Source organism: Thermodesulfobacteriota bacterium, assembly GCA_026415035.1.
Classification (GTDB): Bacteria; Desulfobacterota; BSN033; order BSN033; family UBA1163; genus RBG-16-49-23.
In genome coordinates, this window is the sequence record JAOAHX010000002.1 from 164,850 (window position 1) to 220,876 (window position 56,027).

General features: G+C 57.4%; 54 protein-coding genes, 1 tRNA gene and 1 pseudogene (1 of these 56 only partly in view). 18 read left to right on the top strand and 38 right to left on the bottom strand.

All coding sequences use genetic code 11. The features are described from left to right. Positions 1 to 153: 153 nt before the first annotated feature. Positions 154 to 993 carry a nitroreductase family protein gene (locus N3G78_02285; GenBank protein MCX8116746.1) on the bottom strand — a complete coding sequence of 280 codons (840 nt, stop codon included), beginning with the start codon at positions 991 to 993 and terminating at the stop codon, positions 154 to 156. A 342-nt stretch (positions 994 to 1,335) separates the two neighbouring features. On the opposite strand from N3G78_02285, the gene trpD reads away from it, so the two are divergent. Together trpD and N3G78_02295 are read left to right on the top strand one after the other, a co-directional pair. Continuing rightward, positions 1,336 to 2,448: an anthranilate phosphoribosyltransferase gene (gene trpD / locus N3G78_02290; protein MCX8116747.1), complete on the top strand. Its 1,113-nt coding sequence runs from the start codon at positions 1,336 to 1,338 to the stop codon at positions 2,446 to 2,448. A gap of 58 nt (positions 2,449 to 2,506) precedes the next feature. Next, complete coding sequence (locus N3G78_02295; GenBank protein ID MCX8116748.1) at positions 2,507 to 3,730, top strand: thiolase family protein; 1,224 nt, start codon at positions 2,507 to 2,509, stop codon at positions 3,728 to 3,730. A 24-nt stretch (positions 3,731 to 3,754) separates the two neighbouring features. On the opposite strand, the gene N3G78_02300 is transcribed toward N3G78_02295, so the two are convergent. Next, the gene (locus tag N3G78_02300; GenBank protein ID MCX8116749.1) at positions 3,755 to 4,729 is read right to left on the bottom strand and encodes a rhomboid family intramembrane serine protease; all 975 of its coding nucleotides are present in this window, start codon (positions 4,727 to 4,729) and stop codon (positions 3,755 to 3,757) included. Between the two features lie 124 nt (positions 4,730 to 4,853). Here N3G78_02300 and N3G78_02305 point away from each other — a divergent pair. Next, positions 4,854 to 4,929 (top strand) — tRNA-Glu (locus N3G78_02305). A 194-nt stretch (positions 4,930 to 5,123) separates the two neighbouring features. Here the strand turns inward: N3G78_02305 and N3G78_02310 are convergent. From N3G78_02310 to N3G78_02395, 18 genes and pseudogenes are all read right to left on the bottom strand, one after another. Beyond that, positions 5,124 to 6,794: an FAD-binding protein gene (locus N3G78_02310; protein ID MCX8116750.1), complete on the bottom strand. Its 1,671-nt coding sequence runs from the start codon at positions 6,792 to 6,794 to the stop codon at positions 5,124 to 5,126. Between the two features lie 66 nt (positions 6,795 to 6,860). Then, a complete protein-coding gene (locus tag N3G78_02315) occupies positions 6,861 to 7,598 on the bottom strand; it encodes a 4Fe-4S dicluster domain-containing protein (protein ID MCX8116751.1) in 738 nt (245 codons plus the stop codon). A gap of 59 nt (positions 7,599 to 7,657) precedes the next feature. Then, on the bottom strand, positions 7,658 to 8,806 hold the full coding sequence (locus N3G78_02320; protein MCX8116752.1) for a formate dehydrogenase: 1,149 nt from the start codon (positions 8,804 to 8,806) through the stop codon (positions 7,658 to 7,660). Between the two features lie 91 nt (positions 8,807 to 8,897). After that, entirely contained in the window at positions 8,898 to 9,320 is a 423-nt protein-coding gene (locus N3G78_02325; protein MCX8116753.1) for a hydrogenase iron-sulfur subunit, read from the bottom strand. 48 nt (positions 9,321 to 9,368) lie between these two features. After that, the gene (locus N3G78_02330) at positions 9,369 to 12,386 is read right to left on the bottom strand and encodes an FAD-dependent oxidoreductase (protein MCX8116754.1); all 3,018 of its coding nucleotides are present in this window, start codon (positions 12,384 to 12,386) and stop codon (positions 9,369 to 9,371) included. Positions 12,387 to 12,455: 69 nt separating this feature from the next. Further along, on the bottom strand, positions 12,456 to 13,301 hold the full coding sequence (locus N3G78_02335; GenBank protein MCX8116755.1) for a CoB--CoM heterodisulfide reductase iron-sulfur subunit B family protein: 846 nt from the start codon (positions 13,299 to 13,301) through the stop codon (positions 12,456 to 12,458). A 34-nt stretch (positions 13,302 to 13,335) separates the two neighbouring features. Then, the gene (locus N3G78_02340; protein ID MCX8116756.1) at positions 13,336 to 13,896 is read right to left on the bottom strand and encodes a 4Fe-4S dicluster domain-containing protein; all 561 of its coding nucleotides are present in this window, start codon (positions 13,894 to 13,896) and stop codon (positions 13,336 to 13,338) included. A 96-nt stretch (positions 13,897 to 13,992) separates the two neighbouring features. Next, positions 13,993 to 15,960, bottom strand: coding sequence for a CoB--CoM heterodisulfide reductase iron-sulfur subunit A family protein (locus N3G78_02345; protein ID MCX8116757.1), 1,968 nt, complete (start codon positions 15,958 to 15,960; stop codon positions 13,993 to 13,995). Position 15,961: 1 nt separating this feature from the next. Beyond that, positions 15,962 to 17,293 carry a CoB--CoM heterodisulfide reductase iron-sulfur subunit A family protein gene (locus tag N3G78_02350; protein MCX8116758.1) on the bottom strand — a complete coding sequence of 444 codons (1,332 nt, stop codon included), beginning with the start codon at positions 17,291 to 17,293 and terminating at the stop codon, positions 15,962 to 15,964. Between the two features lie 75 nt (positions 17,294 to 17,368). Next, positions 17,369 to 18,262, bottom strand: a complete 894-nt coding sequence (locus N3G78_02355) for a CoB--CoM heterodisulfide reductase iron-sulfur subunit B family protein (protein MCX8116759.1) — start codon at positions 18,260 to 18,262, stop codon at positions 17,369 to 17,371. A 45-nt stretch (positions 18,263 to 18,307) separates the two neighbouring features. Continuing rightward, positions 18,308 to 18,721: a 4Fe-4S dicluster domain-containing protein gene (locus N3G78_02360; protein MCX8116760.1), complete on the bottom strand. Its 414-nt coding sequence runs from the start codon at positions 18,719 to 18,721 to the stop codon at positions 18,308 to 18,310. Positions 18,722 to 18,807: 86 nt separating this feature from the next. After that, positions 18,808 to 19,365, bottom strand: a complete 558-nt coding sequence (locus N3G78_02365) for a Fe-S-containing hydro-lyase (GenBank protein ID MCX8116761.1) — start codon at positions 19,363 to 19,365, stop codon at positions 18,808 to 18,810. An 8-nt stretch (positions 19,366 to 19,373) separates the two neighbouring features. Then, positions 19,374 to 20,213, bottom strand: a complete 840-nt coding sequence (locus N3G78_02370) for a fumarate hydratase (protein MCX8116762.1) — start codon at positions 20,211 to 20,213, stop codon at positions 19,374 to 19,376. Between the two features lie 111 nt (positions 20,214 to 20,324). Next, positions 20,325 to 21,254, bottom strand: a complete 930-nt coding sequence (gene mdh, locus N3G78_02375) for a malate dehydrogenase (GenBank protein ID MCX8116763.1) — start codon at positions 21,252 to 21,254, stop codon at positions 20,325 to 20,327. A gap of 85 nt (positions 21,255 to 21,339) precedes the next feature. Beyond that, a complete protein-coding gene (locus N3G78_02380) occupies positions 21,340 to 22,449 on the bottom strand; it encodes a LacI family transcriptional regulator (protein MCX8116764.1) in 1,110 nt (369 codons plus the stop codon). Between the two features lie 67 nt (positions 22,450 to 22,516). Continuing rightward, positions 22,517 to 23,986: pseudogene (locus N3G78_02385) on the bottom strand (pyruvate carboxylase subunit B). Positions 23,987 to 24,146: 160 nt separating this feature from the next. Next, positions 24,147 to 24,875, bottom strand: coding sequence for a DUF1847 domain-containing protein (locus N3G78_02390; protein MCX8116765.1), 729 nt, complete (start codon positions 24,873 to 24,875; stop codon positions 24,147 to 24,149). 162 nt (positions 24,876 to 25,037) lie between these two features. Further along, positions 25,038 to 26,102 (bottom strand): radical SAM protein, encoded by a 1,065-nt coding sequence (locus N3G78_02395; protein ID MCX8116766.1) that lies wholly within the window; start codon positions 26,100 to 26,102, stop codon positions 25,038 to 25,040. An 84-nt stretch (positions 26,103 to 26,186) separates the two neighbouring features. Here N3G78_02395 and amrS point away from each other — a divergent pair, with 84 nt between their 5' ends. Beyond that, positions 26,187 to 27,338: an AmmeMemoRadiSam system radical SAM enzyme gene (amrS, locus tag N3G78_02400; protein ID MCX8116767.1), complete on the top strand. Its 1,152-nt coding sequence runs from the start codon at positions 26,187 to 26,189 to the stop codon at positions 27,336 to 27,338. Then, positions 27,335 to 27,520: a hypothetical protein gene (locus N3G78_02405; protein MCX8116768.1), complete on the top strand. Its 186-nt coding sequence runs from the start codon at positions 27,335 to 27,337 to the stop codon at positions 27,518 to 27,520. The genes amrS and N3G78_02405 overlap by 4 nt, the downstream gene beginning before the upstream one ends. On the opposite strand, the gene N3G78_02410 is transcribed toward N3G78_02405, so the two are convergent. The 3 genes from N3G78_02410 to N3G78_02420 form a co-directional block, all read right to left on the bottom strand. Continuing rightward, positions 27,499 to 28,311 (bottom strand): PAC2 family protein, encoded by an 813-nt coding sequence (locus N3G78_02410; protein ID MCX8116769.1) that lies wholly within the window; start codon positions 28,309 to 28,311, stop codon positions 27,499 to 27,501. The genes N3G78_02405 and N3G78_02410 overlap by 22 nt on opposite strands. Continuing rightward, on the bottom strand, positions 28,292 to 29,200 hold the full coding sequence (locus N3G78_02415; GenBank protein MCX8116770.1) for a PAC2 family protein: 909 nt from the start codon (positions 29,198 to 29,200) through the stop codon (positions 28,292 to 28,294). The genes N3G78_02410 and N3G78_02415 overlap by 20 nt, the downstream gene beginning before the upstream one ends. Before the next feature lie 77 nt (positions 29,201 to 29,277). Beyond that, complete coding sequence (locus N3G78_02420) at positions 29,278 to 31,281, bottom strand: sulfatase-like hydrolase/transferase (GenBank protein ID MCX8116771.1); 2,004 nt, start codon at positions 31,279 to 31,281, stop codon at positions 29,278 to 29,280. A 134-nt stretch (positions 31,282 to 31,415) separates the two neighbouring features. Here N3G78_02420 and N3G78_02425 point away from each other — a divergent pair, with 134 nt between their 5' ends. The 6 genes from N3G78_02425 to N3G78_02450 all read left to right on the top strand — a co-directional run bounded on the left by N3G78_02425 (position 31,416) and on the right by N3G78_02450 (position 36,257). Continuing rightward, positions 31,416 to 32,360 (top strand): lysophospholipid acyltransferase family protein, encoded by a 945-nt coding sequence (locus N3G78_02425; GenBank protein MCX8116772.1) that lies wholly within the window; start codon positions 31,416 to 31,418, stop codon positions 32,358 to 32,360. 14 nt (positions 32,361 to 32,374) lie between these two features. Further along, positions 32,375 to 32,977, top strand: a complete 603-nt coding sequence (gmhA, locus tag N3G78_02430) for a D-sedoheptulose 7-phosphate isomerase (protein MCX8116773.1) — start codon at positions 32,375 to 32,377, stop codon at positions 32,975 to 32,977. A gap of 23 nt (positions 32,978 to 33,000) precedes the next feature. Further along, entirely contained in the window at positions 33,001 to 33,948 is a 948-nt protein-coding gene (locus tag N3G78_02435; GenBank protein MCX8116774.1) for a hypothetical protein, read from the top strand. A gap of 59 nt (positions 33,949 to 34,007) precedes the next feature. Further along, positions 34,008 to 34,202, top strand: coding sequence for a DUF6485 family protein (locus N3G78_02440; protein ID MCX8116775.1), 195 nt, complete (start codon positions 34,008 to 34,010; stop codon positions 34,200 to 34,202). 74 nt (positions 34,203 to 34,276) lie between these two features. Next, complete coding sequence (locus tag N3G78_02445) at positions 34,277 to 35,305, top strand: hypothetical protein (protein MCX8116776.1); 1,029 nt, start codon at positions 34,277 to 34,279, stop codon at positions 35,303 to 35,305. After that, positions 35,280 to 36,257 (top strand): Ppx/GppA family phosphatase, encoded by a 978-nt coding sequence (locus tag N3G78_02450; GenBank protein ID MCX8116777.1) that lies wholly within the window; start codon positions 35,280 to 35,282, stop codon positions 36,255 to 36,257. The genes N3G78_02445 and N3G78_02450 overlap by 26 nt, the downstream gene beginning before the upstream one ends. Here N3G78_02450 and N3G78_02455 read toward each other — a convergent pair. The 4 genes from N3G78_02455 to N3G78_02470 form a co-directional block, all read right to left on the bottom strand. Next, positions 36,217 to 36,555 (bottom strand): cupin domain-containing protein, encoded by a 339-nt coding sequence (locus N3G78_02455; protein ID MCX8116778.1) that lies wholly within the window; start codon positions 36,553 to 36,555, stop codon positions 36,217 to 36,219. The two genes, N3G78_02450 and N3G78_02455, sit on opposite strands and share 41 nt — an antisense overlap. A 43-nt stretch (positions 36,556 to 36,598) precedes the next feature. Then, positions 36,599 to 36,802 carry a DUF1858 domain-containing protein gene (locus N3G78_02460; GenBank protein MCX8116779.1) on the bottom strand — a complete coding sequence of 68 codons (204 nt, stop codon included), beginning with the start codon at positions 36,800 to 36,802 and terminating at the stop codon, positions 36,599 to 36,601. A gap of 68 nt (positions 36,803 to 36,870) precedes the next feature. Beyond that, positions 36,871 to 37,275, bottom strand: a complete 405-nt coding sequence (locus N3G78_02465; GenBank protein MCX8116780.1) for a hypothetical protein — start codon at positions 37,273 to 37,275, stop codon at positions 36,871 to 36,873. 196 nt (positions 37,276 to 37,471) lie between these two features. Next, entirely contained in the window at positions 37,472 to 37,837 is a 366-nt protein-coding gene (locus tag N3G78_02470) for a nitrous oxide-stimulated promoter family protein (GenBank protein MCX8116781.1), read from the bottom strand. A 93-nt stretch (positions 37,838 to 37,930) separates the two neighbouring features. Between N3G78_02470 and N3G78_02475 the strand changes: the two genes are divergently transcribed. Then, entirely contained in the window at positions 37,931 to 39,307 is a 1,377-nt protein-coding gene (locus N3G78_02475; protein MCX8116782.1) for a CoA-binding protein, read from the top strand. On the opposite strand, the gene N3G78_02480 is transcribed toward N3G78_02475, so the two are convergent. The 11 genes from N3G78_02480 to N3G78_02530 form a co-directional block, all read right to left on the bottom strand. Beyond that, on the bottom strand, positions 39,253 to 40,131 hold the full coding sequence (locus tag N3G78_02480; GenBank protein MCX8116783.1) for a DUF86 domain-containing protein: 879 nt from the start codon (positions 40,129 to 40,131) through the stop codon (positions 39,253 to 39,255). The two genes, N3G78_02475 and N3G78_02480, sit on opposite strands and share 55 nt — an antisense overlap. A gap of 189 nt (positions 40,132 to 40,320) precedes the next feature. Beyond that, entirely contained in the window at positions 40,321 to 41,148 is an 828-nt protein-coding gene (locus tag N3G78_02485; GenBank protein ID MCX8116784.1) for a 3-keto-5-aminohexanoate cleavage protein, read from the bottom strand. A gap of 10 nt (positions 41,149 to 41,158) precedes the next feature. Further along, on the bottom strand, positions 41,159 to 41,863 hold the full coding sequence (locus tag N3G78_02490) for an ABC transporter ATP-binding protein (protein MCX8116785.1): 705 nt from the start codon (positions 41,861 to 41,863) through the stop codon (positions 41,159 to 41,161). Next, entirely contained in the window at positions 41,856 to 42,590 is a 735-nt protein-coding gene (locus tag N3G78_02495; GenBank protein MCX8116786.1) for an ABC transporter ATP-binding protein, read from the bottom strand. Before N3G78_02495 ends, N3G78_02490 begins: the two co-directional genes overlap by 8 nt. Further along, positions 42,587 to 43,504 carry a branched-chain amino acid ABC transporter permease gene (locus N3G78_02500; protein MCX8116787.1) on the bottom strand — a complete coding sequence of 306 codons (918 nt, stop codon included), beginning with the start codon at positions 43,502 to 43,504 and terminating at the stop codon, positions 42,587 to 42,589. The genes N3G78_02495 and N3G78_02500 overlap by 4 nt, the downstream gene beginning before the upstream one ends. 25 nt (positions 43,505 to 43,529) lie before the next feature. After that, positions 43,530 to 44,390 (bottom strand): branched-chain amino acid ABC transporter permease, encoded by an 861-nt coding sequence (locus tag N3G78_02505; protein ID MCX8116788.1) that lies wholly within the window; start codon positions 44,388 to 44,390, stop codon positions 43,530 to 43,532. A gap of 66 nt (positions 44,391 to 44,456) precedes the next feature. Continuing rightward, on the bottom strand, positions 44,457 to 45,635 hold the full coding sequence (locus tag N3G78_02510; protein MCX8116789.1) for an ABC transporter substrate-binding protein: 1,179 nt from the start codon (positions 45,633 to 45,635) through the stop codon (positions 44,457 to 44,459). Between the two features lie 125 nt (positions 45,636 to 45,760). Continuing rightward, positions 45,761 to 47,611, bottom strand: a complete 1,851-nt coding sequence (locus N3G78_02515; protein ID MCX8116790.1) for an aldehyde ferredoxin oxidoreductase family protein — start codon at positions 47,609 to 47,611, stop codon at positions 45,761 to 45,763. Continuing rightward, on the bottom strand, positions 47,608 to 47,997 hold the full coding sequence (locus N3G78_02520; protein MCX8116791.1) for a 4Fe-4S dicluster domain-containing protein: 390 nt from the start codon (positions 47,995 to 47,997) through the stop codon (positions 47,608 to 47,610). Before N3G78_02520 ends, N3G78_02515 begins: the two co-directional genes overlap by 4 nt. Continuing rightward, positions 47,994 to 49,337, bottom strand: coding sequence for an aminotransferase class III-fold pyridoxal phosphate-dependent enzyme (locus N3G78_02525; protein ID MCX8116792.1), 1,344 nt, complete (start codon positions 49,335 to 49,337; stop codon positions 47,994 to 47,996). The genes N3G78_02520 and N3G78_02525 overlap by 4 nt, the downstream gene beginning before the upstream one ends. Continuing rightward, positions 49,334 to 50,116: an IclR family transcriptional regulator gene (locus N3G78_02530; protein ID MCX8116793.1), complete on the bottom strand. Its 783-nt coding sequence runs from the start codon at positions 50,114 to 50,116 to the stop codon at positions 49,334 to 49,336. The genes N3G78_02525 and N3G78_02530 overlap by 4 nt, the downstream gene beginning before the upstream one ends. Before the next feature lie 353 nt (positions 50,117 to 50,469). On the opposite strand from N3G78_02530, the gene N3G78_02535 reads away from it, so the two are divergent. The 6 genes from N3G78_02535 to N3G78_02560 all read left to right on the top strand — a co-directional run. Continuing rightward, positions 50,470 to 50,970, top strand: a complete 501-nt coding sequence (locus N3G78_02535) for a Spy/CpxP family protein refolding chaperone (GenBank protein ID MCX8116794.1) — start codon at positions 50,470 to 50,472, stop codon at positions 50,968 to 50,970. 180 nt (positions 50,971 to 51,150) lie between these two features. Beyond that, complete coding sequence (locus N3G78_02540) at positions 51,151 to 51,555, top strand: periplasmic heavy metal sensor (protein ID MCX8116795.1); 405 nt, start codon at positions 51,151 to 51,153, stop codon at positions 51,553 to 51,555. 11 nt (positions 51,556 to 51,566) lie between these two features. Beyond that, a complete protein-coding gene (locus tag N3G78_02545; protein MCX8116796.1) occupies positions 51,567 to 53,291 on the top strand; it encodes an ATP-binding protein in 1,725 nt (574 codons plus the stop codon). Between the two features lie 3 nt (positions 53,292 to 53,294). Continuing rightward, positions 53,295 to 54,665 carry a sigma-54 dependent transcriptional regulator gene (locus N3G78_02550; GenBank protein ID MCX8116797.1) on the top strand — a complete coding sequence of 457 codons (1,371 nt, stop codon included), beginning with the start codon at positions 53,295 to 53,297 and terminating at the stop codon, positions 54,663 to 54,665. Positions 54,666 to 54,703: 38 nt separating this feature from the next. Next, the gene (locus tag N3G78_02555) at positions 54,704 to 55,369 is read left to right on the top strand and encodes a rhomboid family intramembrane serine protease (protein ID MCX8116798.1); all 666 of its coding nucleotides are present in this window, start codon (positions 54,704 to 54,706) and stop codon (positions 55,367 to 55,369) included. Between the two features lie 44 nt (positions 55,370 to 55,413). Beyond that, positions 55,414 to 56,027, top strand: partial view of a DUF72 domain-containing protein gene (locus N3G78_02560; protein ID MCX8116799.1) — the 5' portion only. The gene runs 139 nt beyond the window's last position; 614 of the gene's 753 nt are visible here — the first part of the coding sequence; the start codon lies at positions 55,414 to 55,416; the stop codon falls past the right edge of the window.

The window sequence follows — 56,027 nt, forward strand, 5'->3', positions numbered from 1 at the left end:
CCAAGTCGGAGCCTGTTTCTTCGGGCAGGTCCCCTGTCTCCTATGGGTGAAGACGTGGGAGGAAGTTTTGGGGCTTCTCCAAGAAGAGTGGACCGAAGGAACAAGGGTAGCCGTCTATCCGGACGGAACGGTTCAGTATTTCCCCAATCCCCATTAAAAAATTTCGAAACCGGCGTTCTTGATCGATTGTTTTATCCGTTGGTTCATCCGGACCATCACCTTGGACGGATATCTCACCTTGAAGAGAAACTGGGCGTTGTTCTGGATGTCGAGCCGTTTCATCTCCTTTTTGACCCTTTCGAGAAACTTCTCCTCCTCCTGCTTTTCTGCCTCGAGGGCCTCGATAAAGGCCCTCTCGAGATATTTCTCCACATCCTCGTCGATCCTCCCGTATTTCTCATCGAAGGCCCTCTGGATCTCCTCGTCCTCCAACAGGCGATACCTCTCCTGATGGACGATCACTTTCTTGTTTAACTTGGGGATGGTCCGGGGAATCGATTTCGGATACCCAATGCAGAGGACCATCATCGGGAGGACATATTGGGGGAGGTCAAAATATCTTCTCGTCTCATCGATCTCATGTTGGATCGCACCGATATAGACGGAACCAAGGCCAAGGCTCTCGGCAAGGATGACGACATTCTGGGCCGCGGCCATCAGGTCGGCATAGGCGATGAGAAAGTGGTTGAGGGCCTGTTCTCCTCTGAAATCGGTCTGACACCTCTCCGCCCATTTTTTGATTCGATAGAAATCGAGACAGAAGATCATCGAGAGGGGAGCATTTTTTACCCAGGGCTGGCCTCCTGCCAGCTCGGATAGTTTGAGCCTCGCCTCGGGACTTCGAACGAGGAGGATCGAAAGAGGCTGGATATTGCCTCCGGAGGGTGCATGATTGGCGACGTCGAGGAGTTTTTCGATGATCGTTTCGGGAATCTCCCGGGCTTCGAAGGCCCTGACCGACCTTCGCTTCATCATCAATTCGTAGAGATCCATTTTGATATCTCCTCCGGCGTTTTTTGGGTGGAGATTAACAGAGTGAGCCTGTCTTGACAAGGCCCTATGAATCTGCTAAATAGAGACCACCCGAAAGGGAAGGGTGGAAAATGGGTCCGTACCTGAAAAGGATGAATGGGTGGTGCTGGCAGGGCCATAGCCGGGAGGTCTGCCCAGCGCCGTTTTAAGTTTTTAATCTGAAGGATGAGGCCATGGGCGGCTTCCCAAGCCCCCATGGCCTTTTTACTTTCGGCCTGTTTTTCAGGTGAGGGTCTAAAGGCTGTGGGTCAAAAACCACAGCCTTTTTTATTTTCAAATTCCAAAAGAAAGGAGAGAGAGACGATGATCAAAGAAGCGATCGGAAAGCTGGTGGCCAAGGAGAACTTGACCGAAGACGAGGTGAGAGAGGCGATGACGGAAGTGGTGACGAGGAAGGCCTCGTCTGCCCAGATCGCCTCGTTCCTCACCGCCCTGAGGATGAAGGGAGAGACCATCGAGGAGATCACGGCCGCGGCAAACGTGATCAGGGAGAGGTCCCTGAGGCTCCCCTTGGGGGAAGAGGCGATCTGCCTCGATCGAGAGGAGATCACGCTTGAAAGGGAGACGATTATGCGGACGGCGAAGGCCGACTCCGGAGAGACGACGATCTTCAACATCTCCACGGCCACCGCCTTCGTCGTGGCCGGAGGAGGGGTTAAGGTGACCAAATATGTGAGGCGGCCCGAACCGCCCCTTTGCGGGTGTGCCAATGTCATCGAGGCGCTCGGGATCGACCTCGACCTCACCCCGAGCCAGATCGAAAGGTGTTTCGAAACCCTGGGCATCTGCTTTTTCCATGACGGTCTCGTCCACAAGGGCATGGACCATCTTCTCGTTCTCCGAAAAAGAATCGGGATCCGAACCCTCTTCAACCTCTTGGACCCCCTGGTCAACCCCGGGGGCGCAACCCTACAGATCTTGGGTGTCTATGATCCCCATCTCACGGAGACGATGGCCCGGGTTCTGCTCCGTCTCGGGATCCGAAGGGGCCTCGTGGTCTATGGGAGGGATACGCTGGACGAGATCAGCCTCACCGGTGAGACCCGGGTCACTGAGTTGAACGATAAGGGTATTCACACCTCTACGATCCGGCCGGAAGACTTCGGCCTGCAAAGGAGATCGATCGAAGAGATCAAGGGGGGCACCCAAGAGGAGAATGCGAGGATCATTCTCAGGGTCCTGAAGGGCGAGAAAGGCGGGGCCAGAGATATCGTCTTGCTCAATGCGGCCGCGGCCTTCTATCTCGCGGGAAGGGCAAGGGATCTCCGAGAGGGGATCGAGATGGCCGGCCGATCGATCGATTCGGGAGAGGCCTTGAGGACCTTGGAACGGTTGATCCAGTTCACCCACGAGGAGGATCGTTTTGTGAGAAGGGAGTGGACGGCTGGCGAAGGCGGAAGCCCCCTTTTTGATTGACAGGAGACCCATTTCGGTATATTGAATCAGCATCGATCGAACGAAAGGGGGAGGGGCCATGGCAGAACGCGATGTGGTCGTCGTCAGTGCGGTGAGGACGCCGTTCGGGAGATTTGGGGGGGCCCTCAAAGACGTCCCGTCGATCGAACTCGGGGCCATGGTCATCCGGGAGGTTCTCCAGAGGGTCGGCCTGAAGGGAGAGGAGGTCGATGAGATCTATTACGGCGTGGCCGTGCCGGCCGAAGTCGGGCTCGAAACGGACGTCCCCGCCAGGCAGGCGACCCTGAAGGCAGGGCTTCCGGATGAATCGATCTCCATCACCCTGGACCGTGCCTGTTGCTCCTCGATGGCCGCGGTCCGGTTGGGTTATCGAGCGATCAAGGCCGGAGAGATAGAGGTCGCCCTGGCCGTCGGAGCGGAAAATATGAGCCGCACGCCTCTGCTCTTGCCTCCCTCTGTGCGCTGGGGGAGCCGGCTTGGAAACATCGAGGTATGGGATGGCCTCTATGGGTTGGGGTACAAGGGGTTTAACCCGGTCTCCGTCGATGCGGGGGAGGTGGCCTTGGAATACGGGATCACCCGGGAGGATCAGGACCGTTGGGCCTTTGGAAGCCAGATGAAATATGCCCGGGCCTTAAAAGAAGGAAAGTTCAGGATCGGCGAGGAGCTGATGAAGGTGGAGATCCCCCAAGGGGGAAGGCCTCCGATCGTTTTGGAACGAGATGAATTTCCCAAGCCGGATACGACGCTCGAAAAGCTCTCGAAACTTCCCACGGTCTATGGAAGCCCGACCGTCACCGCGGGCAATGCCCCCGGTCTCGATACCGGTGCCTCTGCCATTCTCCTCATGAGCGAGAGGAAGGCACGAGAGAAGGGGTTAAAACCCCTCGCCAGGGTCGTCTCCATGATCGCCACCGCCACTGCTCCCAGATTGATCGCCGCCATTCCCGGCTTCACGATCCAGAAGGTCCTCGAGAGGACGGGGCTCACCCTCGATGAGATCGACCTCATCGAGATCAACGAGGCCTTTGCCGCCATGCCGCTCGTCAGTGCGAAGATCTTGTCGGACGGCGACCCTACCAAGATGGAGGCGATCTTGGACAAGACGAACGTAAACGGCGGGGCCATCGCCATCGGCCATCCGGTCGGTGCGAGCGGGGCAAGGATCCTCATGACCCTGATCTACGAGCTGCGGAGGAGGGGGGGAGGCACCGGTGTGGCCTCTATCTGCGGAGGGCTGGCCCAGGGAGAGGGGGCCATCGTCCGGGTCGATCCGGAATGATTCCCTGCCCTCACCGGAGGGCGGCTAATCCAAGATCCTCACCTCGAGAAAGAGATCGCCTCGATCCCCGTCCGGGTCACTCCGTCCCAGTCCCCTCAGCCGGAGGGTAGTCCCATCCCGGACCCCTGGTGGGATCGTTACGATCACACTCTTCTTCCTCATCCCCTGGGGGACGGCGACCAACTTCTTGGTCCCCCTTATGGCCTCCATCGGCGTGATCCAGATCTCGCTGTAAAGGTCGAGATCGTCCTCCGGATAAGACCTCAGGGAGAGGGTCTGGAGTCGCGGGGTCCTCTTCCGCTCGGTATAATGGCGGAGCCCTTCACCGATGCCCATCCTGGGAATGGCATCGAAGATCTTGATGAAGAGGAGGCCTGCGACAAAACCGCCGATATGGGCCCAGAAGGCGATACCGCCTACATTCTTCGGGGTGAGGCTTGCGGAGACGAGCTGGATGATGAGCCAGTAACCGAGGAAGAGGAAGGCGGGGATTTCCACGAACTGGATGAAGAGGAAGATCGGGATCAAGGTCATGATCCTCGAGGCCGGGTAGAGGAGCATATAGGCGCCCATGATTCCCGAGATGGCCCCGCTGGCTCCGATGGTGGGCAGCTCTGAATCCCAGTTGGTGACGAGATGGACGACCCCTGCGGCAAGTCCGCAGACGAGATAGAAGACGAGATATCGGACATGGCCCAGCCGGTCTTCGATATTATCCCCGAAGATGTAAAGAAACCACATGTTTCCGAGGATGTGCATCAAGCCGCCGTGGAGGAACATCGAGGAGAAGAAGGGGAGGATCTGCTCGAAGGTGCTGAACTGGGCCGCCAGTTCAGGGTCGGAATAGCGAACGGGCACAATGCCGTAGAGGAGAAGCATCTCCCTGAGGCGAGGGCCGAGGGAGAGTTGCCAGAAAAAGGCGAGGATGTTGGCGCTGATGATCAAGACATTGACCACCGGAAAGGTCTTTGAGCGGATGGCGTCCCGGATCGGAATCATGGCTCTTCTTTTGAAAAATTATACCCAATGTCCGGATGCCATTTCAAATTGTCCTTGATTTTTAAGCGGCTGTAAGTTAATTTGAACCAGGCTCGTTGAGGAAATTTAACCTTTTGCGATGAAAGGTCCCATCGTCTAGTGGCCTAGGACACCGGCCTCTCACGTCGGTAACACGGGTTCGAATCCCGTTGGGACCACCAAAAGCCCTCCCCCTCATCCCTCTCCACCTGGGCCGATGCCTCCCCTCCCAGAGGAACCCAAGAAATTGCTCCTCCCCGCCAAGTCGCAGGGTCGGCCGGACAATACCATGATACGGGAAGGACATGAAGTGAGGAAGGACCGGAAAGAGAACCGTCCTCAGGACCTTCGGTGGAAGGAGGGGTGAGTTCTGCCTTTAACGGAGCGTTCCATGATAGTGGGTCGTGAGCTGGCGTTCCTTGACTTTGGGATTCGTATAATCGGGAAGGAGCATGGGCGAGACCCGATCGGTCACGATTCCGGCCTCCTCGAGCTCTTTATGGTATCTCCGGACATGGTCGAGGGTGAGCCTCCCCTCCTTATAGCTCTCCTTTGCATAGGTCGCCGCATTCCTGCCCGCAATCCTTCCGAAGACGCAGACGTCGAGGAGAGAATTCCCCATCAAGCGATTCTCGCCGTGCACCCCTCCTGAAACTTCCCCTGCGCAGTAGAGGCCGGGGATGGCGGTCTCGCACCTGCTGTTATATTCCAGCCCTCCGTTCTGGTAGTGAAGGGTCGGGTAGACGAGCATCGGCTCCTTGGAGATGTCGATCCCGAATCGCTTGAGGAGGATATATTTGCCCGGAAATTCCCGTCTCACCGCCCCCTCTCCCATCAAGAGATCGATCATGGGAGAGTCGAGCCAGACTCCCACCTTGCCCGAAGGCGTGGGCACCCCCTTCTTCATCTCCACACATTCCCGGATGAAACAGGCGGATTCCACGTCTCGGGGCTCGCGCTCGTTGACGAACTGCTCACCGTCGATATTGAGGACGTTCGCCCCGGCCCCCCGAAATTTCTCGGTGATGAGGATGCCCTCGGCCTGTTCGGGAAAGACCAACCCTGTGGGGTGGTACTGGTAGGTGTGGAGGAAACAGACCCTCAACCCCGCCCGGTAACCGAGGACGACCCCGTCGCCGGTGGCCCCGTAATGGTTGGTCGTCATGAACCCCTGATAATGGAGCCTTCCGGAGCCTCCGGTGGCCAGGATGACGGCCTTGGCCTTGACGACGAAGTATTCTTCGGTTTCGAGGTTGTAGAGGATGGCACCGGCGCAGTGGCCGTGCTCGTTGAGCACCAACTCCACGGCGGGCATAAATTCAAGGACTTTAATTTCGGGCCGGTTTCTTGCCTCGTCCCTCAGGGTGCGCATGATCTCGGCGCCGGTGATATCCGCCGCATAATGCATCCTCTTGCGGCAGGTGCCGCCGCCGTGGAGGGACTTCAGGCGGCCCTCCTCGAACTTCGTAAACATACAGCCCAGATTTTCAAGCCAGGCGAGCACCTTGGGGGCCTCGGTGACGAGCGTATAGGCGAGTTCCGGGACGTTTTTGAAATGGCCGCCTCCCATCACATCGAGGTAGTGGTAGTAGGGAGAGTCTTTGGTCCCCTTGGTGGCGGCCTGGATCCCACCCTCGGCCATCATCGTATTGGCATCGCCGTGCCTCAATTTCGTGGCCATCAGCACCTTCGCGCCGGTCTCCTGGGCGATCAGGGCTGCGGCGGTCCCTGCCCCGCCTCCTCCGATGATCAGGACGTCGGTCTCGTAGGCGACCTTCGAGAGATCGATCCGGTCCGGGTCGATGCGACTCTTCGCTTCAAGAAGCTGGGCCATCTCCGGCTGGATCTCGTAGCCTTTGTTCGGCCCGACCCGGAGGGGGACCCTCGACCCCGGTCTGTAATCGGGATGGTACTTCTCGAGTCGAACCTGCCGCTCTTTCAGAGAGAGGAGCGGAAATTCCTCGCCCCTTTTCTTCTTTTCAACCCTCATCGGACGGGTCGCCTCGACCCTTTTGATAAGCTGCTTTAACTCCTCGGTGTATGGCATCGAAAGCTCCCTTCCCTCATCCCCGATTCCTTTTCAGGACGAGGAGATGTGAGGGTGACGGTGTCGTCACAGGTAACGTTGGTCCTTCGGAACCCAGTCCTCATCCGCCTGCTCCGGCTCGATCTCCCTTTCACTGTACAGGGCCTTCAAGGTTTCCTCGTCGGCATCCATCAACTCCCGGAGCATCTGTTCATACTTGCCCTCCTCGACGGCCTTGACCATCGCGGCCAGGTGTTCGGCCCGAGGGGCGAGATACTTTCCATAGAGGCGCCTGCCCAGGATGGCGATGTTATACTGGCAGAGCTCGGCAGGGCACCTCGCCGTGCAGAGGCCGCACATGACGCAGTCGAAGGAGAGCTGGGCGAGGCGGGCGATGTCGCCTCTCATGGCCGCCGCGATGTAGTCCATCACCTCGATGTCCATCGGGCAGGACTTGGTGCAGGTATTGCACTGGAGGCATCGGAGAAGCTCCGGATAATGTTTGACGAGCGTTTCGATGGAGGGCTTCACCTTCTCGATGTCGTAGATGCTCTTGGTCGCCGGGAAGAAGGGGATCTGGGCCAGATACATATGGGGTTGGACGAGGGTCTGGCAGGCCAATCCCACCTCGATCTTATAGCTTCCTGGAAATCGATAAACCGTCCCGCAGGCCCCGCAGATTCCACCCCGACATCCGCACCCCCGGATGAGTTGATAACCCGCATACTCCATCGCCTTCTGAATGGTGAGGGAGGCCGGGACGTCGTAGCGCTTTCCCATGATGTAGACGGGGATCAATTCCTCCTTCTTTTCCTCCTGAACCATCTTCGATCCCTCCTGAACCCCCCTTTCTCTCCTCTTCGTGAGCAGAGGGGGGCGCTCCGTTAAAGCGTTCCGGTCTCGATCTTCAGTTCGTCCTCCTTGAAGGTCGCCACCGGTGGGACCTCCTTCAGATCCTTTCCCGGAACGTAGTTGAACATCTTCTGGATCTTGTCGCCCACCGTTCGGAAGAGGGTGGCCACGGGCAAGCGGCTGGGACAGGCGCTGTCACAGAGTCCACAGCCGATGCAGGAGGTGACCATGTGGGCCATCCGGATCATGTGGAAGATGAGGGTATCGGTGGGCATCCGGATGCCCCCTTTCCGATCCGCCCATCTCAGATATTGGTCCCCCTCGTGTTCAAAGACCGCCGTCCTGAAGACGCATTCCTTGCAGTAGCAGATGGGGCAGGCCACCATGCAGTTGTGGCACCGAATGCAGGTGGAGAACCGGTCGAGAAAGGCGGACAGGCTCTTGACCTCCCGGCCGAAGTCTTGGAAGGTGGCATCCCTCTTCTTGACCCTTTCGGCGACCACCTTTTCCACGACCCCTTTCCTCGAGGGCGGCTCCTCGGCCGGGGAGACATTGAACCCCTTCTCCTCCAGTGCCTTCTCAAGCGAATCGCTCCACTCGACCCCGATCCCCTCGGTGGGGCTGTAGCCGAAAAGTTTCAGGTTCAGATCGGCCTTCGGGATGGGATATTCACAGATCTGGCACGCTGTCCGAAAGGCATAACCTTGAGGCGGGGAGGCCTCGCCCTTCTCCATTCCTCGGAGAAGCTCTCCCACCAGGACCTCGCCGTCCTTCCCTTCCTGGACGAACTTCGAATAGTCCGTCACCTCGAAGGTCCCCGGACAATCCACGCCGATGAGGAGGAGGTTGTCCAGCTTCACCTGAAGAAATTTGGCCAGTTCCACCACGGCCCGGATTTCGCAGGGCTTCAGAAGGGCCCCGACCTTTTTGGAAAGATTCTTGATGGAGAGGTGGGAGGCGACCCTGGCCGATTGGACTGGCATGGTCGGGGACAGGAAGCAGACTCCGTCCATCTTTTCAGGATCGTGAATCAAGGTCTGGACAAATCCGTCTTTCGAGGGAAGTCTCTTGGGGACGAGAAGGGCCTCCACCACGCCCTTTTCGAGCAGCGATTTGAGAAAAGCTTTGATCGCCTCTTCGACCTTTCCCTCCGAAACTCTTAACACCGTCTGTTTTGCCATGTTTGGACCTTCTCCTTTCCTTCGATGCGTGGCAGAAGATGAAAAATGTCGGGACCTCCTATCCCAACCGAAGACCCCAGCGCCCGATCCCCTATGCGTTCCAAAGCTGTTTCATGGGATTGGGGCCCATCTTTCTCAGCTCCTCGGTCATCTTCGTCACGGTGTCGGCAAAGAGCTTGCCCTCGCTGGCGCTGATCCATTTCAGCCAGATCCGGTCTTCGGTAAACCCCAACTGGGTGAGGATTCCTTTCAGAATGGCTATCCTTCTCCGAGCTTTATAATTACCAGACTGGTAATGGCAATCCCCGGGGTGTCACCCTCCCACCAACACGCCATCCGCCCCATCGATCAGGGCCTTCAGGATGTAGATGGAGTCCACCGCGCCGGTGCACATCAGGTGGATGATGCGGATGTTGGGAGGGTACTGTTGACGGGTCGTCCCCGCCAGGTCCGCTCCGGTGTAGGTACACCAATGACAAAGGAACGCAACGATCCTCGGCTCGAAATCTGCCATGTCCACCTCCTCGCTCGCTCTTGGATTTCCTCTTTTGCCGCTTCCGGTTTAATCGATGGCCGAATCGACGACCGAAAGGTTAAGCCCTTTTTCGAAATTCCTCTGCTGGGAGGCGGCGTTTCGGCAGACCTCCACACAGTTGCCGCATCCCTGGCAGAGGGCGTCGATCACCTCCGCCTTGACCTCCTCTTCGTTGATGACCCTTGCACGGTAAGGGCAGACGGTCACGCAGAGACCACACCCGCAGCAGAGCCGCTTGATGACGTAAGCAAGATAGGGTTTCTCCTCCACCGCCTCCTTGGCCAACAGGGCCCCTGCCCTGGCGGCGGCGGCGTTGGCCTGGGAGAGGGTGTCCTCTATGAAGTTGGGGGAGTGGCAGAGCCCGCAGAAGAACTTCCCCCGGTCTATGGCATCGAGAGGGGCCGACTTCGGATTGGCCTCCATGAAGAAGCCATCGGGATTCAACTCCAAGCCGAACCGCTCGGCCAAGGCCCGGTTCTCACGGGGTTCGATCCCCGCGCTGAGGATGAGCCGATCTGCGGGGAGATCGAGGGAAGTCCCCAGGGCTGGGTCGAAGACCGAGACGGTCAGTCTTCCGTTTTCGAGACGGACCCTCGGTTTCCTCTCGAGGTCGTATCGGATGAAGATCACGCCCTTGCCCCTCGCCTCGTAATAGTAAGGCTCATAGAAACCGTAAGTTCTCACGTCCCTGTAAAGGACGTAAAGGGGGAGGCCCGGGTTCCTCTCCTTCAACTTCAGGGCGTTTTTGACGGCATGGCCGCAGCAGACCCGGCTGCAATAGGGGTGTTGCTCGTCCCTCGAGCCCACACACTGGATCATGACCACGGAGCGAAGTTCCTTGAGCCAAGGTTCGTCGAGGTAGATGGCCCGATCCAACTGCCTCTGCGTGAGGACCCGGGGATCCTCTCCATAAAGGTACTCCCTGGGGGTGACCTCCCTTCCGCCGGTGGCAAGGATCAATGCGCCATGGGCGATCACCTCTTCGCCTTTCGGATGTCCGATCGTCGTGGTATAGTGGCCATTCTTCTTTTCGAAGCCGAGGACCTCCGATTGGAGGTAGAGGTGGATGGAGGGATGATGGGTCACCTTCTCGACGAGGTCCTTGAGGAGGGCCTGGGGGTCCGAGCCTCTCAGGGTGTAGTAGGTCTCTCTCAGAAGGCCTCCCAGTTCGCTCTCCTTTTCGATGAGGAAGACCTCCAATCCCTGTTCGGCCAGACGGAGGGAGGCGGTCATTCCGGCGGCCCCTCCTCCCACGACCAGGGCCCTCTTCTCCACTTTCTGCTCCCCTTTTCGAATGGGTTGGATCCTCCTGGCCCTCTCCACGGCCATCCGGATCAGGACCCTGGCCTTCTCCGTGGCCAGTTCCGGTAGGTTTCGATGGACGAAGGCGCACTGTTCGCGGATGTTGGCATATTCGATGAGATACGGGTTGAATCCCATCTCCTTGGCCATCTCCTCCATCTTTTTCCGGATCTCCCGCTGGGAGCATCCTGCGATCACGACCCGGTTGATCCCCTGTTGCCCGATCCTGAGCCGGATCTGGTGGAGATCCTCAGGAAGGCAAGCCAGGCCGACCTCTTCCACATAGGCGACCTCCGGCATGCACCTCGTCCCTTCGATCAGGTCGGGGAGGGAGAGGGTCTGCTTCAACTCGCCTCCGCAGTGGCAGAGGAAGACGCCGACCTTGGGGATCTCGTTTGACAAAGCCCCTTCGGCGGGGTATTCCCGTCTGGGCATCGGAAGGGATCTGGCGGAGAGGAAGGAGGCCGCTTCTGCCGCTGCGCTTGAGCCCTCCACGACCGCTTCGGGGATGTCTCTCGGCCCTCTGAAGGCCCCTCCCACAAAGATCCCCTCGACCGAGGTCTGGGCGGGACGGAATTCATCGGTCTCGCAAAAACCCTGGGCATTTAGCCGCAGGCCCAGGCGGGTCGCCAGCTCTCTGACTTGAAGGGGAGGGGTGAACCCGACGGAGAGGATGACGCTGTCGAACTCCCTCTCCTCGAAGGCCCCGTCTTCTTTGACGTAGGTGATGAGCAGGTTCTTCGAGTGTTGGAGTTCCTTGATGGTCGAAACGGCGCTCCGGATGTATTCGATTCCATACCGACTTTTCGCCCTCTCGTAGTAGCGTTCGTAATCCTTTCCCATGGGGCGGATGTCCATGTAGAAGAAGGTGATCTTCAGATCCGGAGACCGGTCCTTGGCGATCATCGCCTGCTTGGTGGCGTACATGCAGCAGATCGTGGAACAGTGGTCCTGACCGCAGGAGGGATCTCTCGACCCGACGCATTGGATGAAGGCGATCCTCTCCATCCGCTTGCCATCCGAGGTCCGCACGGGCAGGCCCTGGGTGGGACTGGAGGTGGAGAGGAGCCTTTCGAACTGGATGCTCGTCAAGACGTTCTCATAGCGGCCGAAACCGTATTCCCCTTTTCTCTGGGCGAGGAAGGGTTCGAACCCGAACCCGAGGACGATGGCCCCGGCCCCGAGGACCTCCTCTTCGGCCTTCTGGTCGAGGTCGATGGCGTTGGGGGCACAGACCTTGACGCACTCGCCACAGCGGATGCAGGTCTTCGGGTCGATGACGAGGCCGTGAGGGATGGCTTGAGGAAAGGGAAGGTAGATGGCCTTTCGCTTCTCGAGGCCGCCGCCGAACTCCCGCTCGACCTCCACCGGGCAGACCGCGATGCAGGCCTCGCAGAGGGTGCACCGCTGGGGATCGACGAATCGGGGTTTTTTAATGATCGAGACCCTGAAATCTCCGGCGGTCCCCTCTACGGATTTCACTTCAGCATAGGGGATCAGCTCGATCCGATCGTGAAGATGGCATTCGTAGATGGGACAGAAGGCTGGTGGGGTGGGGCTCATGAAACAGACGCCACACGAATTGGTCGGAAACGTCTTGTCGAGCAGGGGAAAGTAGCCTCCGATGGCCGGGGCCTGCTCGAGAAGGAAGACCTTCCTCCCCATCTCAGCCAGCAGGAGGGCGGACTGCATTCCCGAAATTCCCGCGCCCACCACCAGCGCCGAACTCTTATCGCCTCTCATGTTGTTATCCCGTGTCATGGTTCCCTCGTGTCCGTCTCGATGCTTTAGGGCTAACCAAGGATGCCATGTCTAACTCAACCCCAAGGAGTCCAAGAGGGGTTTCGGGTTGATCAGGTGCTTCTTCCACCAATGCTCGCGCCTCGGGATCTCAAAGGCCACCCCGATCAATTCGGTGAAGTAGAAGATGGGCAGTCCCGCCTCCTGTCGCATCTCGAGGTTCATGGTGCAGAGGCCGCAGGAGGTGACGATGCAGTGCGCGTCGGCCTCCTTCGCCATGGAGACGATCCTTCCGACCAGGGTCTGAACCACATCGGCATAGGTCATCGCCAGATCGGCGCCGCAACAGTCGGTTTTGTAAGACCATTCCACGGGTTCGGCGCCAATCCCCCTCATCAGCCGATCGAGGTACTGGGGATTCTCCGGATGATCGAGCTGGGTGATCTTCGGATGCCTCACCAGGGCGCATCCATAGTAGCAGGCGGTTTTGAGCCCCTTCAGGGGCCGCTTCACCTTCTCCCGGATCTTCTCCAGGCCGATCCGGTTGAGAAAGACGTCCATCAACGCCAGGATCTCGATCGAAGGATCGTAGGTGAACCCCACGATCTCCTCGATCTCCTTTCGCTCCGCCTCGTTGTGCTGCAGGACGTGTTCGGTCCTCTTGAGATAGCTGAAGCAGCCCGCGCAGGGAACGACGAGGGGTCCCGCCTTGGCCTCCTGGGCCTTCCAGATATTGCGGGCGGGGAGGCAGAGGGAGAGGAGGCGATGGAGGCTGTGGGTGGCGGCTGCGCCGCAGCAGTTCCAATCCTCGATCTCCACCAGTTCCACGCCGAGGGTTTCAAGGACGGCCTCGGTGGAGCGGCCGTATTCATAGGAAGAAGAGTGGTCCGTGCATCCAGGAAAGTAGGCAAATTTCATTCTGGCCTCCGACATCCCCCATGGGGAAAACGGTTCATTCCTTCTGCGTACATCGTTCGAAGATCCTTTTAATCTCTCCGCGGCCCTTGACGAAGCTGGGGAGGAGAGGGAATTTCCCCTTGAAGAAGAGTTTCATCCCTGGGACGAGGGAGCCCGTCATCAGGTCTTTGCTCCGGAGCATATACTCCATCAGCATGGTCACCTCGTGGGCTCGACCCAGTCTCTGGATGCTGTGGATGAAGGCCTCGTGGAAGAGATGGATATTCTTCTCCTTGGCCGGCACGCCCTCCCTCGTGGCCATCTCCCTCAGGGCATCCATGATGACGCCGATGTGGATCTCGTTCGGGCAACGGGTTCCACAGGTCTGGCAGTAGACACAGAACCAGATCGCCCGGCTCTCCAGGACCTCCTTCTTCCTTCCCATCTGGATCATCCGGATGAGGCTGTTCGGCCGGATGTCCATATAGGGAGCCGTGGGACAACCGGCCGTGCACTTGAGGCACTGGTAACAGAGGTTGAGCCGCTCCCCGCTTCGTCGCTCGACCTCTTTCGCAAAGGCTCCTTGCCCCTGATCGGGACCGGGATGAATGTCCATCGCTTCCTCCTTGCGGATGCGTTCTATGGGCTCTCTGGCCTCTTTAGGGCTGGGTCAAGCTCATCGGCCCCCACCTTCATCCATCTCGAACCGGTTTTAAACCCTCTCCGATGAGGTGACAAAGGTCTCGACCATCCGGAGGATCTGGTCGGACGAACTGTTTCTTAACTCACAGGCAAAATTTGGGCAAGCGCTGACGCAGGCCCCACATCCCTGACAGAGGGCCGGGTGAACGATGGAGATCCCCCGATGGGGGTCCATCTCTCTGGCCTCATAGGGACAGACCTCGACACAGAGGCCACAGCCGCTGCAGATCTGCTCGTCCACATGGGCGATCAGGGGGTCCTGCAGGAGGCGATCGGTCGACAGCAGGGCCTGAATCTTGGAGGCGGTGGCCGAGGCCTGGGAGACCGTATCCGAGATGTCTTTCGGCCCCTGACCGCAGCCCGCCAGATAGATTCCCTTCGTCGAGCTCTCCACCGGATAGAGTTTGATATGGGCCTCGGTGAGGAATCCGTGGCGGTCCACGGTCGCCCTCAATTTGGCCGCCAGCTCCTTTATCCCCGTGCTCGGGATCAAGGCCGTGGCGAGGACGACCATCTCCGCTGCCACCTCGACGGACCGACCGGTCAGGGTATCCACGCCCAAGACCCTCACCTTCCCATCGTCCTCGAAGATCCTCGAGACGCGGCCCCTGAGATAGAGGAGCCCCTTCTCCTCGATCGTCCTCTGCAAGAATTCCTCATAGCCTTTGCTGTCCGAACGGATGTCCATAAAAAAGATATAGGGTTGCCCATCCGGGACCTGTTCCTTGTAGAGGGCGGCCTGTTTGGCCGTATACATGCAGCAGATGCGCGAGCAGTAGGGCATGTACCGGTCAGGGTCTCTCGAGGCGACGCACTGGATGAAGACGACCTCTTTCGGAACCCTTCCGTCGGAGGGTCGGAGGATCCTCCCACGGGTCGGGCCATCGGGCGAAAGCATCCGTTCGAAGGCAAGCCCGTCGACGACGTCCGGGATCTCTCCATACCCGTATTCCCCGATCTGGGGGAGGGGGAAGAGGTCGTACCCCGTGGCCATGACGATGGCCCCGACCTGTTTTCGGACTCTCTCCTCTTGCTGATCGAACCGGATGGCCTGCTCGGGACAGACCGCTTCGCATCTCCTACAACTTTGATCCAAAAAATAGAGGCACTGGTCCCGAAGGATCACGGGTTTATGGGGGACGCTTTCGGGCGCGAGGAAGTCGATGGCCTTGCGCTTCCCCAGACCCCTTTCGAAGGAGGAGGGAAAGGCCTTTGGGCATGAAGGGATGCAGAGTCCGCACCCGTTACACCTCTGCCAGTCCACGTAGGTCGCCTTCTTCCGGAGGACGAGGTCGAAATTGCCCACATAACCCTTCACCTCTTCGACCTCCGAATAGCAGCGGAGCTCGATCCTCGGATGCGCCTCGATCTCCTTGGCCTTTGCAAGGACCTCCGGCGAGGCAGGGCGGAGGTCCGGGAAGGTCTTCGAGAGCTGAAGCATATGCCCGCCCAGGGCCTGCTCCCTCTCGAGGAGGAGGACCTCGTAGCCTCCCTCCGCAAGGTCAAGGGCCGCGGTCATCCCAGCGATCCCCCCGCCGATGACGAGGACGCTTCGGTGGATGGGAACGGCGATCGCCTCCAGCTCTTCATTCTTTCTCACCTTCTCGAGGGCCGCCAGGATGATCTCCTCGGCCTTTCGGGTGGCCTCGGCCTTCTCCTTCTGGTGGACCCAGCTGCACTGTTCCCGGATGTTGGCGATCTCGCAGAGATAGGGATTCATCCCCTCGGCCTTCACGGCCTTCCGGAACGTGGCCTCGTGCATGCTGGGAGAACAGCAGGCCACGACCACACCCTCGAGGCCCTTTTCCCGGATCGCCTCCCGAAGGAGCTGCTGCCCTGGTTCGGAGCACATGTAGATATAGTCGGTGCTGTGGCAGACGTCCGGGGCCTTCCGGACCCTCTCGGCCACGGCCTTCACATCGACCGTGCCCGCGATGTTGACCCCGCAATGGCAGATGAAAACGGCCAGTCTCTTCATCCTAATTTTTTGCAAAGAGGGCCTGGACCTTGCTTGCCGCTCCATTGGCATGGGCGACGGCATCGGCAATGTCCTTCGGTCCTTGGGCCGCCCCGGCGATAAAGATCCCCTCCCGCCGGGTCTCCATGGGCCGGAGCTTTCGCTCAGCCTCGGTAAAGAACCCGTACGGGTCCGTTTCGATACCGAGCCTCTGTGCCAGTTCCTTCGACTCCTGGTGGGCCTGGATGGCCGTGGCCAACACGACCATGTCGGTCGAGAGCTCCACTTTTCTTCCCGTCAACGTATCCACGCCCCAGAGGACGATGCGGCCGTCCTCCTGAAAGATCCTGGAGACGCGGCCGCGGAGGTAGAGAATGCCCTCTTCCTCCATCCCCTGTTGGATGAACTCCTCATAGCCTTTCCCCGTCGAGCGGATGTCCATATAGAAGATGTAGGCCTGCCCGTCGTGGACCTTGTGCTTGTAGAGCCTGGCATGTTTGGCGGTGTACATGCAGCAGACCCTTGAGCAGTAGGGAAAGTAGCGTTGGGGGTCCCGCGATCCGGAGCACTGGATGAAGGCGACCTCCTTCGGGATCTTTCCGTCCGAGGGCCTGCGGATCTCTCCGGCCGTTGGCCCCGAGGCGGAGTTGAGCCTCTCGAAGGCCAGGCCGTCGATCACGTCGGGGATCGTTCCGTACCCGTATTCGCCGAAGGCCTCCTTGGGCAGAAGGTCGAAGCCCACGGCGACGACGATCGCCCCGACCCGCTCCTCCACGAACCGATCCTGTTGTTCATAATCGATGGCCCCCACCGGGCAGACCTTCTCGCAGACCCTGCATTTCTTTTCCAGAAAATAGCGGCAGATGGAGGGATTGATGACGGGCTTGTTCGGAACGGCCTGGGGAGACAGGGTGTAGATCGCCTTGCCCATGCCCATGCCCCGCTCGAACTCCGAGGGCCTTTTGGAAGGACACTTCTCCTGGCAGAGCCCGCACCCCGTGCATTTCCCCCAGTCCACATAGGCCGCCTTTCGCCGGACACGAACCGTGAAATCGCCCACTCGGCCTTCGACGGCCTCAACCTCGGCGTAGGTGAGGAGTCGGATGCGAGGGTGCTGGCCCGTCTCGACCGTCTTGGGAGTGAGGGTGCACTGGGCACAGTCGAGGGTGGGAAAGGTTTCGGAGAGCTGGAGCATCCGTCCGCCGATGGAGGGGAGTTTCTCGACCAGGACGACCTCGTAGCCCGCATTGGCGATGTCGATCGCTGCGGAGATCCCGGCGATCCCTCCGCCGATCACCATCGCCCTTTTGATAAAAGGTTGTCTGACCGATGTATGATTCAACGCTTCAGCCACCTACCAGCCCCCGTCGCCCCCATGGCCGCCTTCGATTCGATCGCGCTTCTCCTTGGGATGGCCTCTCCCTCATCCTCAGAGCAGCCCTTTTTCCCTGAGCAAGGGGATCGGGTCCACGAAGTTCTGTTCGAATCCGAGCGTCTCGACCCCTAATCCCATGGCCATGCCGAGGACCTGCGTGAAATAGAGGACCGGCACGGGTTTGAAAGAGAGATGATGTTCCTTGATATCCGCCTGTTTGTGATCGATGTTGAAGGTGCACATCGGACAGGTGGAGATGACCACCTCCGCTCCGTGTTTCACGGCAGAATTCAGAATCTTGTAGGCACATTCCGTGGCGACCTCGGGCGAGGCCACGGATTGAAAGGACCCACAACATTCAATCTTATAGGGAAAGTCGATCGGCTCGGCGCCCAGGGCCGCGAGGAAATCCTCCATCAGGGTCGGCCTCTCCTTGTCGTCGAACCTCATCTCCTCGAAGGGACGGAGGAGCATGCAGCCGTAGTAGGCCGCGGCCTTCAATCCCCGAAGCGGCTTGACCAACTTCTCCTTCACCTTCGAGAATCCGATCTCCCCTTTCAGAATCTCGAGGTAGTGGAGGATTTTCAGGTCCCCTTCGTAATTTGCCTCGATGAACTGGTTGATCTTCTCCCGCTTCTCGCCATCCTCCTGGATCAGACGATTTGTCCGTTTGATGACGTTGAAACAGATGGCGCAGAGGGTCGTGAGGGACGCGCCCTGTGTTCTGGCCCTGGCCAAGAGTCTCGCAGGGGGGAGGAGGGCCATGAGATTGTCGGTGGCCAGGGGGAAGGTCGCCCCGCAGCAGGTCCACTCCGGAAGTTCCTTCAGTTCAAATCCCAGGAGGAGGGAGCAGTTGCGCGCGGTCTGGTCGAAATTTTTGGCCTTGGTATATAACGTACATCCTGGGAAGTAGAGATAGTCCATACCCACCCCTGAGAGCGATCCCATCAAATTGATGGCCTCATATTCACAAGCGAAGGGAGTATCCCCTCCTCAGGAGAGGAACTTTCTAAACCCGCTGACGAAGGCGATCTGAGGCACCCTTTCGAAAAAGTCCTCGGAGAATGCCGAAACCTGAATGTGATCCCTTCGATCTTTTTTCCTCAAGACGACCATCCTCAGGGCGTCCATGACCCTTGCGATGTCGATCCCTTTCGGGCACCTCGAGGTGCACTGGAGGCAGGAGGCGCAGAGCCAGAAGGTGTTGACCTTCAGGGCCTCTTCCTCAAGGCCCAGCAAGGTATAACGGATGACCTCGTGAGGGCCCACCTCCATGGCAAAGGCGACCGGGCAACCCGCGGTGCAATTTCCACATTGATAGCAGGCAAAAAGGTTCTGACCGCTGATCAGTTCGACCTTCTTCGTAAAATCATTGTGAATTTTGGCACGTGAAAGCTCGATCTTCATGGCCTTTTCCCCGATGAGAGGCTTTCCATTATAATTTTAAAACACCCCTTGTTAAAAAGGCGAGTCAGGATGAATTGGGTTTCCGATCAGGGCCTCCGATACGGTTTCACACCTTCGATATAAAGGTCGTTTCCGTGGATATCGTTGATGACGATGACGGGGAGGTCCTCGACCTCGAGCCTCCGGATCGCCTCAGGGCCGAGGTCTTCGTAAGCGACGATCTCAGCCTTCTTGATCCTCTTGGCCAGCAACGCCCCGGCGCCACCCGTGGCCGCGAAATAGACCGCTCGGTGCCTCTTCATGGCCTCTTTGACCGCATCGGACCGCATCCCCTTGCCGATCATGCCCTTGAGCCCCTTTTCGATCAGGGCCGGCGAATAGGCATCCATTCGGTAACTTGTCGTGGGGCCTGCGGACCCAAAGACCTGGCCGGGCCTGGCAGGGGTGGGACCCACATAATAGATGATCTGCCCCCGAATATCGAAGGGTAGCTCCTTTCCCTCCTTTAGGAGGTCGAAGAGCCTTCGGTGGGCCGCATCCCGGCCTGTATAAACGATCCCGTTGATTAGAACGCGATCCCCGATCTTCAACCTCTCCACATCCCGGTCGGTGAGGGGCGTTTTCAAACGGATGGGTTCGGTCATAGGTCCCCCTATAAGATGGCCTCCTTATGGCGATGGGCATGGCACTGGATGTTGACCGCCACCGGAAAACTGGCGATGTGGCAGGGCATCATCAGGACATGGACCGCCAAGGAGGTGGTTCGGCCTCCCAACCCTTGGGGCCCGATTCCCAATTTGTTGACCTCCTCGAGGAGTTCAGACTCCAAACGGTTCAGTTCCGGGTCGGGGTTTTTGCTTCCCAGGGGTCGAAGCAGGCTCTTTTTCGCGAGCAAGGCGGCCATCTCGAAGGTTCCTCCAATCCCGACCCCCACGATCGTCGGGGGGCAGGGGTTGGAACCCGACTCCATCACCCTCTGGACGACAAAGCGCTTGATCCCTTCGATGCCATCGGAGGGGGTGAGCATGGCCAGGCCGCTCATGTTTTCGCTTCCACCCCCTTTGGGGGCCACCGTAATCTTCACCCGATCTCCCGAAACGATCTCGGTGTGGAGGATGGCGGGGGTATTGTCCCCGGTGTTCTCCCGGGTGAAGGGATGGCAGATCGACTTTCGGAGGTATCCTTCCCGGTATCCCTGGCGGACCCCTTCGAAGACGGCCTCTTTCAGGTCTCCCCCGGTCAACAGGACCTCCTGCCCCAATTCGAGGAAGACGACAGCATATCCTGTGTCCTGGCAGATGGCCACCTTCTCTTCCTTGGCGATCTTGGCATTCTCCTTCAGCTCTTTCAAGATTTCTATCCCCACCGGGGACTCCTCGTTCCGGAGGGCCCGATCAAAGGCCTCGATCACATCCTCACCGAGGTCGGTATTGGCTTCGATACAGAGGTTTTTCACCGCTTCCGTGATCCGTCTGACGTCGATCTCTCGCATCGTCCCCTCGTCCTTTAGAAGGATCGCTCTCCCTACGAGGTGCCCCTCTGCGAACAGGCCCCTTGGGGTTCGAAGACCTTAAACCCGCCTTTCTTAAACCCGCCTTTTAGGTTAAAGCTTAAGCTCCGCAATGCTCTTTCTTACGCTCTCCGCAGATTTGGAGACCAGGGCTTTTTCCTCTTCGGTCAATTCGACCTCGATGATTGCCTCGACCCCCTTCTGCCCGAGCTTGATCGGAACGCCGAAGCAGATGTCCCTTAGACCATATTCTCCATTGAGGTAGACGCAACAGGGGAGGATCCTCTTTTTGTCTTTGAGGATCGCCTCCGCCATCTGAATCACCCCGGCCGATGGGGCATAATAGGCGCTTCCGGTCTTGAGGAGATTGACGATCTCCCCCCCTCCTTTACGAGTCCGGTCGACCAGCTGGTCGATCCTCTCTTTGGGGAGGAGCTGAGAGAGAGGGATGCCGCTTACCGTCGTATATCTTGGGAGGGGGACCATTTCATCGCCGTGCCCGCCCAAGAGAAGGGCCTGAATATCTTCGACCGAAACCCCCAACTCCATGGCAATGAAGGTCCGGTAGCGCGCTGTGTCGAGGACCCCTGCCATCCCGATCACCCTCTCCCTCGGGAAGCCGCTCTTTTTATAGGCGAGGTAGGTCATCGTGTCGAGGGGGTTGGTGACCATGATGAGGATGGCATTGGGGGATTTTGCGATCACCTCCGCCACCACCGATTCGATGATCTTTCGGTTGATGTCGAGCAGATCCTCCCTGCTCATCCCTGGCTTTCTTGGCACGCCGGAGGTGATGATGACGACATCGGAGTCCTTCGTCTCTTCATAAGTGTTCGTGCCGACAATCCTGGCATCGAATCCCTCGATCGGCGAAGCCTCTAAGAGGTCGAGGGCCTTGCCTTGGGGGATCCCCTCGAGGATGTCGACTAACACGATGTCGCCCAGTTCTTTGGCCGCGGCCCAATGGGCGGCCGTGGCCCCGACGAACCCTGCTCCGATGATGGATATTTTCTTCCTTGCCATGATGGTCCCTCCTCCTTGCGAATTAATGCAGAGCAGCAGATCAACTTTGACCCTGTGATGTGAAAAGGGGTAGCAGATCCCCAGATTACCCCATCGAAAAGGGCATATTCGGTGTAAAAGGACGCCCCCAGGTTCTTTCGCCGTCAAGGGGTTCGAACTGATAGCCCCTCAGGTGGAATCCACAGGTGTTACGGACGATCAACTCGGGCATGAGCAGGACCTCACGGCCGGGTTGTCCGCGGTCGCCCCCCTCGATCCTCTCCACCAGCATCTCCACAGCGATGGCGCCCATTTCGAACTTCTTCTGGCCGATGGTGCTCAGTTCGATTCCTTTCATCGACGAAAATTCGATGTCGTTGAAACCGATCAGGGCCATATCCTCAGGGATCCGATAGCCTTCCTCACGGAGGGCCTGAAGGACCCCCAGGGCCATGTAATCGTTGGTGGCGAAGATGGCCGTGGGCCTCTCCGCCATCTGGAGAAACTGTTTCGCCTTTTGATAACCTGACGTCTTCAAGAAATTCCCCTCGAGAAAGAGATCCTCCCGGGGCTTAAGCCCATAGGTGAGGAGCGCCTTTTTCCCGCCCTCGAGACGCTCCTGCCCTACCGAGGACTCTGCAGATCCTCCGATCACCCCGATCTTCTGATGGCCGAGCCGGATCAGGTGTTCCACGGCCAGAAAGCCTCCCTGGACATTATTGACCCCCACGTAATCAATCCTCTCCTTCACCAAGGGGTGGTAGGTCCTTCGATTGACCAAGACCACGGGGAATCCCTCCTCTGCCAGGGCCAAGATGTTGGGGTCTTCGATATGGGCCGAGGAGAAGATGATCCCATCGACCCCCTTGCTTCGGAGCATCTCGATGTACTGTTTTTCGATGGCGATGTGTGACTGGGTGCTGCAGAGGATGATGTTGTAGCCCAATCGGGTGGCGGTCTTTTCAATGCCTTGGGCGAGTTCGGTATAGAACGGGTTGGCAATGTTCGTAATGACCAGGCCGAGCGTCTTGGTCCTTTTTAAGACCAGGCCCTTGGCCAGGAGATTGGGCCTGTAACCCAGCTCCTTGGCGATCGCAAGGATTTTCTCTTTGGTCTCGGGGCGGATGCGGGATTTGTTATTGAGGGCCCTGGAGACGGTGGTATGGGACACATTGGCGAGCCTGGCAATGTCTTTGATATTGACCTTGCGGTTCATCTCACCCGGTCAGGGGGGAGGGCTGGGCCGATTTCCTCCCCCCTCTGGTTCATTTCTTCTGGAGTTCGGCTTTGACTTTGGCGATCGCCTCGTCCTCCCGCTTCACATCCTCCAATGTTTTCGGCTTCAACTTTTCGGGCACGGGTTCGAGGCCGTACTTCCATTTCAAGAACTGCATCCCCGTCTGCGGAAAGAGGGCATAGATCAATGTATCGTAGAGATCTTTGGCCAGCCCTTTCGTCTCCTCCTTCACCCGCTCCAACTCGGGTTCGAGGATATCCGCGGGCCGGCAGGTGATCGGCTCTTTACCCCTTTTGTATCCTTTGAGAACTTGATTTTTGATCTCCTCCGATATGGGGACAGGGGGTTTTCCGTAGAGGCCATAGACGTAGTCCTGCGTCTCTTTGGAGACCATCTTGTATCGACCGAACAGGACGTTGAGGACGGCTTGTACCCCGACGATCTGGGAGGTCGGCGTGACCAGGGGAGGGTAGCCGAGGTCTTTTCGGGTTTGAGGAAGTTCCGCATACACCTCCGAGATCCGGTGGAGGGCATTCTGCTGTTTGAGCTGGCTCACCATGTTGGAGATCATGCCGCCCGGGATTTGGTGCTTCAGCACCGCCGTATCGATGACGGACATCTTCGTCGTGTCGAGAAAGTCGCGATATTTGGGGGCGATCGACTCCAGGTACTCCCCCAATTTTAAAAGTTTCGAAAGGTCGAGCTTCGGATCCCAGGGGGTTCCCTGGAGGGCGACCACGAGGGGTTCGACCGCGGGTTGGGAGGAGCGGAGGGCGAAGGGCGCGATCGCCGTGTCCACGACATCGACGCCCGCCTCGATGGCTTTCAAATAGCTCATCGTCCCCATCCCGCTGGTGTAATGGGTGTGAAGCTGGACGGGGATCTTTACGGTCTTTTTCAATCCCTTGACCAGTTCGTAGGCGTCGTAAGGGGCGATCAGGGCGGCCATATCTTTGATGCAGAGGGAGTCGGCTCCCATCTCCTCCAGGATCTTGGCCTTCTGTAAATAGTAATCGAGGTTGTAGATGGGGCCTCCCATTCGCGTCTCGGTGAGGGAGTAGCAGATGGTCCCCTGGATATGTTTGCCGCACCGTTTGATCGCTTTGAAGGCCGTTTCAAAATTGCGTTCGTCATTCACCGCATCGAAGACCCGAAAGATGTCGATGCCCACCTCCGCGCATTTTTCGATGAAGGCCTCCACCACGTCGTCCGCATAATGGCGATAGCCCACCAGGTTTTGGCCCCGCAACAGCATTTGGAAAGGCGTCTTCGGCATCCTCTTCTTCAACGCCCTCACCCTTTCCCAGGGATCTTCGGCGAGGAATCGATGGCAGACGTCGAAGGTGGCCCCTCCCCAAACCTCCACGGAATGGAACCCCACCTCATCGAGCTCCTCGGCAATCGGGATCATATCCTCCGTTCTCATCCTTGTGGCCAGATTGGATTGGTGGCCATCCCGCAGGGTGGTGTCCGTAATTTTGACCGGCTTGAGAGGAATCCTATCCATTCCTTCCATTGAAAAGGTCCTCCTTTCGATATTTAAAAGGGAAAAGATTTATGCGTTAACGTTAACGCATGTTAAAGTGTTTGTCAAGCAAAAAAATCGATCGTGACGACCCCCTTCCGAACAAATCATAAATCATTTTAAGATCCAATAAGTTAACTGTTTGCTCGCCTTAGGATGGCCTCGTTGATCTTTTTGAAGGGCTTTTCCCATTACCTTTCGTTTTCAACAGGCGTTGATAGTAGGAACGTGAGGTATATAGGGCGGCCAGTGGATTATGTCCGGTGACCCGGTCTTTTACGGCAAAGACGGTGGTCAGGCCTTCAATAAACTTCAGAAAGAGGGAGTCGTGGCCGAGGCAGAGGCCGAGCATGATGTTGAAATCGGTCTTCGACTCGTTCAGGAGCATCGCCTGAGCAATGGGATTGCACATCGCCTCGAACTCGCCGATCCGGATCTTCTCCTCCTCCTTGATCCCGATCCGCTCCTTCGGAACGCCTCCCACCTTACAGGAGACGGCGACGACCTCGAAGTCATGGCTTTCCAAGATCTCGGTGAGAATGGAGGCCTCCAGGCTTAACCCTCCACAGAAGGCCAGGCCGAGTCTTCTATAACCCATCCTTTTGGAGAACTCGATCAGTTCCTCGATTCTGCTCTTGGTCGGGATCATCACAAAGGGACGTGCCTCCCTTTGAGTGTAACAAGCGCCTTCCTGGACCGAAGCCATGCGGGCAAACTCTTTGATCCCTGCGTCGTCGTAACGTTTCAGGGCCTCGTTCAGGGCTTCCCCTCCCTTTCGGGTGGGACAGGAAGAAGGCCCTCTGCCCCTCTCGAGTCTGCAGATCTTTTCGACGATGGCGCACTTGGCACAATTGAATCCCTCTTTGGGTGGAAAAGACATCGGGAATCCCTCCTTTCATTTTTTGGGTCAACCTCCCGGACCGATGGGTCACGAGGGCATCCCGGGGACCGTCCCATTTCGCCTGGCTCTTTCCATGGCCCGCAACAAGAGTGGGGACATCTGCCTGGGAAGGAAGGGTGCGGGGGCGGTGTGGATTTCGGCTCAACCGGAGCGGCGCTCGCGGTAAAAATTCCAAAGGGCCTTCGAATGGGGATCGAGGTTGGTGAGGCCATAGGCCCGCGCCCATTCCATGGCCTCGAGGAACTCCTGGACCGTGATGCCCCTGGCGATTTCAGGGTGTTCGTAGGCCTTGTACTCCACCCGATATTGGGCCATGATGTTCACATAGGTGTTTTTGGGAAGATTTTCGGCCACCCATTTGACGAACTTCTCTGTTCCCGCAACCCGGTTGGGCATCACCAGATGGCGGATCATCACCCCTCGGAGGGCAATCCCTTTTGAGTCCATCTGGTGGACCCCTACTTGTCGGTGCATCTCGAGAACCGCTTTCTTCACCACCTCGGGATAATCCGAGGCCCCTGCCGAATACTTCTCCGCCTTGTCCGGGTCCATGTACTTGACATCGGGTTTATAGATGTCCACAATCCCATCGAGGATCTTCAGGATCTCTACCCGTTCGTAGCCGCTGGTATTGTAGAAAAGGGGGATCTGGAGGCCCTTTTTCAAGGCGATCCTCGTCGCGTTGAGGATGTTCGGCATGACGTGGGTTGGGGTGACGAGGTTCACGTTGTGGCATCCCATCTTCTGGAGGTGAAGCATCCGATCGGCCAGCTCCTCGTCCGTGATCTCTTTGCCTCTCCCCTCATGGGCGATCGGCCAGTTCTGGCAGAAGATGCACCGGAGGTTGCAATGGGAGAAGAAGATCGTCCCGGACCCGTTCTGTCCCACCACGGACATCTCCTCCCCGAAGTGGGGGTGATGACTGAAGACCACGGCGTTTAAGGGTGCGCGGCAGAACCCCCTTTCCCCTTTTTTCCGGTTGACGCGGCACATCCTGGGACAGAGCTCGCACCGTTCGAAGAGGGCATAGGCCTGTTCGACCCGTTTGGCTAATATCCCCTCTTGTTCCAATTTTTCATAGGCAGGGATCCACCGATCCCCCCTTCTCTGTTTCGGAAGGGAGGGCGATGGCAGAATCGAAAGGCCTCCCAAAAGGACAGAAGCCTTGAGGAATTGTCTGCGCGTGCAGGGCATCAAAAAAATCATACCCCAGGGGTCTTAACTTGTAAAGAGGAGAAACCTCAGGTTGACGAATCGACCAGCCCCTTTCTATAATTTTTTAGGAACCTTATGAGGCCTTCACCTCTTTCTCCGATCACGAGAAGGGACTTTCTCTTCCTCTGGGGAAGGTGCCTTGCCTGTCTTTCCGGGGCGGCCATGGCCTTCCTTCCCAAAGGGTTGTCCGGCCAGGGGATGAAGAAGGGGCTCATCCGGCCAAAACTCTCCCCTTTCTATAGCGCCTTAGGAGGGGGAGAGGTCCGATGCGAACTCTGCCCCCATCGGTGTCAGGTGTCGAAAGGGAGAAGGGGCCTCTGCAAGGTTCGGGAGAACCGCGACGGGAAATATTATAGCCTCGTTTATGGGACCCCCGCCGCGCTCCACCTCGACCCCGTCGAACGGAATCCCTTTTTTCATGTCCATCCGGGGAGCAACGCCCTCTCCGTGGCTACCGCCGGATGCAACTTTCAATGTAAATTCTGTCAGACCTGGGAGATGTCCCAGGCCTCGCCCGAAGAGATCTATAGCCACGAGGCCTCACCCGAGACGACCGTGAGGATGGCCAAGACGATGGGGGCCCGCGCGATCGCCTATACCTATACCGAGCCCACCATCTTCTTCGAATACATGCTCGATACCGCTACCCTCGGAAGGCGAGAGGGCCTTCTCAATCTCCTCCAATCGAACGGGTTTATCAATCCCCAACCTCTTCAGAGGTTATGTCAGGTTCTGGATGCGGCCAATATCGACCTCAAAGGTTTCTCCGAATCGTTCTATAGCCAGCTCTGTCAAGGGGAGTTGAGCCCTGTTCTTGAAACCTTAAAGAGGCTGAAGAAGGAGGGGATCCACCTCGAGATCACCAACCTGGTCATCCCGATGCAGAATGATGAATTGGAGGCCGTGAGGGAGATGTGTCTGTGGATCAAAAGGGAACTGGGCAGCGACACGCCGGTCCATTTTTCACGGTTCTACCCCCTCTACAAACTTCGAACCCTCCCTCCCACCCCCATTTCTACCCTGGAGAAGGTGAGAGCCCTGGCCCTCTCCACAGGCCTCGAATATGTCTATATCGCAAAGGTTCCTGGCCATGAGGCCGAGAATACCTTCTGCCCCCGTTGCAAAAAATTGATCATCCAAAGGACAGGCTTCATGGTCGGGGAGGTCCAAATCAAATCTGGAAAGTGCAGGTTCTGCGGAAGACCCATCCCGGGGATCTGGACATGAAGACGCTCCCTTTCACTTGTCCCGTCTGCGGTCAGAAGAGGGACTATCCCCTTCAGGCCCTCTATGAAGGCGCCCTTTTGAACTGCCCCTTTTGCAAACTCACCCTCACCCTCCACGGTCATATGTGGGAGGAGGTTCAGAGGGAGATCCAGAAATTGACTCAATCCCAGAATACGCCGTAGAAGGCTTGGGCCAGTTTGAGCTGCTCCTCCTTGTCGAGCTCCTCGCCCCTCTCCAAACGGTCCAGGTATCCATCGATCTCCTCGCTTTCCAGCCTCAATCGAGCGATCCGCTCCTCTTGACGGCCAATCTTTTGGTCCAGTTCGTCGAGGTCGAGGCGAAGGTCAAACCTTCGGTTCAAAAAAGAGAGGAGGGATTGAATGGCCCGGTAATCCCCCCGGGTCCCGAAGTAGAAAGGGACCTCCAGCCAGAGGCTCATCCCGGGCATCCTCCTTTGTTTGGCGATCCAGAGGAGATAACTGCTGAGGGCAGGGACCCCATGGTAGGTCATCGGCTCCAGTCCGGCTTCTCTGGCCTCCTCCCTCAGCTCTTCTTCGTTAAACACCGCCCATATCTTCCGGGCCTGCGCGGGGCCGATCGCCGTGTGCATGCCGTTGATCGTGTAGAGCGATGGGGTCTGAAAATGATTTTGGGCGACCTCGAGCAATAGGGTCAAGAATCGATGGTGCTCGAATTCCGGTTCGTCGCTTTTAAAGATCAGGAGATTCTGTTCTTTTAAGGCCCAGAATTTGGACTCCTGAATCTGGACGAGGTCGTCTTTAAACCTCACCCCGCCAAAAGAGAAGAAGGGAACCGGATCGAGAGCACCGACCTCGATCCCCCCTAACTTTTTGATCAGGTCGTCAATTCCCTTCGAGCAGAGTTGGCCGATGTCCTGGCCCTGCCAAATGACCAGCAGGGGAGGGTGATGGAGGTCAACGGAGGCATCGACTTTAAATAGGTCCCTCTCCACCCTCCTCTCCTCCTTTGCGATACTGCTCATCGATGTAGATCTGCGCTTGAATCGTTATCGGGCCCGACCTTCCCTGGGCCAAGGACTTCCTCCGGTCGTACTCCTCCCTCAAAGGGGGAGGAAACTTGGCATAGAAGCCCTCGATGATCTCTTCTACTTGCCTTTCCAGCGGATCGAGGAAATGGAGATCGAAAGCCGTTCCCAAGATCTGGGCGAAGACTTCCAAGACCGATCTCGAGGCCTTAGGATAGGGGAAGGAAGCCCCGGAGAGCCAATCCGGGATCTCTCCCATCAGGCAGGCCCCTTCGACCCCCCTCGATTTCGCCACCCCCAGGAGGAGTCCATTGAGGCCGGTGATGACCCCTTCGCCTTCGCTTCGGTCGGAGAGTTCGCTCATGAGAACGGTGTTCGATAAGGTTCGGATCTCCTCGATCAGCCGTTCGGAAGTGGCCACCGCACAGACCCTTGGCCTCATCTGGTGATGGGTGAGGGAGACACAGGCCCCTGAGGTATAGACCCTCCGACAACCCAATTCCAGAGCGACCTCCAAAACGAGATTGGCCATCTGGTAGGCCTTCTCTCCCGTAGCATAAAATCGGCCTTCCCTCGAAGGCTGCTCCTCTCCAATGAACAGGAGGACCTCCCGGTCCTCTAACGTTTGAACGTAAAACCGGCTCTTCGGGAAGTCCAACCCTTTGAGCAGGCCCTCCTCGATGACGACCCGCCTGGGATAGAAGAAGGGGAACCCCTCGATCTTTCCAAATTCCTCCGCCTTCAAGATTTCCCTTAAGGCGTTGACCGCCAGGATGCCGATGTTGCCGATTCCGGGCCACCCGACGAACATCACCGGATTTCGGAGCTTGGGGCGATAGTAGAATCTAACCGCCATCGGACTCGTGCCTCTTCGAAACCTCCCTTTTTCGAAATCGTCGTCACGGACGAGGATCCAGGATTCCGTATCCCATTCTATTCGGTTCGCGTGGTCTTCACAAGGCCTTCCTCCCGACCCTTTTGGGAGGTGGAGACGAGGGTTCCATCGCTCCCTTTGGCCTCCTTGATCCGTTCGTTGTCTTGAAGCAGATGGAGATTGTGTTTCAGGGCAAAGGTCTGAAGGGCCTCCAGTTGATGCTGGAAGGCCGTGCAGTCGAGGGGACGGATCTCCTCCGGATCGATCTTCAGATCGAAGGCCCTGCACGTGCGCGTTTTGAGGGAGTATTGAACTTTGATCCAATGGGCATCGATCGAATTGAGGGTCCCTTCGTAGCCGTAGGCGAAGATATATCTTCTGCCCAATCGAGGATGGAAGAGGGATTCTCCGTCGAAGGCGTGAGGGACGTAGGGGATCCTCAACGCATCGAGGAGGGTGGGCAAGAGATCGACATGGCTGGTCGGCACCTGAATGGATCTCGGCCTAAAGAGGGCGGGCTGGTGAAACATCATGGGGGTCGCAAGATTTTCGTTATAACTATACCGGTGGTGCATGAAATTGTCAGGGTGATGCTGGCCGAAGGCCTGGCCATGGTCCCCCGCGATGACGAGGATCGTCCGGCCGAGCAGCCCCTCCTGTTTTAACCTATCGTAAACCCGTTTCAGCATGTGATCGAGGAGGTTGAGATTGTTATAATATCGGCTGATCATCCGCATATCGGGAGGGACGAGGTGATATTCGGATCCGTAATCGAAATAGGGGAGGTGGGCGGCGAAGCTGAGGTAGATGGCCAAAAAGGGTTCTTTGGCCCTCTGGATTCTCCGGTTGAAAAAGTCGATGGTCTCCACTTCGTCCCTTCCGAGATAGCGTCCGAAAGCGTTTTTCTCCTCCCTCTTCCTCAGCGTCAGGTTATCGAAATGGTAGATCTCCTTGAGGCCACTGTTTTTGACGAAAGCGGCCGGAAAGTACCACTGGAGGGGGGAAGGGGTCACGAGAAAGGCCTCGTAGCCCTCCGGCAGAAAGGCCAAGAGGGAGGGAAGAAAGGCATCCGGTCGGGTCCCAAACATCTCCTGGCTGAAGAGGTCGTACCGCCCGCTCAGGAGGGAGAAGACCGCTTTGGTGGTGATATTCGATGTCGTAAAATGTCTCTCCAAATACCAACTCTCCCTTGCCAAACTTTGAAGGAAGGGCATCGGGATCCTTCCGGGCTCGGTCGGGTCGAAGATATAGCGGCTCCCCACAGACTCCATGATGAAAAGGACGATGTTCCAGCGACGGTCAGAAGCCAGGGGGTTGGGCGTAAAAATTGGGCTTGCCTCTCGGGAAGCCATCTCCCCGGAAGGAAGAGGGGGGCCTTCCTCTTCCTGAAAGACCTTCCTTCGAACCTCTTCTCCAAGGTCGGCGAATAAGGAGAGGGTCGGATTACTTCGCAGCTCGGCAGGCAGGGGGGCGGGATGAAGGAGAGAGGCCAGGCCGGAAAAGGCAAAGAGGAGGATCCCCCCGCCTAAAGTGGCCTGGAGGAGCCTCCTTCTTAAGGGGAACGGGAGAAGGAAGACCCCCCAAAAAAGACCGATGGGCAGCAGAAGCGCAACTATCTCTTGCCAGCCCACGAATTTGAAGATCTCCACCTTCGGGACATTATGGAGGAGTTCCTGAAGGACGAAATAGCCCATGCCGGTTTGGGCCTCGAAGAGGAGCCGGAGGTGGGCCTGATGGAGAAGGGCGAGGCCGAGGAGAAGGAGATGGGTGATAGCCACGGCCAGGGTGTTGAGCCAAGGCCTCCCTTTTTTTCTCAGGATCGGGCGGAAGGCCCGGTACACAAGCCAGGACCCTCCAAAGGAGAGGAGGACCAGTCCGAGGTCATAAGAAAGATCCCTGATCATCACCCAAAAGGGGTGCCTGGAGGGATCGAAATCGAAAGGCCTGACCGAATAGGTGAAGAGAGACCAGGTGAGTTGGATCCGATAGATCAGGACGATCCCCAAGAGGGAAAAAGAGAAGGCAAATGGAGTTTTCGGGATAACCGGTTCCAATCGAAGCATATCTGGATCTCTCTTGGTGAATCTATTCTGTGACAGAAAAGGATAAGAATCAACCCACGAGATGGGGCCGGTATTGATATTCCGCCCGGAATCCTCTATCGTTATCCAAGCGGCCAAGGAGATTCTTCCTCACCATGAATAGGGGTTCGTCCCATCTCATCCACTGGGCAGGGGATCTGCTGTTGACGATCCTCGCCCTCTGCCTGAGCGTCCCGATCCGATGGTTACCTCCTCGGGTGCTTCCTTCGATGTCTCGATGGGTGGGATCGGCCCTTTTCTTCCTCCATCCCCGGTATCGGAAGAGGGTCGTCCATAATCTTCGGCTCGCCTTTGGAGGGGAGATGGATCCAAAGGGGATCGAAAAACTTGCCCGGGAGGTGTTTTTCCATCTAACCCTGACCCCCCTGGAGTCGCTCTATGGCTATCTCCATCCTCCCGAACGATTCCTCCTCAAGATCAAGATCGAAGGAGAGGATCATCTACGGTCGGCCCTGGCTGAGGGCCGTGGGACGATCGCCCTGGGTCTCCATCTTGGCCCTTTTACGCTGGTGGGGGCAAGACTGGCCCTGGAAGGTTACCGGTTCAATCTGATTTATAATGAAGGAAATTATCCCAAATTTTGGAAGAGGCTGGGGAAGCACCAGCGAAGGCTCGGGCAGAATCCCATTCCGTTGAAACCGATCTCGGTCTCGCTGAAGAAGGCCCTCAACTGCCTGCGCCGCAACGAGATCCTCTATCTCATCGCCGATGAGCAGCAGCGGAGGGGTGGCGTTCCCACGCCCTTTTTTGGCAGGACCGCCTTCACGCCACCAGGACCTGCCCTCCTCTCCCTAAAGACGGGTGCGCCGATTTTGCCCATGTTCATCCGAAGGGAGCAGGGGGTTCCAGAGGCCTTGGTGATCGGTCCCCCCATCACCGTCGAGAGGAGCGGCAACCTGGAGAGCGATATGGAGCAGTTGACCATCGCTTTTACCAAGGCCGTCGAAAGGGTCGTAAGGGCGTATCCCAGCCAGTGGGCCTGGCTCAATCGCCGGTGGAAACAGCCGAAGGGCTCCTTGACAGTCCGAGGGGAGACGTAATAAGATTTGGGCCGATGGAAGAGATCATCCAGAAGAGGTTTAAAGAACATAACGAGGTGAAAAACCAGTTTTTGAAGGGGAACCTCTCGAAGATTCTCGAGGTGGTGAAATTGATCTCCCACTGTTTCGAGATGGGGAACAAACTCTTCTTCTTCGGAAACGGCGGGAGCGCCGCCGATGCCCAACATCTCGCAGCGGAGTTCGTCAACCGCTACATCATGGAGCGTCCCCCTCTTCCGGCCATCGCCCTGACGACGGACACCTCGGTCCTGACCAGCATTTCGAACGATTTCTCCTTCCACGACGTCTTTGCCAAACAGCTCAAGGCCCTGGGTCGGGAGGGCGATGTCGCCGTCGGCATCAGCACGAGCGGCACCTCCCAGAACGTCCTGAGAGCCTTCGAGGTGGCCAGGGAGATGGGCATCAAGACGATCGCCCTGACCGGACACGACGGAGGATTGGTTGCCAAGGTCGCCGACATTTCCCTCGTCGTCCCCTCCTCCAGCACCCCCCGTATTCAGGAGATCCATATCCTCGTCGGACATCTCCTCTGTGAATTGGTGGAACATTACCTATTTTTGCATAACACCTCTGCTTACGGCGGAGAGGATCTCTGAAGGGACCCTTTGAGAGGATCGCCATGGTGCCCCGCCCCCTCGATCCCAACCGCATCACCTACACGTCCTTGAAAGGAAAGAGACACAAGGTTAAAACGGCCGCTTTTGCACGGGCCTGGCAGGGCGAGGGCAGGTTTACCGAATTCCTGAAAGGCCTCCCCAATCTCCTCGCCGGAAAGGACTTTCGGGAGGTGGTGGAAAGGATCGCCCGGGCGGTGAGGCAGAGGCGTATGGTCCTGCTCGGGATGGGTGCCCATCCCATTAAGGTAGGGCTCAGTCCCGTGTTGATCGACTTGATGGAGAGAGGCATCCTCAAGGGGATTGCCATGAACGGCGCCTGTGTGGTCCACGATGTGGAGATCGCCATGTCGGGCCATACCTCGGAGGAGGTGGAGTCGGAGCTTCACCAGGGCACGTTTGGAATGGTCCGGGAGACTCACGAGGCGATCAATCAGGCGATCCGGGAGGGGGTTCGAAAGGGGTGGGGGATCGGCCAGGCCGTCGGGCATAAAATTAACACAGGCCGTTTTCCATACAGACGATATTCCTTGCTGGCTGCCGGGCAGAGGTTGGGCCTTCCGATTACGGTCCACGTCGCCATAGGCACCGACATCGTCCACATGGGACCCTCCGCCGACGGGGCCGCCATCGGAGAGGGAAGCCTCCGGGACTTTCGTCTCTTCGCCACCCTCGTCTCCCAACTGGAAAAAGGGGTCTTCATCAACCTCGGCTCGGCGGTCATCCTGCCCGAGGTCTTCCTGAAGGCCCTGGCCCTCTCGAAGAACTTGGGTCACCAGATTTCCGAATTGACGACGGTGAACCTGGACTTCCTTCACCAATACCGGCCCACGGTCAACGTGGTCCAAAGGCCCACCTCGATCGGTGGAAAGGGGTTCACCCTCATCGGCCACCATGAGATCATGTTGCCTCTTCTCTCGGCGGCTGTCATCGAGAAACTCATGGGCGGTTGAGGTCTCCTCTCCTCGGAAAAGGAGGGAGACGATTCGAGGATCGGCAAAGGAGGGTTTCGATGTTCGAATGCCATCTCGAAAAGAATAAGAGGCGCTGCACCTGCACCTATGAACCCTGTGACCGCAAGGGAAGGTGTTGCGAATGCATCGCCTATCACTGGGGCAGGAAGCAGTTGCCCGGGTGTTTCTTCTCTCCCGAAGGGGAGAGGACTTACGACCGGTCCATCCGGAGATTCATCGCGGAACATCGATAGGCGATGGACCGGGACGGAGAGGAGGCCCGCCGAGGAAGCGGCATTCCACGTCCTCCTTCCCCTTCGTGGGATTCATGGACAACGCCATGGACATCCAATTCGAGCGGTACCATCTGCAATGCGATCTTCTTTCCCCCCTCCAAGGGTTCGAGACGGTCTCGGTTCCTACGGAGGTCCGAATCGATCCGTTGACGAAGAGGAGGTGTCGGATCATCACCTGGGGCCTTCCCGATACGGGGCGGATCGACCTCTCCCGGATGGTAGAGGAATCCCGAGGGTGCATCTTCTGTCCAGAGAACGTCCATTTGAAGACCCCAAAATTCCTGAAAGAGATCGCACCGGAAGGGAGGCTATCGAGGGGGGAGGCCGTGGGGTTTCCGAACCTCTTTCCCGCAGGGAGTTACGGGAGCGTCATCGTCCTCTGTTCGGCACATTTTCGCCCCCTGAACGAACTTACCCCTTCCCTCTACGAAGATGGCCTCTCCTTAGCCGTGGAGATCATCCGGAGGACGGTTGCCTACGATCCCAATGGCCGTTTCTGGCAGGTGAGTCAAAATTTTTTACATCCGGCCGGAAGCAGTATCCTCCACCCTCACCTCCAGGTGATCGGCGACCCCATCCCGACCAACGAGATGGAATGGCTGAGGGAGGCCGGTGCCTCTTACTACGAGAGGAACCGGTCCATCTACTGGCAGGATCTCGTTCGGAAGGAGGAGGAGTTGGGAGAGCGATATATCGCCAAGACCGGGAATGTCCATTGGTTTGTTTCCTTCGCGCCCATCGGATTTAACGAGGTCTGTGCGGTGGTGGAAGGCCATAGCTCCCTCTTGACCCTGACCCCAGCGGACCTCTCTCTCCTCGCCCGAGGGATTGTCTCGACCTTGAGATACTACCACGATAAGAATTTGAACAGCTTCAATCTCACCTTCTATTCCATTTCCGGAGAGGAGACTCACTGGCTTCTCTTGAGGATCATCTCCAGGACGCCCCTCCAGCCCTATTACCTGAACGACTGGACCTCGTTCGAGGCCCTCCACTCCGAGCTCACCCTGAACATCTACCCTGAGGGTCTTTGCCGTGAGATCCGACCTTATTTCTCCTGAAAGGGTCGCCTCCATCGACATCGGGACGAATACGATCCTGCTTCTCATCGCAGAGGGGGAGGGGGGGAATCTCCGGGTGCTCGAAGACCGGGAGGCCGTCGTCCGTCTCGGGGAAGGCCTCCACCGAACCGGGATCCTTTCGGAAGAGGCGATGGAGAGGGGGCTTCGTGCCCTGGAGCAATATCTAAGCCGGTGCGAGGAGATGGGGGTTCAAAGGACCTTTGCCGTGGGCACCAGTGCCCTGAGGGAGGCCAAGAACTCCGAACATTTCCGGCAAAAGGTGAAGGAGAAGTTTTGTCTCGACATCGAGGTGATCTCCGGAGAGGAGGAGGCGAGGCTTTCCTTTCTGGCCGTGGCGATGGACCTCTCATACCCATTTCAACCCCTCCTGGTCGTCGATGTCGGAGGGGGAAGCACGGAGATCGTCCTCGGGAGAGACGGTCAGGTCGAGCGCTGGGAGAGCCTTCCCATCGGGATCGTCCGCTTGACCGAAAAATTCCTTCCTTCGGACCCGGTGAAGGACCCCGAATACAGGGCCATGGTCGAGGAGATCGATAAACAACTCCAACGAGTCGTCGCCCCTGAAGTTCCTCTGACCATGGTCTCGATCGGTGGGACCGGAACTGCTCTGGCCTCTGTGGAACAGGGGCTTGAATCCTTCCAGATCGAAAAGATCCACCGATTCGTCATGACCCGGGAGGCTCTCCAACGGCAGCTTTCGCTTTATCGCTCCCTAAACCTTGGAGAGAGGCGGAGGCTCAGGGGGCTTCCTCCGGCCCGGGCGGATGTCATTCTGGCGGGGGCTTCGATCCTTCACCGCACCATGGAACGCTTCGGTTGCCCTTCCTTTTGGGTAAGCGCTCACGGGGTAAGGTACGGCCTTTTGTATAAAAAAATGGGGATTGCGCCTTTCAGCTCGCCTTCGAGACCAACTGTTTCAGGACCAGGATGACCATGAGGAGGAACCTCCCTGGCCCAGGGTTCTTCGGACCGACAGGGACGTCCCCTTTGCAAAAGACGAGGTCTCCCTTTTTAAAGGACCTCTCCTCCTCTCCGATCACCAGGGCCCCTTCGCCCTCCACGCCGTAGAGGATGACCTCCAGGGCCCCCGGATGGGGATGGGGCGGCATCGCCTGGCCGGCCTCGAAACCGATGAGGACGGCTGCAGCGGCCTCACCGATATGGATCTGTTTGGGCACGAAATTCTCCCTCGAGAATTCCGCCATTTCGAGGAGATGGAGCGGTTCCATCCTTCACCTCCTGTTTTCGAGAAGTCCATATCGCTCTTAGGAACTAATCCAGGGCGTTCAACTCCTTGACGATCTCCTCCGGGTCGATGTTGTGCATCAGGGCCCCGAAGGAGATCGACTCCATCTTCATCCCGGGGCAGGTGAAGCAGCCCGTGCCGAAATACTTTTCGATCACCTTGATGGCCTGGGGATTCTGTTTTAAGACGTCCCCGATGATCATGTCCTTGTGGAACTTCTTTTCCGCCATGTCCCTTCCTCCTCCTTCTTTGATTTCGAAGCCGGGGATCTCCTTCCCAGCCCCGAGCCCGACCAATCCTAATTCTTCGTCGGCCTCATGCTCATCCAGAGATTGAAGATAAAGATGAAGATCGATACCGCCTGGCCCAATCCGGAGAGGATGGCCAAGGTCTGCCAGAGGCCTCCTTGGATCGCCTGGAAGATCCAGGACAGGGAGAGGCCGATGAGGCTCAGGTTGGCCAGCCAGACCTGAAACATTCCTAGGCCGTGGCTATAGACGGGCCTTCCCATGAATCTCGGTAGGATGTGATATCCAACCCCGTAGATCATCATCGCCATAAACCCGAGCAGATTGATATGGGTGTGGACCCGGGTCAGGGAATACCGAAGGTCGGGATGGGCGAGCATGAGAAGACCCGTGATCGCCCCGACCCCCAAGTAGATCAAACTGGCTTTGACAAAGGCCTTTGCATACCTATCCATTTCGATTCCTCCAACGGTTCTTCACAATTTTTTATCTCCGACCCTTAAACCCTTCGCGCCGGATCGAGGCCCTACCCGCCATGGCTCTCTCTCTTCTCGCCCTTTTCAGCCATTTCCTTCTCCTTTCATTCAAAGGCTTGCCATACTCCTGATTTAAGCCTTGATCCAAGTCAACCTCTTCTCCGTTTCCTCGCCTTCACTTAAGATAGTGAAACAAGAGATCCACCCGGCCGTGCTTGATCAGGTACATCCCGGAAAATTTCATGATCTTCCGGATCTTTTCCTTGTAATCGCCCTTGTAGCATTGGGTCTGGCACTTCTTGCACATCGGCTTCGGATCGTAGGGGCACCTGAGCCTCATGGTCAGGCCGTAGGTGAGCAATCTTTGACAATCAGGGCACAGGAAGATCTCTTTCTCATGGATCGTCTTCAGATCATAGAGCCTGAAGGAGAACGGGGCTCTCTCTCCGTCGTGGTTCTCCCGGCAGTAGATCTCGACGAACCTCATCAGGGTCCGGATATCCTCCTTCTCTCTTTGGGAGAGTCCTTCCTTCTTCACCATCGTTTTCTTTTCTCCTCCATACTTCAAAGCTAACCTGTTTCCATCGAGGTTTCCTTGACCTAAGTCAAGGGGATGAGTTAAGAAAAAGGCCCTATGGATTTTTTCTTCAATCCCAATGGCATTGCGGTGGTGGGAGCCACACCCGAAGCAAACCGAGGGGGAAGGAATCTCCTTGCCAATCTCCTCTTTGGCTATCGGGGTCCCATCTACCCGGTCAACCCGAAATACGAAGAGGTCCTCGGGTTGAAATGTTACCCAAAGGTATCGGAGATCGAAGGCCCCCTCGACCTGGTCATCATCTTCGTCCCTGCGAGGAGCGTCCCTCAGATCCTTGAGGACTGCGCCGCCAAAGGCGTCCGGGGGGTCATCATCGAATCAGGGGGCTTCGCCGAGGTGGGTCCGGAAGGGAGACGGCTCCAGGAGGAATGCCTTTCCATTGCCAGGAAGGGAGGGATTCGGATCTGGGGCCCCAACTGCATGGGGATCATCGATACGGGAAGGCGTTACATCTTCTCTTTCGTCATTCCACAAGATATGCAGGAGGCCCTCCGGCCAGGCCGTATCTCCCTGGTGGTCCAGAGCGGCCTCCTCTCGGGAGGGTTCATCATCACCCTCATGGGGAATAGGATCGTCGGCCTCTCCAAGGTCTGCTCCATCGGCAACAAGAGCGACGTCAATGAAAATGAGATTCTCGAATACTTATTGGGAGATCCCTCGACGGAGGTGGTATGCCTCTACCTCGAATCCTTTGCCGACGGACGCCGCTTCTTCGAACTGGCCGCCTCTTCGGACAAACCCATCGTCTTATTAAAGGGGGGCAAAACCCCATCCGGAGCGAAAGCCTCCCTCAGCCATACGGCCTCGCTGGCCGGCCGTTACGAATTGATCAAGGGCATCCTAAAACAGGCCGGGGTGATCGAGGCGGAGGATTTCTTCGAGATGATGGACATCGCCAGGGTTCTTGAAAAGGGTTTCCATCTTAAGAAACCTAAAAGAGAAAGGCCGCGGATCGCCATCCTCACCTACAGCGGAGCCTCCGGGATCGTCACTTCAGACCATTTAGAACGACATGGCCTCGCTCTGGCCAATCTTTCTCCCCGGACCCTGAAGCGACTGAAAGCCCTCTCGCCGGATTGGATGCCGATCCAAAATCCTGTCGATTACTGGCCTGCGATGGAAAAAAACGGCCCCCTCCTCACTTATCGGGAGGGGATATCGGCCCTCCATGACGATTCAGAGGTCGATGGGATCATCGTCCATCTCTATGCAGGGCATGGGGTCTGGCAGTTTGAGCCCAAGGCGATCCTTTCAGGGGTGAAAGATCCGAGGAAGCCGATTCTCTTCTGGTTGATCGGACCGGAGAAGATCCGGGAGGCGACCCGGCTCCCTTTGGAAGAGGAGGGCTGGCCCACCTTCTACGAGATCGGCCGGACCGTCCGGGCCATGGCCAGCCTCTTCGAAAGGGTCTGAGGAAGAGAGATTGGTTCATCTTTCTTCACGAAACGATCGATTTGAACGATGAACTGATCGAAATCTCCAAGGTTCTCCTTGCAGAGCTTGAAAAGCTCCCCATCGTTTATGAATCCATACCTGTGGATCAGGCTGTTTCTTAAGTCGGCAAGTCTTCTCAACTTATTCGCCAAATCAGGAGAGATGATCCCGTGCTCACCTCCCTTAACGATGCAATCGACATAACCCATACAGGCGATCCCTTTCACCCTCGCCAGCAGGTGCTGACATATATCTGTGATCGCCTCCACCTCCTCGATAAGGAGATACTTTAAGGCGAGGGGACTTCTCTTGTCGCGCAAAAAGGCATCCTCACCCAAGGCCAGTATCTCTTCGATCTGTCGCTTCATGGTGAGAATATCTTCTCTATCCTTTGCGATTCGGTCCTGGTCGAACACCGCTACCTCGAGGAATAGATTTCTGAAGTGGGAGTATTCCCTATAGCGTTTCCCGACCTCCTCTATAAAACTGGCCCTTCTCCCTTCGCCCCTTGAAAAGAGGAGCTTTCCATCCCGGAGGACCACCGCTTGGAAGGCTACCGGCGCCTCATTGATGACCTTGACCTCGACAGGGTCACCCAAGATTGCTGTTAATTTCGCAGAGAGATCTGATTCGTACGTGAGCTCTCCTTTCCCTTCGATGAAAAGGGCTACATCGATGTCCCGAAAAGTCTGCGATTTGACGAAGGATCCATGGACATAACCAAACACGATCCCTAAGGCCTCGGAGGAGAGGGCCTCTTTCATCAGCCTCAACAAGGCCTCTTTCTCCTCCGGTTTTAACACCACCGGTTTGAAAATCTCTTCTCTTTTAACGTCTCCATGGCTTCGAGGCCGTAGGCTCCGCTCCCTCGCAATGGGAGGATGGCCGTTGAGAGCGATTCGTCGCGGTGCTCCTCGGAATGCTCCGATTTTGTCGTTTGTTTTAAGATACCAAAGCCATCCTTTGGCTTCAAGGAGAGGTCATGAGGGGGGTTATTTAGGGGGCAGGCCGAGCAGGATACGGGCTTCCGATGGGGTGGCGATCTCCCGGCCGAATTCTTTTGAGATCCTCACGACCCGTTCGACCAACTCGGCATTGCTCCTGGCCAGTCTCCCCTTCGAATAGTAGATGTTATCCTCGAGGCCGACCCGGACATGGCCGCCCATGGCCATGGCCATCATCGCCATGGGGAGCTGCGCCTGTCCGATACCGATCACCGACCAGGTGGATCCTTTGGGGATGATTTCCGAGAGGTGGAGGAGCGATTTGGCCGTGGCCGACATCCCGCCGATGACGCCCAGGACGAACTGGAAATGGAGCGGGGCTTTGAGCAAGCCTTTTTCCATCAATCGGATGCAGGTCTCGACCATGCCGGCCTCGAAGACCTCGAGCTCGGGTTTGATGCCCTTTGCGAGGGTCTCCCTGGCCAGCCTCTCCAGAAAGTCGGGAGGGTTGAGGAAGACGAGATCCCTCATGTTGATGGAACCCGCATCGAAGGAGACCAACTCCGGCTGGAGGGCCAGAGGGGTGAGCCGCTCTTCGTAATCGAGGTTCCTTCCAGGGATTCCGCTCGTGGTGAGACAGAGGACCGCATCGGTCTCGCCTCGGATCCGATCGACCACTTCCTTGAAGAGGTGATAATCCTGTGTTCCCAATCCGGTCTTGGGATCTCTCACATGGACATGGAGGATGGATGCCCCGGCCCTCCATGCTTCGATCCCCGATCGGGCGATCTCTTCCGGAAGGATCGGGATGTAAGGGGTCTGCTCCCTTGTGATTCTCGATCCTGTGATCCCGACGCTGATGATCAGTTTCTCCATCCCAGAGACCTCACATTCCGAGATAGGCCTTTCGAATGTGTTCGTTGCCCACCAGTTCCTGGGCCGTCCCCTGGAGGACGACCCGACCTGTCTCGAGGACATAGCCTCGATGGCAGTATTTCAAGGCCAGGGTTGCGTTCTGTTCGATCAGGACCATGGTCACCTTTTCGGCATGGAGTTTTTGGAGGGTCCGGTAGATCTCTTTGGTGATTTTAGGCGAAAGGCCGAGGGAGAGTTCATCGAGGAGCAGGAGGGAGGGTTTGGACATCAGGGCCCGGCCGATGGCCAGCATCTGCTGCTCCCCGCCACTTAAGGTCCCGGCGATCTGCGCCTTTCTCTGATTCAATATGGGAAAGAGGCCGAAGACCCACCCCAGGGTCTCCTGGAGCATAGGCCTGGCCTTTGCCGGATAGGCCCCCATCTCAAGGTTCTCATAGACCGTCATATCCTTGAAGATCCTCCTTCCCTCTGGGACCGAAGAGATCCCCAGGGAGACGATCTCGTAGGAGGGCAGGCCAGTGATCTCCTTTCCCATAAAGGTAATGCTTCCCTTTTTAGGGGGATGGACACCGAGGATCGATTCCATCAGGGTCGTCTTGCCTGCCCCGTTCGCCCCGAGGACCGTGACGATCTCTCCTTTCTCGACCTTCATCGTGAGATCCCAGAGGATCTGGGCCTCTCCCCGAAAGACGTCAATCCCATGGACTTCAAGCATCGGACTCTCCTAAATAGGCCTCGATGACCCTCGGATCCGAGATGATCTCTTCGGGTTTCCCCTCCCGGATCTTCTCACCTTGGTCGAGCACGAGGATCCGATCCGAGCCCTTCATGATGGCCCCCATGACATGTTCGATCCAGAAGATCGTCATCCCCTTCTGACTTCGGATCGCCTCGATCAGGGTCAACGCCTGGAGGACCTCGGAGGGGTTGAGGCCGGCCAGAACTTCGTCAAGGAGGAGGAGTTTAGGCCGCGTGGCAAGGGCCCTTGCCATCTCCAGTCGCTTCTTGTCGATCAGGGTGAGATCGTTTGCCAGGACCTTCTCCCGGCCTCCCAGCCCGACAAAATTCAGATGGTCCTTCGCTTCCTCCTCCTTCTCCCTTAAGCTCGCCCGTCCCTCCCCCCTTCCGATAATTCCGACCAACACGTTTTCGAGGCAGGTCATCTTTAAGAAGGGGCGGACGATCTGAAAGGTCCTTCCGATCCCCAGCCGGCAGATCTCGAAGGGTTTCAGGGACCGGAGGGGGATGCTGTTGAACAGGATACTCCCCTCGTCGGGAGGGTAGAGGCCGGTGACGAGGTTGAAGAGGGTGGTCTTGCCCGCTCCGTTCGGACCGATCAGGCCGACGATCTCTCCCTCCTCGAGGTGGAAATCGACCTTTTTCACCGCGGTCAACCCTCCGAAGGATTTTGTCAACCCCCTTGCTTCGAGGATGGGACTCATAGGAACTCTCCCCCTTTCGATCTTCGACGTATCATCCCGACGATCCCCTCCGGAGCGAACCGGGCCACCCCCAGGGCCACCAGCCCGAAGAGGAGGACATGGTACTCCCCGTAGATCCGGATATATTCGGAGAGGATTTCGAGACCGAAGGCTCCTATGATCGGTCCGAGGAAACTTCCCATCCCCCCGATGACCGCCATGGCAAGCACAAGGAACATCTGCCCTAAAGAGGGGATGTCAGGGGTGATGAGCATGAGGTAGTGGCCGTAGAGCCCTCCGGCCATCCCCGCCATGGCACTGGAGATCGTAAAGGCGATGATTCTGACCCGGATCGTATCGATCCCCGAGGAGGAGGCCGCCAGTTCGTCGTTTAACACGGCCCGGAAGCTCAACCCCATCTCGGAGTGGACCACCCTGTAGATGAAGACGAGAAGGAGGATCGTGACGAGGAGGAAGAGGAAGTAGTAATTCAACTTGGAGTACTCCGAGAAGAGACCGGGGACCTGCAACCCCATCGTGCCGCGGGTCCAACGGTCTTCGTTGGTGATGATGATCCGCAAGATCTCCGAGAAGCCGAGGGTCGTAAGCGAGAGGTAGATCCCTCCCATCCGAATGCAGAGGAACCCCAGGCCCAACCCCAGAAGGGCCGACAGGGCGGTCCCGAAGAGGACGCCCAGCCATGGAGAAAGGCCCACCTTGACGGCCAGCATCCCGGAGACATAGGCCCCGACTCCCGAGAAGGCGGCATGGGCAAAGGAGACCTGGCCGGTGTAGCCTGCGATGAGGTTCCAGGAGGAGGCCATCATGACATAGAAGAGGCTGATGATCATCACGTGAAGCCAGTATTCGGATAGGCCGAAGGGAAGGACGATGGCCAAAAGGATCACGCCAACCAAGATCGAGATCTTCTTCATTTCCAACCCGCAGACCTTCTCAACGTCAAGTCTTCTGGCCGAAGAGCCCCCAGGGCCTGAAGACCAGGACGAGGATCAGGACGATGAATCCAAAGATATGCCGGTACATGGTCGAGATGTAGGCGGCCCCTAAATTTTCAAGGATGCCGAGGGCCAACCCTCCAACGACACACCCCTTCAAGGATCCCATCCCGCCCAGGACCACCACCACGAAGGCCGTCAGGCTGACGGCCGAGCTCCCGGTGGGCGTGACCGGGAAGATGGGTGCGATGAGGACGCCTGCGGCTCCCGCAAGGGCCGCTCCCAGGCCGAAAGAGATCATGTTGACCCTCCAGTGGTTCACCCCCACCAGAGCGGCCATGCCCCGGTCCTGGGAGATCGCTCTCACGCTCTTTCCAAACCAGGTCCGTTTGATCAAATAGAAAATGGCAAGGAGGATGGCCACCGAAACCCCGAAGGAGAGGAGCCTCTGGTTTCCATAATGAAAGAGACCGAAGAGGTTTGTGGCCCCGGCCAGAAGGCTGGGAGGCTTATTGGGATAGGGTCCGAAGATCAGCAACGCGGCGTTCTGCAAGACGATGGAGAGGACAAAGGTGATGATGAGGGAGTACATCTCGTCGCCGTAGGTGGGCCGGATCAGGGTCCGCTCCATGATTAGCCCGAGGAGAAAGATGAAGCCCACCGAGAGGGGCATGGCCAGGAGGGGAGGAAGCCCGAGGGTGACGCTCAGGTGGTAGCTGAAGTAACCCGCGAAGATATAAAGCTCCCCGTGGGCGAAGTTCACGACCCTCATGATCCCCACGATCAGGGAGACGCCGATCGCGGAAATGGCGTTGATGACGCCCATCACGATCCCGTTGGTCAGGTACATCAGAAATTCAGCCATAAAGGTCCTCAGCGAAAGGGGTCGGAGGGGGAGGAGCCCCCACCCCGATCTCCGACCCACGCTCTCTTATTTTCCCCTCTTGAGGGTTCCGGTGGCTGCCTCTTTGGGGTAGACCACCACCTGTTGCTGATCCTGCCACTGGACCACCAGCATGGGGGGCATCCACTGATGATACTCGTAGGTGCCCTGCTTCAACCCGAACTTGACCACTCCCGTGGTCACCTCGAGATTGGTCTTTTCGAGGGCATCGACGATGGCCTCGTTGTTGGTCGATTTGGCCCTCGCGATGGCATCCGCGGCGATCAAGACGACATTATAGATCGATCGGCTCTTGTAGTCCGTGGGGTCTTTCCCGAACTTCTTCTTGTAGTCTTCCCAGAATTTCCGGCTGGTGGGGGTCAGATGGACCTTCTCATGCATGCTCGACATGAAGAGTTCCAAATCCCCTGCCTTTCCCACGTTCTTCCAGAAGGTATCCCAGAGGCTCGGAGGGCCTGCGCCGTCCAGGATGAGGGCTTTGGGGCTTAATCCCACCTCGTGGGCCTGGGCGACGAAGAAGTGAAGGCCGGTGCCATATATATAGGCGAGGATCAGGTCGGGATTTTCCGCCTTCAGCTTGGTCAACTCGGTGTAGAAGTCTTTGCTCTCCCGTTCCACCTTCAGGGTCACAAAAGGGATCCCCATATTCTTCATATTCGTTTCGGTCCGCTCGGCGATCCCTGCCCCCCAGTCCGAATTCTCCCTCACGATGGCCACCTTCTTAAATCCATGCTCCTTGACGAAGGGAGCGATGTAGAAGTCGACGACCCCGCTGTTGACCGGGCCTGCCCGGAAAACATACCGGTAATTCTTTTTGGTGATGTCATCGTGCCAGGCTTCGCAGATGATAAAAGGAACTTTATACCGATTGGCCACCTCGATCTGGGCCAGGGCCGAGGAGGAGTGGCTCTCTCCCACGACGATGGGGACTTTGTCCCGGGTGGCCAGTTTTTCGAAGGCGGCGGCCGCCTTCTCCGGGACACCGCCCGTGTCCTCGAAGATCACCTCGACCTTCTTCCCCAGAACGCCGCCTTTGGCATTGATATGGTCCAGGGCGATGGCGATCCCCTCTTCAAAGGCCTTTCCCGTGGCGGCAGCCGGTCCGGTTCTGGGGCCCACCACGCCGATCTTGATCGTCTCCTGAGCCATGGCCCAGGATCCCATGACGAGGAACAACCCAAAAACCAGTGCAACGATTCGTTTCATCTCAAACCTCCTTGGAGAGAGGACCTCTCCTGCTGTCCTTAAGGTGACATTGCCGAACCCTTTGAAGACCGTTAACGCCAACTGCCTTTAATCTCTCTTTGGACGAACCCTCACCCCCTTCCCCTTCAGAGCTTTCCCAGTTTTTTTAGATCCTCTGCCACCTGATCCAGCCCCAGTTCCCTCAATTTGGCCTCGGTGGGGATCCCGTTTCGGTTCCACCCTCGAAGGTCGTAATACTCGTCGAGCATCCGGTTCACCTTCTCTTCGGTGAGATGGAGCCCTTTGGCCGGACCCGAGGGCATAGGGTCATAGACGCGGCCCGGTGGGAGGTCGTAACTCCGACCGAAATCCTCGACCTCCCTTGCCCAGAAGGCCCGCGTCAGGTTCCAGACCTTTTCTGAGATCCGGAAGAGATCCTCTCTCGAGTATCCCAATCCGGTCACCGCGTTGAATGCCCTGACATACTCTTCAAAATCGACCTTCACCTCCAGCCAGGGGAACCGGCAGACGCCGAACATCTCCATGAGGGGCCGGAGGGTCTGAAGGTCTTTGACCAACTTGGCCCGGCCCTCCACGTTGTCCCTTCCCATATCCATGTCCTGGACGATCGCCCAGGAGCGGGTGTGTTGGGCCCCGATGTCGGAGGTCATGAAGGAGAGGAGCATGGCGGGCGCCCCCCGACATTCATAGGCCGAAAATTCCAGCCCCTTGACGTGGAAGGCGAAAGATTCGCTCTGGCGACCGATCCTCTTGGAGAGGGCGCGGGATCCCTTGGCCAGCTCTTTTCCCGCCCCTTCCTGATAGGCGATCTTCTTCAGCATGCTCTTGACCGCCTCGAGGTTCCCGAAACGGAGATCGATGCCGTCCAGGTCCTCCGGCTTCAACAGGCCCTTCTCCAGACACTCCATCGCGAAGGCGAGGGTGCCGCCGGCAGCGATCGTATCGATGCCATAATCGTCACAGAGGTAATTGAGGTACTGAACCTCTTCGATGTCGTCGAGGAGGAGGTTCGAGCCGAGCATTCCGATCGTCTCGTATTCCGGGCCGTCGATGTAGGTGCCGTATTTAGGGGAACGGGTATAATTGGCGCAGTTCAGGGGACACCCGAAACAGGCCTTGTCCCGGACGTGGATCTTCTTTCGCATGGTTTCCGGGGCGAGGGCCTCCTCTTTCTCATAATCGCCGTAATTGAAGTTTTTGGTGGGCAGCACCCCCATGCCTTGGCACCAATCCGTGATATCGGTCGTGCCGTAGAGCCGGAATCGTTTGAAGTAGGGCTGGGCGATGATATGTTTCAACACGCGCTTCGTGATCTCGACAAGGCCCTGTGGGTCGTAAAGGGAGATCCCCCCTGTGCCCCGGACGGCGATCGCCTTGAGTTTCTTGGACCCCATCACCGCGCCCATCCCGCATCGACCGGCCTGTCTTCCATACTCATGGTTGATGTTGGCAAACCTCACCAGGTTTTCACCCGCTGGGCCGATGGTGGCGATTTGGAAATCCTCCCCGAGGTCCTTTTTCAATTCGACCTCTGTGGCGAGGGCTCCCTTGCCCCAGTAGGCCCGGGCCTCTCGAAGTTCTACGCGGTCATCCTCGATGTAGAGGTAGACCGGTTCTTCCGAGGCCCCTTCCAGGATGATCATGTCGTAGCCTGCATATTTCAGCTCGGCCATGAGAAAGCCGCCTAAGTTGCTGTCGCCGTAGCCACCGGTCAGGGGAGATTTGGTTCCGAAGACGATCTTGGCCGCACTGGGCCAGAAGGTTCCCGAAAGGGGACCCGTGGCGATCAGGAGTTTGTTTTCGGGGCTGAGGGGATCGACGCCCCTGGGCAACTCCTCGTAGAGAAGCTTTGCGATGAAACCTCTCCCGCCCAGCCAGTCCCTGGCCAGCTGAGGGTTTAGAGGCTCCTTCTCGATTTTCCTCCCGGTCAGATTGACTCGCAGGACCGTGCCACCGTATCCGTATCTTTGGTTCATGATTCCCTCCAGCGAATGGCCTCGGGAGCGCAGACCGTCACGCATTCCCCACAGAGGTCGCACTTGATGGGGATGGGGATGTCCCGATGGGTATAAAGAACTCCATAAGGGCATTCCTCGATGCAGACCTGACAGAAGGTGCACTTTTCGGGGTCGATCACCAGGGCGCCCTCCCTTTCGGAGATGGCCTCGACCGGACAGACTTCTTTGCACCGGCCGCATTGGTTACAGACCTGAATTTCAAAGGATCCGGGAGCGGGGAATTTCCGCTTGATATGGACGGCCGATTTCTTGGGGTTGTTCTCCCGGAAATGGGCGAGGCCGCAGATCAGTTCACAGAGGGAGCAACCCGTACAGCGTTCGTGATCCAGGAGCAGTTGCTTCATAAGACCTCCTTGGCAAGCCGGGAAAAGGTCTTCTGGAGAAGATCGATGATCTCATCGATCTGAGGCTCTTCGATAATCAGGGGAGGCCCGACCATCACCATGTCGCCGTTGATCCCATCGACGAAACCGGTCCCCGGATAGAGGACGAGGCCATTTTCGAAGGCCAGGTCGATCACCCGTTCGGTAAATCTCTCGGCCCTCGGGAAAGGTTCTTTGGTCTTGGGATCTTTGACGAATTCGATGGCCGTCATCAGCCCCTTGCCCCTCACATCGCCCACAAAGGGAAAGGCCTTGAGTTCTTCGAGCCGTCTCAGAAGGTAATCGCCCTTTTTCGGACAGGCTTCGATCAATTGATGCTCCTTAATGAAACGGAGGACCGCATGGCCCACGGCACAGGCCACGGGGTGGTGAGAGAAGGTATGGCCGTGGACGAACCCACCGGTCTTCTCCTTCAGCCGATCGACATACTCCTTTCGGGTGATCATCGCGGAGAGGGGAAAGTAACCTCCGCTCATCCCCTTTCCGAGGACCATGATATCGGGCGATATCCCCCAGTGTTCGACCGCGAACCATCGCCCGGTTCGACCCATCCCTGTCATGACCTCGTCGTCGATCAGAAGGATCCCGAAGCGGTCACAGATCTTTCGGATGGTCGAAAGATACCCTTCCGGAGGGACGAGGGCCCCGATCGTCGCGCCGCCGATGGGTTCAAGGATGACGGCCGAGATCGTCTCCGGCCCCTCCATCTGGATGACCTGTTCCAAGGCCTTGGCGCATTCGAGATCACATTTGGGGTAGGTGAGGTTGAAGGGACACCGGTAACAGTAAGGGGGAGGAAAGTGGGGGAAGTCGATCAGGAGGGGAAGATAGGGCTTCCGCATCCCGACCCGGCCGGTCAGGGAGAGGGCCCCGAGGGTATTGCCGTGATAGCTGTGCCATCTGGAAACGACCCGCCATCGCTGGGCCTGGCCCGAATCTAAGAAGAATTGTCTGGCGAATTTGATGGCCGCTTCGATCGATTCGGAGCCTCCGGAGAGGAAGTAGATCTTCTCCATCCCCTTCGGGAGGACCTGGCTGAGGGCCTCGGCATAGGCCTCGATCGCTTTCGTCGTGAATTGGGTTCCGTGAACGTAGCCCACCTCGGCCATCTGATCCACCATCTGTTGGAAGATTTCCCGGTGGCCATGACCGATGTTCACAACGAGGGCTCCCCCCGAACCATCGATATACCTCTTTCCGTCCTCATCGTAGAGATAAATGCCCTCCCCGCGGACGGCCACCGGGTAGGAGCGGCCTAACTTTCGGTAGAAGACATGACCTTCGGGATATGCGTATTTCATGGGGCCTCCTTTCGATAGCCCAGGGTATAAGAGATCCGATTCGCGGTCTCAATGGCTTTCTGGGCCAGCTCGGTTTCGAGCCTTTTCAGGTCGACCCTGCTGGAGGGGACGGCGATATTGACCGCCGCGATCACCTCTCCCTGGGCATTCCTGACCGGGGCAGCCACCGAACGGAGCCCGATCGAAAGTTCCTCATTGTTGATGGCGAATCCGGTGCGCCTCACCTTGTCCAGTTCCCGCTTCAGGGCCGATTTGGAGACGAGGGTGAAGGGGGTGCGAGGTTTCAGCTTCATTTCCTTCAAAAGGGCCTCTAATCTTTTGGGGGGGAGGAAGGCGAGGATCGCCTTTCCCATGGAGGTGCAGTAGGCCGGAAGCCTGGAGCCCACCTCGAGATTGATGTTGAGGATCTGCTGGGTCTTGATCCGCTCGACGTAGACGATCTCCGTGCCGTCGAGGATGGCGAGGTTGACGGTCTCGCCGATCTCTTGGGAGGTCTTTTCGAGGTGGGGGAAGGCCACCTTCCGGAGGTCCGAATGCTTGGCGATCGATAGGCCGAGCAAGAGGGCCCGCTGCCCCAATCGATATTTCTTCGTAGCCTCCTCCCGGTCGAGGTATTTCAAACTCAGGAGGGTATAGAGGAGGCGCTGGACGGTGCTTCGGCTCAGGTGGAGATGCCGGGACAGTTCGGTCAGGGTCAGGGGAAAGGGGCTTTCGGCAAGGGTGGAGAGGAGGTTCAACCCCCTCGAGAGGGACTCGATGAAATTTCTGGAGGGGTCCATGGTATTACCGCAATGCGGTACTAATTATCGGTATTTCACCATCTCTTTATCCCATCAGGGGACCTTTGTCAAGGCCCTCGTTGCGATCTCCCCTCCGTGGCGCACCCCTGAGGGCAAGGGGGATTCTCCCCGGCCAGACCGGAAAGCTTCGTCGAATCCTTCGTCAGAATTGTCGAGCCCCCTTCCTTTTTAAGAAGTTCCTCTGGAGGGTCGCCTGGCGAGAAACCTTTTCTAACTGCCCAATGAGATTGAGAAAAGAAGAGAGGCCTACAAGGGGAGATTCCGCTCGGGAAGGATTGGCACAAGGGTTGCTGAAAGGAAGATCAAAAATCCAAAAAAGGAGGTAAAGGGAGATGAAGAAGCGTTGGGTTTTCGTCAGTCTGATGGTTTTGGTCATTCTCGCCGCCGGGTCGGCCTATGCTTACGGCCCCGGTTGCGGTCCCTGTTGGAAAGGTCCATGGGGTGAGGCTTGGGCTGCTGGCAAGGGAGTGGATTTAACCCCTGACCAGAAGGCGAAGCTTCAGGAGTTAAGGCAGAAGTTTACCTCCGAAACGGCGAAGCTGAGAGGAGAACTTCTGACCAAGAGGTTAGAGCTCCAATCCCTCTGGACCAATCCTAAGGCCGATCCCAAGGCCATCGCCGAAAAGGAGAGGGAGTTGAGGGAGCTCCAGAACCAGATGAGGGAGAAGGGGCTTCAGCATCGATTGGAGGTCCGTCAGATCCTTACGCCCGAACAGATCGCAGGGTTTGGCTTCGGCCGCGATTTTTGCCCCGGCCCTGGCTTCGGCCCTGGACCGAAGAGAGGCTCCGGTTTTGGATGGGGCAGGGGGCCTGGACAGGGACCCTGTTTCTGAGAGAAGTTTCCTCATAGGACCCCAAGGAAGGGGAAGGGCCGTCGGTTCTTCCCCTTTTTTGACAAATCGAAACCTTTCCGATATCCTTATTGGACAGGGCCCCTCTCCATGAAACTCCTCATCGCGCTGTTGGTCATTCTTCACCTTTCGTCGTTCCCCATCCAAGCCGAGGGTCAGGGGATGAGGCCGTGGAGGAAAGAGGGGAGGTGTTTAAGGGCCTCGGAGCTCAACCTCACCTCAGAGCAGATCAAGGGGCTGCAGCATCTTCAACAGAGCTATCTCCAGGAAACTCAGACCCTTCGGGCACAACTCATTGCCAAACGGATCGAATTGCGAGAGCTTCTCACGAACTCCTCTTCAAGGATGGAGATCATCCGGATGAAATATATGGAACTCGCAGAGGCCCAAATTAGAATGGAGGAGAAGACGATCGACTATCTGATCAAGATTCGTCATCTCCTCACTCCCGAACAACTCCTTCTCTGGTGTCCGGAGGAGGAGTTCCCCATGCCTCATAAAACGATGCCCGGGCATCGACCCTTTAAGCCGATGCCCCCGATGAAGATTCCGCCCCCCGAAGAATAGAGGGATGAGGGTTGCTCTCGAAAGGGAAACGACAGCCTACAAGCCAGAGCATCTCTGCCGTCTATCTCGCGATCTTCACGGGAATCCTGTTTGTCATTCTCCTCATCAACGGCTTTCTCGAAATCCATCGGACGAAGAAAGGATTCTACCTCCTCCTGGAGCGGGAGGCAACGGCCCTCATCCAGCACTTCGAGCAGAACCTTTCGGAACTCCTCCACATCCTTCAGACCTCCCAATCCCTTTATGGCATGGAAGAATCGATTTTGGAGTATCTCGTCGATGCCCTCCGTCGGATCGACCAAATCGATGGAGGAAAGACGCCCTCCCCCTCCGATCTCCAATCCCTTGCCCACCAGTATGATTTGGCCTCGATCGAACTTTATGACCTTCAGGGAAACCTCCTCCGATCGTGGCCCTCTCCTCCTTCTCTTCCCCTCCCCAGCCCCCGCTCTCTTTTGAGGGAGGTCATCGAGCAAAGACGAACCCTCGCAACGGATCTTTTTGGCCGCCCCCTGAAGGAAGAAGCTCTCTTCTCCCTCGCCATGGAAAGGAAGAATGCTTCCGGCATCACCGTCATTCGACTCGGAGGGAGGACCGTCAAAAGATTGTATCGGCAATTGGCCATCCAGAGGGCCATCTCCGACCTGGGCCTCCGGGATGGGATCCTGTATTTTTCGGTTCAGGATGAAGACCTGACCTACCTGGCCCACACGAACCCGGAATCGGTCGGTCAAAAGGAGGAGGACCCCTTTTTGAAAGGGGTCTTCGGGAACCCCAAACCCGTTTCCAGAACCTATCGGCCCAAGGGCGAAGACGAGGTTTTCGAAGTGGTGAAGGCCTTTTCTCTGAACAGCCATCCGCCTGGGTTGATCCGCATCGGATACGCCTCTGAAGAGGTCCGCCCCCTTCTCGATCAGACCAAAAGGAGCGTGGGGCTCTCCATCTTCTTCTTTCTCGTCTTGGGGGTATCCGCGACCCTTTTGATCTGGGTCAACCAGAACCGAGCCTTTCTGAAACTTCGGGAGATGGAAGGTCGAATGCGTCTGGCCGAGAGGCTTTCTTCTCTCGGCCATCTGGCCGCAGGGGTGGCCCACGAGATTCGAAATCCCCTCAATGCCATGAGCATGGGGCTTCAGAGATTGAAAAGGGAATTTCCCCCTCGGGAGGAACCCTTGCGGGGAGAATTTCTCTCCCTGGCCGACATCATGCTCAAGGAGACCCGGAGGGTCAACGAGATCGTCGAACAGTTCCTGGGCCTTGCCCGGCCCTTCGACCTCAAGTTGAAAGAGGGGTCGCTGGAAGCCCTCCTGAGACATCTCGTCCGGCTCTTTCAGGAGGAGGCTTCCAACCGGGGGATCACCCTCCTGCTCTCGCAGGGAGATTCTCTCCCCATCGTGAGGATGGATGAGGAGAAGTTGACACAGGCCTTGATCAATATTATGAAAAATGGAATGGAGGCCATGGAAAACGGTGGGATCCTCCGGATCGAGGCCCGTCCCTCCAAGGATCGGGTGGAAATCTCCTTCACCGACTCCGGTCCCGGGATTCCAGAAGATCAGATGGAGAAGATCTTCAACTATTATTACACGACCAAGGAGAGAGGGGTTGGATTGGGGCTCCCGATCGCCCACCGGATTATCGAAGCCCACGGGGGCCAGTTAAGCGTAGAAAGCAAGGTCGGAGAGGGGACGAAGGTGACGGTCATCCTCCCTCTCAAGGGGGAGGGGGCCACTTAAGGCATGGAGAAGGCAAAGATCCTCATCGCTGAAGATGAGGCCTCCCAAAGGGAACTCCTCGAAGGATTCTTGAAGAAGGAGGGGTTTTCCGTGGAGACGGCCTCGAAGGGCAGAGAGGCCCTCGAGAAGATCGAGGCCGACTTTTTTGACCTCGCCCTTCTCGATTACAAGATGCCCGAACTCGACGGGCTTCAGACCCTTCGCGAGATCCGGAGACGATTTCCGGACCTTCCGGTGGTGATGATGACCGCTTACGGGACCGTCGAGACCGCGGTGGCCTCGATGAAAGAGGGGGCCCTCGATTATCTCACCAAGCCGATCGATCTCGAAGAGCTTCTCCTCATCATCCGGAAAACGCTGGAACGGTCCAACCTGATCCGGGAGAACCGGGAGCTGAAGGCACGGCTTCAGGAGAGGTATGCCTTCCAGAACATCATCTCGGCGAGTCCCAAGATGGAGGAGGTCATGGGACTGGTGGCTCGGGTAGCTCCCAGCCAGGCCACCGTCCTCATCCGGGGCGAAAGCGGGACGGGGAAAGAGCTCATCGCCAATGCCATCCACTACGCGAGCCCCAGGGCCGATAAGCCCTTCCTCAAGGTGAATTGCGCGGCCATCCCGGAGACGCTTCTCGAAAGCGAGCTCTTCGGCCACGAGAAAGGGGCCTTCACCGGCGCCCTTCAGAAAAGGATCGGCCGGTTCGAAGAGGCGGACGGAGGGACCCTCTTTCTGGACGAGATCGGAGAGCTTCCGCCTACGACCCAGGTCAAACTTCTCAGAATCTTACAGGAGAAGGAGTTTCAACGGCTTGGCTCAAACATCAGCCTCCGCGTGGATGTGAGGGTGATTGCTGCGACCCATCGGAACTTAGAGGAGGCCATAAAGAACGGCTCCTTCCGCGAAGATCTTTACTACCGGCTCAATGTGATCTCGATCCATCTGCCCCCCTTGCGGGAGAGAAGAGAGGACATTCCCCTTCTGATCGATCACTTCCTGAAGAAATACTCCGAGCTCAATCGGAAGAAGATCCAGGACCTCTCCAAGGAGGCGCGAGCCCTCCTCTTACGTTATTCCTATCCTGGAAACGTTCGGGAGTTGGAAAACCTCATCGAACGGGCGGTGGTGCTCTGCCGCGGTCCGGTGATCACCCGGGAGGACCTCCCTTTTCACCTGCAGGAGGGGGTTCCTGAGAAGGATTGGAATGTTACAAAGAAGATGAAGACCCTACCGGAATCCCTCGAGGAGGTGGAGAGGGACCTCATTTTGAAGGCCCTCCACCAGCACCAGGGGATCCAGACCCGGGCGGCCGAAAGCCTCGGGATCAGCGAAAGGGTTCTCCGATATAAGATGAAGAAATACGGGATTCGGCCCTCTTAACCTGCGGGGGAGAGGTCTCCAAATCTCAGAGGTTCGAGATGGCCTACTATCGCATCCAGTTCGGATATGGGTTCCCACCGGTCATCAAAACCCTGATGATCCTGATGGGAGCCTTCTTTCTCCTCCAGATGCTGGTCAGCCATCGGATCGAACTCTACCTGGGCCTCGTCCCCATCCTGGTCTGGAAACGCTATTTTCTCTGGCAGCTCGTCACCTATCTTTTCCTTCACGGAGGAATCGCCCACCTCCTCCTGAATCTTCTCGCCCTTTGGTGGTTCGGGGGAGAGCTGGAGAATTACTGGGGGTCTAAGAAGTTTTTGATCTACTTCTTCTTCTGCGGGATCGGGGCTGCGCTCTGCACGGTGGTTTTCACCCCCCACCAGATGGTCCCCGTGGTCGGTGCCTCCGGTGCCATTTACGGAATTCTGCTGGCCTTCGGCTGGCTCTTTCCGAACCGTCCTATCTACCTATATTTCCTCTTTCCCATCCCTGCCAAATATATGGTAATCCTATTCGGCCTCATCGCTCTTCTCTCCTCCGCCGAGGGATCGGGGGGGAGAATCGCCCACCTCACTCACCTGGGGGGCCTCCTCTTCGGCCTTTTCTATATGGGTTATCCCTGGGTTCGGAGAAAGATTCGTCGAGAATATTACAAATGGAAGTGGACCAGGCGAGGGCCGAACCGCTGGGACGGATATCACTGAAAGACCGCAGAGGCGATCCTCCCTGAGAAGAGGGAAGAGGGGACATGATCCTGATCGGGACCAGCGGCTATAATTACCCCCACTGGTGGAACGGCGTCTTTTATCCCTCCGATCTTCCTCAGAGGCAGTGGCTCGAATTCTATGCCCGGTCCTTCCCTACCGTTGAACTCAACGTGACCTTCTATCGGCTTCCCAAGAGGGAGGTCTTCGAGGGGTGGTATAAACGGACCCCGAAAGGTTTCACTTTCGCTGTCAAAGGAAGCCGTTTTATCACTCACGTCCAGCGCCTGAAGGAGTGCAGAGAACCCCTCACCCTCTTCTTCGATCAGGCCTCCCCCTTGAAAGAGAAGATGGGGGTCCTCCTCTGGCAACTTCCCCCTCGGTTTCCTTTTGAAAAGGAGAGGCTCGAGGCCTTCTGTGGGCTTCTTTCGACCCTCCCCGGATCGAAATCGATCCGCCATGCCTTCGAATTTCGGGACGAATCCTGGCTCTGCGAGGAGTGTTTCAGGATGCTCGAGACGTTTCGATTCGGATGTTGTATCTCCCACGGCTCAAGGCTTCCCTACACCGAGAGGGTGACCGCCGATTTTGTCTATCTCCGGCTCCACGGTGGCGAGGTCCTCTATGGGTCCAATTATTCGGATGGGGAGTTAAAAGA

What these genes read in the sequence shown, in the direction of transcription:
- N3G78_02530 (MCX8116793.1), bottom strand. Translation starts at nt 50,116, where the DNA reads ATGGACCCCTCCAGAAATTTCATCGAGTCCCTCTCGAGGGGGTTGAAC.
- N3G78_02310 (MCX8116750.1), bottom strand. Translation starts at nt 6,794, where the DNA reads ATGCCATACACCGAGGAGTTAAAGCAGCTTATCAAAAGGGTCGAGGCG.
- N3G78_02505 (MCX8116788.1), bottom strand. Translation starts at nt 44,390, where the DNA reads ATGGCTGAATTTCTGATGTACCTGACCAACGGGATCGTGATGGGCGTC.
- N3G78_02425 (MCX8116772.1), top strand. Translation starts at nt 31,416, where the DNA reads ATGAATAGGGGTTCGTCCCATCTCATCCACTGGGCAGGGGATCTGCTG.
- N3G78_02515 (MCX8116790.1), bottom strand. Translation starts at nt 47,611, where the DNA reads ATGAACCAAAGATACGGATACGGTGGCACGGTCCTGCGAGTCAATCTG.
- N3G78_02345 (MCX8116757.1), bottom strand. Translation starts at nt 15,960, where the DNA reads ATGAAGAGACTGGCCGTTTTCATCTGCCATTGCGGGGTCAACATCGCG.
- N3G78_02355 (MCX8116759.1), bottom strand. Translation starts at nt 18,262, where the DNA reads ATGGGATCGCTCTCAGGGGTGGGTATGGACTATCTCTACTTCCCAGGA.
- N3G78_02295 (MCX8116748.1), top strand. Translation starts at nt 2,507, where the DNA reads ATGGCAGAACGCGATGTGGTCGTCGTCAGTGCGGTGAGGACGCCGTTC.
- N3G78_02465 (MCX8116780.1), bottom strand. Translation starts at nt 37,275, where the DNA reads ATGGATAGGTATGCAAAGGCCTTTGTCAAAGCCAGTTTGATCTACTTG.
- N3G78_02445 (MCX8116776.1), top strand. Translation starts at nt 34,277, where the DNA reads ATGGACAACGCCATGGACATCCAATTCGAGCGGTACCATCTGCAATGC.
- N3G78_02365 (MCX8116761.1), bottom strand. Translation starts at nt 19,365, where the DNA reads ATGACCGAACCCATCCGTTTGAAAACGCCCCTCACCGACCGGGATGTG.
- N3G78_02475 (MCX8116782.1), top strand. Translation starts at nt 37,931, where the DNA reads ATGGATTTTTTCTTCAATCCCAATGGCATTGCGGTGGTGGGAGCCACA.
- N3G78_02335 (MCX8116755.1), bottom strand. Translation starts at nt 13,301, where the DNA reads ATGAAATTTGCCTACTTTCCTGGATGCACGGACCACTCTTCTTCCTAT.
- N3G78_02455 (MCX8116778.1), bottom strand. Translation starts at nt 36,555, where the DNA reads ATGGAACCGCTCCATCTCCTCGAAATGGCGGAATTCTCGAGGGAGAAT.
- N3G78_02555 (MCX8116798.1), top strand. Translation starts at nt 54,704, where the DNA reads ATGGCCTACTATCGCATCCAGTTCGGATATGGGTTCCCACCGGTCATC.
- N3G78_02525 (MCX8116792.1), bottom strand. Translation starts at nt 49,337, where the DNA reads ATGAAATACGCATATCCCGAAGGTCATGTCTTCTACCGAAAGTTAGGC.
- N3G78_02390 (MCX8116765.1), bottom strand. Translation starts at nt 24,875, where the DNA reads ATGTCTTTTCCACCCAAAGAGGGATTCAATTGTGCCAAGTGCGCCATC.
- mdh (MCX8116763.1), bottom strand. Translation starts at nt 21,254, where the DNA reads ATGGCAAGGAAGAAAATATCCATCATCGGAGCAGGGTTCGTCGGGGCC.
- N3G78_02285 (MCX8116746.1), bottom strand. Translation starts at nt 993, where the DNA reads ATGGATCTCTACGAATTGATGATGAAGCGAAGGTCGGTCAGGGCCTTC.
- N3G78_02500 (MCX8116787.1), bottom strand. Translation starts at nt 43,504, where the DNA reads ATGAAGAAGATCTCGATCTTGGTTGGCGTGATCCTTTTGGCCATCGTC.
- N3G78_02510 (MCX8116789.1), bottom strand. Translation starts at nt 45,635, where the DNA reads ATGAAACGAATCGTTGCACTGGTTTTTGGGTTGTTCCTCGTCATGGGA.
- N3G78_02420 (MCX8116771.1), bottom strand. Translation starts at nt 31,281, where the DNA reads ATGCTTCGATTGGAACCGGTTATCCCGAAAACTCCATTTGCCTTCTCT.
- gmhA (MCX8116773.1), top strand. Translation starts at nt 32,375, where the DNA reads ATGGAAGAGATCATCCAGAAGAGGTTTAAAGAACATAACGAGGTGAAA.
- N3G78_02315 (MCX8116751.1), bottom strand. Translation starts at nt 7,598, where the DNA reads ATGGTTCAGGAGGAAAAGAAGGAGGAATTGATCCCCGTCTACATCATG.
- amrS (MCX8116767.1), top strand. Translation starts at nt 26,187, where the DNA reads ATGAGGCCTTCACCTCTTTCTCCGATCACGAGAAGGGACTTTCTCTTC.
- N3G78_02540 (MCX8116795.1), top strand. Translation starts at nt 51,151, where the DNA reads ATGAGGCCGTGGAGGAAAGAGGGGAGGTGTTTAAGGGCCTCGGAGCTC.
- N3G78_02360 (MCX8116760.1), bottom strand. Translation starts at nt 18,721, where the DNA reads ATGAAGATCGAGCTTTCACGTGCCAAAATTCACAATGATTTTACGAAG.
- N3G78_02300 (MCX8116749.1), bottom strand. Translation starts at nt 4,729, where the DNA reads ATGATTCCGATCCGGGACGCCATCCGCTCAAAGACCTTTCCGGTGGTC.
- N3G78_02550 (MCX8116797.1), top strand. Translation starts at nt 53,295, where the DNA reads ATGGAGAAGGCAAAGATCCTCATCGCTGAAGATGAGGCCTCCCAAAGG.
- N3G78_02395 (MCX8116766.1), bottom strand. Translation starts at nt 26,102, where the DNA reads ATGATTTTTTTGATGCCCTGCACGCGCAGACAATTCCTCAAGGCTTCT.
- N3G78_02380 (MCX8116764.1), bottom strand. Translation starts at nt 22,449, where the DNA reads ATGAACCGCAAGGTCAATATCAAAGACATTGCCAGGCTCGCCAATGTG.
- N3G78_02535 (MCX8116794.1), top strand. Translation starts at nt 50,470, where the DNA reads ATGAAGAAGCGTTGGGTTTTCGTCAGTCTGATGGTTTTGGTCATTCTC.
- N3G78_02340 (MCX8116756.1), bottom strand. Translation starts at nt 13,896, where the DNA reads ATGGACATTCATCCCGGTCCCGATCAGGGGCAAGGAGCCTTTGCGAAA.
- N3G78_02520 (MCX8116791.1), bottom strand. Translation starts at nt 47,997, where the DNA reads ATGAAGCAACTGCTCCTGGATCACGAACGCTGTACGGGTTGCTCCCTC.
- N3G78_02470 (MCX8116781.1), bottom strand. Translation starts at nt 37,837, where the DNA reads ATGGTGAAGAAGGAAGGACTCTCCCAAAGAGAGAAGGAGGATATCCGG.
- N3G78_02435 (MCX8116774.1), top strand. Translation starts at nt 33,001, where the DNA reads ATGGTGCCCCGCCCCCTCGATCCCAACCGCATCACCTACACGTCCTTG.
- N3G78_02320 (MCX8116752.1), bottom strand. Translation starts at nt 8,806, where the DNA reads ATGGCAAAACAGACGGTGTTAAGAGTTTCGGAGGGAAAGGTCGAAGAG.
- N3G78_02405 (MCX8116768.1), top strand. Translation starts at nt 27,335, where the DNA reads ATGAAGACGCTCCCTTTCACTTGTCCCGTCTGCGGTCAGAAGAGGGAC.
- N3G78_02440 (MCX8116775.1), top strand. Translation starts at nt 34,008, where the DNA reads ATGTTCGAATGCCATCTCGAAAAGAATAAGAGGCGCTGCACCTGCACC.
- N3G78_02490 (MCX8116785.1), bottom strand. Translation starts at nt 41,863, where the DNA reads ATGCTTGAAGTCCATGGGATTGACGTCTTTCGGGGAGAGGCCCAGATC.
- N3G78_02485 (MCX8116784.1), bottom strand. Translation starts at nt 41,148, where the DNA reads ATGGAGAAACTGATCATCAGCGTCGGGATCACAGGATCGAGAATCACA.
- N3G78_02330 (MCX8116754.1), bottom strand. Translation starts at nt 12,386, where the DNA reads ATGAGAGGCGATAAGAGTTCGGCGCTGGTGGTGGGCGCGGGAATTTCG.
- N3G78_02370 (MCX8116762.1), bottom strand. Translation starts at nt 20,213, where the DNA reads ATGCGAGAGATCGACGTCAGACGGATCACGGAAGCGGTGAAAAACCTC.
- N3G78_02415 (MCX8116770.1), bottom strand. Translation starts at nt 29,200, where the DNA reads ATGGCGGTTAGATTCTACTATCGCCCCAAGCTCCGAAATCCGGTGATG.
- N3G78_02460 (MCX8116779.1), bottom strand. Translation starts at nt 36,802, where the DNA reads ATGGCGGAAAAGAAGTTCCACAAGGACATGATCATCGGGGACGTCTTA.
- N3G78_02495 (MCX8116786.1), bottom strand. Translation starts at nt 42,590, where the DNA reads ATGAGTCCCATCCTCGAAGCAAGGGGGTTGACAAAATCCTTCGGAGGG.
- trpD (MCX8116747.1), top strand. Translation starts at nt 1,336, where the DNA reads ATGATCAAAGAAGCGATCGGAAAGCTGGTGGCCAAGGAGAACTTGACC.